The sequence below is a fragment of the Ectothiorhodospira lacustris genome (assembly GCF_022227845.1).
GTDB classification, from domain to species: domain Bacteria; phylum Pseudomonadota; class Gammaproteobacteria; order Ectothiorhodospirales; family Ectothiorhodospiraceae; genus Ectothiorhodospira; species Ectothiorhodospira lacustris.
Window position 1 is genome coordinate 1 of the sequence record NZ_JAJNQN010000012.1, and the last position, 55,216, is coordinate 55,216.

The following is a 55,216-nucleotide window of genomic DNA, read 5'->3' on the forward strand; positions in this document are numbered from 1 at the left end:
CGGGCCCCCCCGCCCCGGGCCCCCCCCCCCCGGCGGGGGGGGGTATTTCTTAAGCCCCCCCGCGGCCGCCAGGTGCGACCCCTCCTGCTCCAGTAGGGCGGCATGGGCCAGTGCATCGGTGGGTGGGTCTGCGGGGCGGGGCAGGCCGGCGCAGGCCGACAGGAACAGCGCAATCAGCAGTGGCAGGACGATATGTCGCATGGTGCACACGGGGTCATGGGTTCTCCCTCCCGCCTGGGCGGGTTAGACTGGCGAACCGTTTTTGTGGGGTTTCCAGTATCTTGGCCGGGGTGCAGTGTGTCAATTGAGGCGGGTGTTTTATATGTGGTGGCGACGCCGATCGGCAATCTCTCCGATATCTCCCGCCGCGGGCTGGAGATACTGGGAAGGGTCGACCTGATCGCAGCGGAAGACACCCGTCATACGGGCAGGCTGCTGGTCCATTTCGGTCTGGCCACGTCGCGCGTGAGTCTCCATGAGCATAATGAGGAGCAGCAGGTCCCGGCACTGGTGGCGCGTCTTGCCCAGGGTGACTCCATTGCCTTGGTCAGTGATGCCGGTACCCCCCTGATCAGTGACCCCGGCTTTCGTCTGGTGGCGGCGGCTCGCGAGGCCGGGATTCGCGTCTCTCCCGTCCCCGGCCCCTGCGCCCTGATCGCGGCACTCTCCGCCAGCGGACTGCCTTCCGACCGGTTTCTCTTCGAGGGTTTCCTGCCTGCCAGGGAGCAGGGCCGCCGCAGGCGTCTGCAGACTCTGCGGGAGATCCCCTGCACCCTGATCTTCTACGAGTCCAGCCATCGCATCGGTGATGCCCTCAGGGACATGGCCGAGGTGCTGGGGGGGGAGCGTCGGGCGGTGGTGGCACGGGAATTGACCAAGACCTTTGAGCAGGTCCAGGGGGATACCCTGGAAGGGTTGGTGCGATGGCAGTCCGAGGACCCCAATCATGGACGCGGCGAGTTCGTGGTGCTGGTGTCCGGGGCGCCACAGCAGGAGACGGGTGAATTGACGGCGGAGGCGGAGCGTGTGCTGCAGCTGCTGCTGGGGGAGTTGCCGCTGAAGTCGGCGGCGCGCCTGGCGGCGGAGATTACCGGTGTTTCCAGAAATATCCTCTATCAACGCGGGCTTGAGCTGCGTTGAGGAAACGCCGGCTTGAGTATTGCCGGCGAAACATCGAGCAGGCCCGCTTTCGTCACTCCCGCGAAGGCGGGAGTCCCTGATCTTCAGTCCGCGACTGGATTCCCGCTTGCGCGGGAATGACGTGTTCGGAACCTTCCTAAGCGGCGTTCCCTGTCTTGTGCTTGGTCGCTGAACTTACATACAATGCTTCCCGGAGCCGGCCAGACAGTCGCTGCGGTTTCACAGGCCGTGGAGGAAAGTCCGGGCTCCACAGGGCAGGGCGCCAGGTAACGCCTGGGCGGCGCGAGCCGACGGAAAGTGCCACAGAAATGATACCGCCGATGGCCTTCGGGCACAGGTAAGGGTGAAATGGTGCGGTAAGAGCGCACCGCGCGGGTGGCAACACGCCGTGGCAGGGTAAACCCCGCCCGGAGCAAGGCCAAATAGGGGTGCACTGGTGTGGCCCGCACTGCACCCGGGTAGGCTGCTCGAGGCGCATGGTGACATGCGTCCCAGACGAATGACTGTCCTCGACAGAACCCGGCTTATCGGCCGGCTCCACTTTTCTTCCTTGCCCCCGCCCGGGGGCGCCTTGCCGACTCGATCGCCCCCTGAAAATCCTACCAGCTCACTCAACTCTGTTTGCGTGACTTGTCGGGTTTCTTTTGCAACTCCCTGATTAGTCGAGAAACCCCAACATGACTGGGTTCGATCTCACGGGCGCCTTCCAGCATGTTTTGTAAGTATTTGTGACGCAAGCATAAATCTTGATCCTTGAAGGGGCATTTCCCTTGACACTCCGCTGAGCGCCTACCTATAGTGTCGACGAGTGGCTTTATGTGGGGGCAGGTGGAGTTTGCCCGAGTTTTCGAGGCCTTCCCAAGACGGAAAGGCGGGGCGATTCCGGCGGTACAGACGCTGTGATTGGTGCAGATGCCCGGGGCGGTCGTGTTCAGAGGGATTACCAACCTGAATCTGGACTCCAAGGGGCGTGTGGCAATGCCCACCCGGTATCGTGACCGCCTGGCGGAAAGCTGTCAGGGTAATCTGGTCATCACCGTTCACTTGGATCAGTGTCTGCTGATCTATCCCCTGCCGGACTGGGAAATCCTTGAACAGCAGGTGATGTCCCGGCCCAACATGAACCGGCGGGTGCGGGACCTTCAGCGTCTGCTGGTGGGGCATGCCTCGGACTGCGAGATGGATGGTAATGGTCGGATACTCCTGCCTGCTCCCCTGCGTGAATTTGCAAACCTGACAAAACGGGCGGTACTGGTGGGGCAGGGCAACAAGTTTGAGTTGTGGGACGAGGATGCGTGGAACAGCGGCCGTGATGACTGGTTCCGGCAAGAGGCGCGGGAAGGTGATCTGAGTTCGATCCTGGAGTCTCTGACGCTGTGAGTCATGACATGCTGGAGAAGATCGGCCATCGCCCGGTACTGCTGGAAGAGGCCCTGGAGGCCCTGTGTATCCGCTCGGATGGTCTTTACGTGGACGGTACCTTCGGCAGGGGGGGGCACAGTGGTGCCATCCTCGACCGTTTGGGTCCGGCAGGTCGCCTGATTGCCCTGGACCAGGATCCTGAAGCCGAAGCCGAGGCCCTGCACCGTTTTGCGGGAGATGATCGCTTCGAGTTCGTGCGAACGTCCTTTACCCGGCTGCTGCCTGAACTCCGGGTGCGTGGCCTGACAGGACGGGTGGATGGTGTGCTGCTGGATTTGGGGGTGTCTTCCCCCCAGTTGGATACCCCGGAGCGAGGCTTCAGCTTCATGCGGGATGGTCCTCTGGACATGCGCATGGATCCGATGCGGGGAGCGTCTGCCGCCCAGTGGCTGGCACGTGCCGATGAGGCCGAGATCGCCGGGGTTTTGAAGACCCTGGGCGAGGAGCGCTTCGCCCGCCGCATCGCCCGCCACCTGGTCGCACAGCGGGCCGTCATGCCCATCGAGCGGACCGGTCGCTTGGCGGCGCTGATCGCTGAGGCCATTCCCCGCCCTGAACGGCACAAGCACCCGGCCACGCGCAGTTTCCAGGCCATTCGCCTGCATGTGAATCGTGAACTGGACGCCCTGGACGAATGCCTGGCGCAGATACCGGCGGTACTGGCCCCCGCAGGGCGACTGGCGGTGATCAGTTTCCATTCCCTGGAGGATCGGATCGTGAAGCGCTTCATCCGTCGCCAGTCGGAAGGCGAGCCGTTGCCGCGGGGGTTGCCTGTCACCGATCTCCCCCCCGGAAGGACCCTGTTGAAGATCGGCAAGGCGCAGCGGGCTCGGGAAGATGAGGTTGATGAGAATCCGCGGGCACGCAGCGCCGTGCTCCGGGTGGCCGAGCGCCTGTCATGAGCCGGCGCCTGATATTACTGGCCCTGCTGTTTCCGGCGGTGGTCATCGGTGCCTTGGCGGTGGTGCACAGCAAGCATCAGAGCCGGGTGTTGTTCACTGAATTGCAGGCTGAACTGAGATTGCGTGACGAACTGAACATCGAATGGGGGCAGTTGCAGCTGGAGCAGAGTACCTGGGCGACCCATGGACGGATCGAAGAGGAGGCAGGCAGCCGTCTCAACATGCGGCTGCCTGATGCCCGTTCTACCGTTATCTTGCTGGAGTGATTGATGTCGGAGCCAAAGACAACGGTTTCTCGCTGGCGGCGCGGCGCGGTGCTGGGGGCTTTCGCCCTGGCCTTCGTTGCCGTGCTGGCGCGCGCCGTGGATCTGCAGGTTCTGCAGCAGGATTTTCTCCAGGGCCAGGGTGACGCACGTCATCTGCGAGTGGTGTCCCTGCCGGCCCACCGGGGCATGATCGTGGACCGCAATGGTGAACCCATTGCGGTCAGCACGCCGGTCGACAGCGTCTGGGCCAACCCCAGGGAAACATTACAGCACCCCACGCAGCAACTGGTGGGCCTGGCCCATCTGCTGGACATGAATCCACGGGATCTGCATCAGCGTCTGGCCGAGCGTGCCGAGCGTGAATTTGTCTATCTGCGCCGTCATGTCAGGCCGGATGTGGGGGCGCAGGTCATGGCCTTGCGAGTCCCCGGTGTCGCCCTGCAGCGCGAATACCGACGCTACTATCCCATGGGCGAGGTCTCCGCCCATGTGCTGGGCTTCACCAATATCGATGATCGCGGCCAGGAGGGTCTGGAACTGGCCTATAACCCCTGGCTGACCGGCGAGTCGGGCGCCAAACGGGTGGTCCGCGACCGTCTGGGGCGCGCCATCCGGGACGTGGAGAATATCCGGCCCGCCCGCCCCGGGCAGGATCTGACCCTGACCATTGATCAGCGCCTGCAGTACCTGGCCTATCGTGAACTCAAGGCCGCAGTCCAGGCCCATGGCGCGCGGGCGGGCTCTGCGGTGATTCTCGATGCCCGTAACGGCGATGTCCTGGCCATGGTCAACCAGCCCTCCTACAACCCGAACAACCGGGGCACCCTGCGTGGCGATAGCGCCCGTAACCGGGTTGTCACGGACCTGATCGAGCCTGGTTCCACCATCAAACCCTTCACCGTGGCCGCGGCCCTGGAGAGCGGGCAGTTCCAGAAGGAGTCCCTGCTGCAGACCAGCCCCGGCCGCATGCGGGTGGGCCGCCACACCGTCACGGATATCCGTAACTACGGCCTGATTGATCTGACCACCATGATCAGCAAGTCCTCCAATGTGGGGGCGAGCAAGCTGGCCCTGGCCATCGAGCCTCAGCAGCTCTGGGAGACTTTCTATCGGGCCGGCTTTGGTCGCAGCACCGGCAGTGGGTTTCCTGGAGAGGCCGGCGGCAATCTACGGGATTTTTTCCATTGGCGTGATGTGGAGCGCGCCACCATGGGCTTTGGTTATGGCCTGTCCGTCACGCCGTTGCAGCTGGCCCAGGCCTACGGCGCCATCGCCAACGAGGGGGTGATGTTCACGCCCCGTCTGGTGGTATCCGATGCCCCGCGCGAGGCCTATCGGGTCATGAGTCCCCATACGGCCCAGAGCCTCATGCACATGCTGGAGGTGGCCGTATCCCGTGAGGGTACCGGCATCCGGGCCTCCGTGGAGGGCTACCGGGTGGCCGGCAAGACCGGCACGGCACGCAAGCTGGTGGATGGCGGTTATGCCAAGGGGCTCTATCTGTCCCTGTTTGCCGGCATGGCGCCCGCCAGTGATCCGCGTCTGGTGATGGTGGTGATCATCGATGAGCCCGCCGGCGATCAATATTACGGCGGCCAGGTGGCGGCCCCCGTATTCGGGGCGGTCATGCGTGGTGCGCTCCGCCTCATGGATATTCCCCCCGACAATCTCCCGGATCTGAAGTCCGCCTCCCGTTCCTCCGCGGAGGCGCCGACATGACGTGCCCTGCGCAAACCGAACACCGATATCTGCTGTCGGAACTGCTGGTCGGGATGGTGCCGGTTCCGGCTGTCCTTGACCGCCCCGTGCAGGGCCTGTGTCTTGACAGTCGCCGGGCGTTGCCCGGCGAGGTGTTTCTGGCCGCGGCGGGACATCACCATCACGGTCTGAGCCACGCCCGGGAGGCGGTTCAGCGTGGGGTCGTGGCGGTACTCTGGGAGCCCACGGCAGCGACGGGGGCACCGCCTCCCGAGGCGTCGGTGCCTTATCTGGCCGTCCCCCGGCTGCGTGAGCGCATGGGTGAGCTGGCGGCGCGGTTTCATGGTCATCCCTCACGCGCCATGCAGGTGGTGGGGGTGACGGGCACCGATGGCAAGACCTCGGTATCCCAGTGCCTGGCCGGCGCCCTGGACAGTGACAGTCGCCCCTGCGGCGTGATCGGTACCCTGGGCAGCGGGCGTTACGGTGAACTGGGAGATCCGGGTCTGACCACGCCTGATCCCGTGTCCCTGCAGGCCTTTCTGGCTGCCATGGGGCGCTGCAAGTTGCATCAGGTGGTGATGGAGGTGTCATCCCATGCCCTGGATCAGGCCCGAGTGGCGGGGGTGGATTTCGATGTTGCCATCCTCACCAATCTGGGGCGGGATCACTTGGATTATCACGGTACGGTCACCGCCTATGGTGAGGCCAAGGCACGGCTGTTTTCCTGGCCCGGCCTGAAAACGGCAGTGCTGAACCTGGACGATCCCTTCGGTCGCCTGCTGGCCGAGCGGCTGAAGGTCCCCGTGCTGGGCTATGGCCTGCAGGCGTCGTCCGACGGCCCCGAACTGGTGCTGGCGACCCATCCGGAATTCCATGCCGAGGGTATCCGCGCCCATGTCATGACTCCATGGGGGGCGGGTGAGCTGGAAAGCCCCTGGCTGGGACGGTTCAACCTGGAAAATCTGCTGGCGGTACTGGCGGCGTTGCTGAGTCTGGACGTCAGCCTCACCGATGCCCTGGAACGGCTGCATCACAGTCCGGCAGTCCCTGGACGCATGGAGCGTTTCCACGGTACCCGGGGGCCGCTGGTGGTGGTGGATTATGCCCACACCCACGAGGCGCTGGCCCAGGTGCTGCAGGCCCTGCGTGCCCATTGCAGTGGTCGGCTCTGGTGCGTGTTTGGTTGCGGCGGCAACCGCGACTCGGGCAAGCGCCCGCTGATGGCGGCCGTAGCCCAGCGTGACGCGGATCAGGTGGTGGTGACCAGCGACAATCCGCGCCATGAGGATCCTCGGGCGATCATCGAGGCGGTCTGTACCGGCTTTACCGATCTTTCGCGGGTGCATGTGGAAGCCGACCGGGAGGCTGCCATCCGCCATGCCTTTGGTCAGGCGGGTCGGGAGGATGTGGTGCTGATCGCGGGCAAGGGTCATGAGACCTGGCAGATCTTCGGCGATGAATGCCGCCCCTTCAGTGACCGGGTCCTGGCCCGCCGGCTGGTGGAGGGTGAGGCATGATGCGGATTTCCATGAGCCAGGTGGCGGCACTGACCGGCGGACGCCTGCAAGGCGCCGACGCGGCTGTGCAGGGGGTGTCCACGGACAGTCGCAGCGTAACGGCGGAACAGCTCTTTGTCGCCCTGAAGGGACCGCGTTTCGACGCCCATGACTTCATCTGTCCGCAGTTCCCGGCCGCCGGCTTGCTGCTCAGCCGGGACCCCGGCCCGAACCAGGACCGGCCCTGGGTGCTGGTGGATGATACCCGTCGTGCCCTGGCCGACCTGGCCGCCGGCTGGCGCCGCCATTGTCCGGCCCGGATCGTGGCGCTGACCGGCAGCAACGGCAAGACCACGGTCAAGGAGATGCTGGCGGCGATTCTCGGTCACTGCGGCGAGACCTGGGCCACCCGCGGCAACCTGAACAACGACATCGGTGTCCCCCTGACGCTGCTGAGTCTGTCCGGGAAGCATCGCTTCGGTGTGATCGAGATGGGGGCCAACCATGCCGGCGAGATTGCCTTGCTGACGCGCATTGCCCGGCCCGATGTGGCCTTGATCACCAATGCCGGCCCTGCCCACCTGGAGGGGTTCGGCAGCATCGAAGGGGTTGCCCATGCCAAAGGCGAGATCTTCCAGGGGCTGGAAGATGAGGGGGTGGCGGTGATCAATGCCGATGATCCCTATGCCGACCTGTGGCTGTCCATGAATCCCGGGCGCCAGGTCATCCTGTTCGGCCTGTCGGCACGGGCCCGGGTCCGGGGAGAGATGGATGGCGAGGATCTGCTGATTCATCTGCCGGATGACCGAATCCGTGTGTCCCTGGCCCTGGCCGGTCGTCATAACCGTCTCAATGCATTGGCTGCGGCTGCGGCCGCCCATGCGCTGGGGGCGGACGCCGCGGCCATCGGCCGGGGTCTGGCATTGATGCAGCCGGTACCGGGGCGTCTGGTGTCCCGGCCGGGAGCGGCGGGCAGTCGTCTCATCGACGATAGCTACAATGCCAATCCCGCCTCCACTCGCGCGGCGATCCAGGTGCTGTCGGAGCAGCCCGGGCACCGCATCCTCGTCCTCGGGGATATGGGCGAACTGGGTGAGGACGCCGCCGGTATGCATCGCGAAATGGGTGCATTGGCCAGGGCCATGGGGGTGGAACGGCTGCTGGCAGTGGGTCCGCTGAGCCGACATGCGGTCCATGCCTTCGGCAACGGTGCGGAGCACTTCGAGGATCAAGCCCGCCTGTCGGCGGTGCTGACAGGATGTCTGGGACCTGATGTGGTGGTCCTGATCAAGGGGTCCCGCGGACAGCGCATGGAGCGGGTGGTATCGGCATTGATGCCGGAACAAGGGCAGCGACAAGAACAATCGGGAGATAATGGGCATGCTGCTCATTCTGTTTGAGTATCTGAGCCAGTACTACACGGCCTTCAACGTAGTCCAGTACCTGACCCTGCGTGCCATCCTGGGCGTGCTCACGGCGTTGCTGATCGCCTTTATGGTGGGACCGGCCATGATTCGGCATCTGACCCGCTACAAGATCGGCCAGCAGGTGCGCAGCGACGGTCCCCAGACCCATTTCAGCAAGGCGGGAACCCCCACCATGGGGGGTGCCCTGATCTTGGTGGCGGTGGCCGTCAGCACCCTGTTGTGGAGCGACCTGAGTAACCGCTTTGTCTGGGTGGTGCTCCTGGTCACCCTGTTATTCGGGCTTATCGGCGGGGTCGATGATTACTTGAAGCTGCGGTACGGCAACAGCCGGGGGCTGTCGGCGCGCAAGAAATTTTTCTGGCAGAGTCTGGTGGCCTTTCTGACCGCCGTGTTTCTGTTCTACACCGCCCAGACCCCCATCGAGACCACGCTGATCGTGCCCGTTTTCAAGGATGTGGCCATTGATCTGGGTCTGTGGTTCATCCCCCTGACCTGGCTGGTGATCGTGGGTTCGAGCAACGCGGTGAACCTCACCGATGGCCTGGATGGCTTGGCCATCATGCCCTGTGTGCTGGTGGCGGGGGCGCTGGGGGTGTTCGCCTATGTGTCGGGTCATGCCATCTTTGCCGACTACCTGGGCATTCCCTTTGTGCCCGGGGTGGGGGATCTGACCGTGTTTGCCGCGGCCCTGGTGGGGGCGGGCATGGGCTTTCTCTGGTTCAACGCCTACCCGGCCCAGGTCTTCATGGGCGACGTGGGCGCCCTGGCCCTGGGCGCGGCCTTGGGCCTGCTGGCGGTGACCACCCGGCAGGAGATCGTGCTGGTGATCATGGGCGGGGTGTTCGTGATCGAGACCCTGTCGGTGATCCTGCAAGTGGCCTCCTACAAGCTGACCGGGCGGCGCATCTTCCGCATGGCGCCGCTGCATCATCATTTTGAACTCAAGGGCTGGCCCGAACCGCGGGTGATCGTACGTTTCTGGATCATTACCGTGGTGCTGGTGTTGATCGGTCTGGCCACCCTGAAGATCCGTTGAGGACGGCGAGTGACGTGACAGAGCAGGCAACGACACTGATCGTGGGACTGGGCACCACCGGGCTCTCCGTGGCGCGGCATCTGGCCGCCCGCGGGGAGCCCTTCTGCGTGGCCGATACCCGCGAATCGCCGCCGGGTCTGGCTGCGCTGCGGGAACAGGTGCCGGACGTGTGTCTGTTCTCCGGGCCGTTTGACCCGGACGTGCTGTCCCGTTTCGAGCGGCTGATCGTGAGCCCCGGGGTGAGCATTCGGGAACCCGCGATCCGGGCGGCCGAGGCCGCCGGTGCCCGGGTGCTGGGTGATATCGAACTCTTTGCCGGGCAGGTCAACGCCCCGGTCCTGGCCATCACCGGTTCCAACGGCAAGAGCACGGTGACGACCCTGGTGGGGGAGATGGCCCGGGCCGCGGGTCTGCAGGTGGCGGTCGGCGGTAATCTGGGTACCCCGGCACTGGATCTTCCGGCATCCCGACCGGCGCCTGATCTTTATGTGTTGGAGCTCTCGAGCTTTCAGCTGGAAACCACGTCCGGGCTCCGGTGCGAGGCGGCCGCCGTGCTCAATCTCTCCGCGGATCATATGGATCGTTACCAGGGGCTGGACGAGTATGCCCAGGCTAAGGCACGCATCTTTCGTCACGCCCGGGTGGCAGTGACCAATCGGGAAGATCCCCGGGTCCAGGCCATGTCCGGTGGCCGGATGCGGGTGAGCTTCGGCCTGGATGCCCCGGCGGATGGTCAATATGGTCTGAAACAGCGGGACGGCGCGTCCTGGCTGTACCGGGGGGATGACCCCCTGATGGCGGAGGCGGAGCTACGCATGGCCGGGCGTCATAACACCGCCAATGCCCTGGCTGCCCTGGCCCTGGGCGAGGCCGCCGGCCTGCCCAGGGGCGACATGCTGGCGGTATTGCACCGCTTTGCCGGTCTGCCCCATCGTTGCCGGTGGGTGGCGAATCTGCAAGGTGTCGACTGGTACAACGATTCCAAGGGCACCAACCTGGGCTCCACCCTGGCGGCCCTGGCGGGCTTGCCGGACAAGGTGGTGCTCATCGCCGGCGGGCAGGGTAAGGGGCAGGACTTTGCGCCCCTCAAGGCCGTGGTGACCCAAAAAGCGCGGGCAGTGGTACTCCTGGGGCAGGACGCAGCCGTCATTGAGCGGGCTTTGGAGGGTGTAGTGCCGGTGGTGCGGGTCCATGACATGGATCAGGCCGTGGCCGAGGCCGCCCGGCTGGCTTGTCGTCGGGACAGCGTACTGCTGTCGCCTGCCTGTGCCAGCCTGGATATGTTTCGCAATTATGAACACCGGGGCGAGGTCTTCGAGTCCGCAGTACGGAGGTTGGCATCATGAAGGGACTTGATCTTCAGGCCACCCGGGACATGGACAACCGCTTGACGGTGGAACTGCACCAGAAGGTGGACCTGGGGCTGGCGGTCACGGTCATGGCCCTGTTGGGGCTGGGGCTGGTGATGGTGGGGTCCGCCTCCATCGGCATCGCCGAGCGCAGTCTGGGCGATCCCTTCTATTTTCTGCAGCGGCAGGTGGTCTTCGTCACCCTCGGCGTGGTTGCGGCTGTCATGCTTTACAACCTGCGCCTGGCCTGGTGGCAGGTCATGGGACCCTGGCTGCTTCTGTCCGTCTACGTGTTGTTGCTGTTGGTGCTGGTGCCCGGTATCGGCAAGACCGTGAACGGCTCAACCCGCTGGATCTCGGTGGGACTGTTCAATCTGCAGGTCTCCGAGGTGGTGAAATTGCTCATGACCGTCTACCTGGCCGGCTATCTGGTGCGGCATGCCCGCCAGGTGCGCGAAACCTTGATGGGTTTTGCCAAGCCGTTGATCCTGCTGATGCTGGCCACGGTGCCCCTGCTCATGCAGCCGGATTTCGGCGCCGCCGTGGTGCTGATGGCCATCGCCCTGGGGATGCTATTCCTGGGCGGCGCACGGCTGTGGCAATTTTTCATGCTCCTGGGCGTCGTGGGTGCGGCGATGGCCTGGCTGGCCGTCCAGACGCCCTATCGGGTGGCCCGCCTCACCGGTTTCATGGACCCCTGGACCGACCCCTTCAATACCGGCTTCCAGCTCACCCAGTCCCTGATTGCCATCGGCAGTGGTTCCTGGTTCGGCGTGGGGTTGGGCGGCAGTGTGCAGAAACTCTTTTATCTGCCGGAAGCCCACAACGATTTCTTGTTCGCCGTGCTGGCCGAGGAACTGGGCCTGGTGGGCATCGTGACGGTGGTGGCCCTCTACGGCTTTCTGCTCTGGCGCAGCTTTGCCATCGGCCAGGCCGCCGAACGGGTGGGGCACCTGTTCGGAGCGCACCTGGCCTACGGCATCGGCATCTGGATCGGCCTGCAGGCCTTCATCAACATGGGCGTGAATATGGGCATGCTGCCTACCAAGGGGCTGACCCTGCCCCTGATGAGCTATGGCGGCAGTTCCATGCTGGTGACCTGTGCGGCCATGGGGCTGCTGGCCCGGGTACACCGGGAAACGGTGGAGAGCGGGGGCTTCAGGCCCCGCCGCCGTGCGTCCGGAGGTGGATCATGAGCCGTCGCCCTATCCTGATCATGGCGGGTGGTACCGGGGGGCATGTCTTTCCAGGACTGGCCGTGGCCGATGATCTGCGTGCCCGAGGCGAGACCGTGTGCTGGCTGGGCACGGCCACGGGTCTGGAGGCCCGGCTGGTGCCGGCGGCCGGGATCGAGTTTCACACCCTGCCGGTGAGCGGCCTGCGGGGCAAGGGGCTGTCCGCCTGGCTGCTGGCCCCCTGGCGACTGGGGGTCGCCCTGTGGGCCGCCCTGGGCTTGATGCTGCGCCTGAAACCCCGTGCCGTACTGGGGCTGGGGGGGTTTGCCTCCGGCCCCGGCGGACTCATGGCCGCGGCCCTGGGCCATCCCCTGGTGATCCATGAACAGAACGCCATTGCCGGCATGACCAACCGCTGGCTGGCCGGACGGGCGGATCTGGTGCTGGAGGCCTTCCCGGGCACGTTTCCGGTTGCTCGGGAGCCGGTGGCCGTCGGCAATCCGGTGCGCGCAAGCATCCGTGAACTGCCGGACCCCGCGGTGCGTATGGCCGGACGGGAAGGTCCTCTACGCCTGCTGGTGGTCGGCGGCAGTCTGGGTGCCCTGGCCCTGAATACCCGCGTGCCCGAAGCGGTGGCCCGTCTGCCCGAAGCTCACCGTCCGCAGATCCGGCATCAGGCCGGGGAGCGCACGTTGGGGCAGGCTCGCCAGGCCTATGCCGAGGCCGGCGTGGAGGCCGAGGTGACGGCCTTCATTGATGACATGGCCCAGGCCTACGGCTGGGCGGATCTGGTGATCTGCCGTGCCGGGGCGTTGACGGTTTCCGAGTTGGCGGCTGCCGGCGTGGCCGCCCTGTTGGTGCCTTACCCCCATGCGGTGGATGACCACCAGCGCGCCAACGCCCGCTATCTGTCCGAGACCGGTGCGGCACACCTCATCCTTCAGGATGAACTGGATGCCGGGGACTTGGCGACCCTGCTGGAGTCCCTGGATCGTCCCCGGCTGCTGGAGATGGCCGCCCAGGCCCGGCGCCTGGCTCGTCCTGATGCCACCCGTCGCGTGGCCGAGGCCTGTCTGGCCCTGGCCGGTAAAGGAGATCGCTCATGAATGCCCCCACAGCCCTGATCGGCATGCGCCGTATCCGCCGCATCCACTTCGTGGGTATCGGCGGTTCGGGCATGGGCGGCATTGCCGAGGTGCTGGCCAACCTGGGGTATCAGGTGAGCGGTTCCGATATCGCCGAAAACGCCGTGACCCGGCGTTTGGAAGGTCTGGGGGTGGAGGTCCGTGTGGGTCATGATGCCACCCATGTGCAGCAGGCCGATGTGCTCGTGGTTTCCAGTGCCATCCGCCCCGGTAACCCGGAGTTGCAGGCGGCACGGGAGCGTCGCATTCCCGTCGTGCCCCGGGCCGAAATGCTGGCGGAGTTGATGCGCTTTCGCTACGGCATCGCTGTGGCCGGGACGCACGGCAAGACCACCACCACCAGCCTGGTAGCCAGCCTGCTGGCGGAAGGGGGGCTGGACCCCACGTTCGTGATCGGTGGTCGGCTCAACAGCACCGCCAGTCATTCCCGGCTGGGGCAGGGCAGCTATCTGGTGGCCGAGGCGGACGAGAGCGACGCCTCCTTTTTGTGTCTGCAGCCGATGATTTCAGTGGTGACCAACATCGATGCAGACCATCTGGCCACCTATGAAGGGGATTTTTCCCGGTTGCGGGATACGTTCCTCGAATTCCTGCATCATCTTCCGTTCTACGGCCTGGCGGTGTTGTGCGTGGATGATGCGGAGATCCGCGGCTTGATCACCCGCATCGGCCGTCCCATGCTCACCTACGGCATCGATCATCCGGCGGATGTCCATGCCCGCGAGCTACGCCCGGACGGCACCCGCACCCATTTCGATCTGCACCTGCCGGGGCGTGACCAGGCCCTGCCGGTGACCCTGAATCTGCCGGGACGCCACAATGTGCTCAACGCCCTGGCGGCGGTGGCCGTGGCCCATGAGCTGGGGGTGGATGACGGCGCCATCCAGCGCGGGTTGCAGGCATTTCAGGGTATCGGTCGTCGTTTCCAGGTCTACGGTAATCTACCCACCCCGATGGGGGCGGTGCTGCTGGTGGATGACTATGGCCATCATCCCACCGAGGTGGCCGCTACCATCGCCGCGGCCCGGTCCGCCTGGCCGGGGCAGCGTCTGGTACTGGCCTTCCAGCCCCATCGCTACACCCGCACCCGAGACCTGTTCGAGGATTTTGCCGAGGTGCTGTCCGAGCCTGATGTGTTGGTGCTGCTGGATGTCTATGCGGCGGGTGAGGACCCCATTCCCGGCGCCGACGGTCGTACCCTGGCCCGCACGATCCGTACCCGGGGACGGGTAGACCCCGTGTTTGTGGATGCCCCCGAGCGCCTGGTGGATGCCCTGCGGGGTGTATTGCGGGAGGGGGATGTGTTGCTGACCCAGGGGGCGGGTAATGTGGGGGCGCTGGCGGCCAGTCTGCCGGTGGCCTTGTGTGCCGTGGGAGATGCCCCATGATCGTCGCCCGTCGTCCCGGTCATCTGCGTGGGGAACTGCGCATCAATGAAGCCATGGCCCGGCATACCTCCTGGCGGGTGGGTGGCCCGGCGGACCGCTGGTATCGTCCGGCGGACCTGGATGATCTGGTGCTGTTTCTGTCCGGTCTGCGGGCGGATGAACCCCTGTTCTGGCTTGGTCTGGGCAGCAACATCCTGGTGCGGGACGGGGGCATCCGGGGGACGGTGATTGCCTATGCGGGGGTGCTGGATACCCTGCAGGTCCTGTCGGGATACCGGGTACGGGCCGGGGCCGGTGTCAGTTGCGCCAAACTGTCCCGTTTCTGTGCCGAACAGGATCTTGCCGACGGTGAATTTCTCGCCGGCATCCCCGGTGCCCTGGGTGGTGCCCTGGCCATGAATGCCGGGGCCTGGGGCGATGACACCTGGTCCCACGTGGAGCAGGTCACCACCGTCGACCGGCGTGGATGTCTGCACATTCATACCCGGGGGGATTACGAGGTGGGCTATCGCCATGTACAGGGTAGCCGGGAAGGCTGGTTCGTAGAAGCGGTGCTGGCCTTCACCCCCGGCGATGGGGAAGAATCCCGGCGGCGGGTGAAGGACCTGCTGTCCCGCCGCAACCGGAGTCAGCCCATTGGGCAGCCCTCCTGCGGCTCGGTGTTCCGTAATCCCCCCGGGGATCATGCGGCGCGGCTGATCGAGGCGGCGGGCCTTAAGGGGACGGGTATCGGCGGAGCCATGATCTCGGAAAAACATGCCAATTTCATCATCAATACCGGCACGGCCACGGCTGCGGACATGGAGGCTCTGATGGCCCGGGTGCAGAGCGAAATCCATGCCCGTTTCGGGACGGAACTGGTCCCTGAGGTCCGCATCGTAGGTGAGCCTTTGGGAGAGATGGCGTCATGACGCAGTCAAGGCAGGACAGCTTCGGCAAGGTGGCGGTGCTCATGGGCGGCTGGTCCGCGGAGCGCGAGGTTTCCTTACGCAGCGGACAGGCGGTGCTGCAGGCACTGCGGTCGGCCGGCGTGGATGCCCATGGCATTGACGTGGGGCGGGATGTGCTGGAGGTCCTGGCCCGCGCCGGCCATGACCGGGCATTCATCATCCTGCATGGCCGTGGCGGTGAGGATGGCGTCATCCAGGGCGCCCTGGAACTGCTGGGCATCCCCTATACGGGCACCGGCGTGGCCGGGTCGGCGGTGGGCATGAACAAGCTCATGAGCAAGCGCCTCTGGCGCGGGGCCGGTCTGCCGACGCCAGACTACCGGGTGCTGGAGCCCGGGTTTGACCCGGGGGCAGTGGTGGAGGCCCTGGGTCTGCCGTTGATCGTCAAGCCCGCACTGGAGGGGTCGAGCATCGGTATGAGCCGGGTCAACCAGGTGGAGGATCTTCCCGGTGCCTTTGAAGTCGCCGCCGCCTGTGGCGGACCGGTATTCGCGGAGCGCTGGATCACGGGCAGGGAGTTCACTGCGGCCATCCTGGATGGTGAGCCGTTGCCCCTGATTCGCCTGGAAACCCCCCGTTCCTTTTATGACTATGAGGCCAAGTACGCCGCAGGAGATACCCGCTATCACTGTCCCTGCGGACTGGCGCCCGAGGCCGAGACCGCCGTGCAGACCCTGGCCCTGGCCGCCTTCGAGGGCGTATCCGGGCAGGGCTGGGGACGGGTGGATCTGATGATGGATGCCCAAGGCAAGGCCTGGGTGATCGAGGTCAACACGGTCCCCGGCATGACCGATCACAGCCTGGTACCCATGGCGGCCCGGGCTGCCGGGCTGGATTTCCAGGCCCTGGTAATGAAGATTCTGGCCACGTCCCTGCAGTCGGGGGCGCGGTAATGGGGTACGTATGGGCAGATCGATGGCAAGGCGAAGGGTGCAGCGGCCGCCCTGGTGGCGGGAGGCACGCTTGCGCCGCGCCCTGCGAACCCTGCTGCTGGCGGCGGCAGTCATGATGCTCGCCGTCGCCGCTCAAGGGGCCGTGGCTTACCTGATGGAGCCCGATACCTTGCCCATCCGCAGCGTGGAAGTGGAGGGTGAGTTACGTTATCTGGGGCCGGAGATCCTGTCCGCCGCCATCACGCCCCATGTCCAGGGCGGGTTCTTCAACCTGGATCTGCGTCGGGTGGAGGCTTCGGTCAAGGCACTGCCCTGGGTGCGCGGGGTGTGGGTGCATCGGGAATGGCCGGACCGGATCGTGGTCCGGATCGAGGAGCAGGTCCCGGTGGCACGCTGGGGCGACGAGGCCCTGGTGAACCAATATGGGGAACTGTTCCGCCCTGAACTGTCCGAAGCCCCCGGAGGTTTGCCGTTCCTGGAAGGTCGCGAGGGGCGCCAGCGGCAGCTCATGGAGCGCTTCCTGGCAGTACAAGCCAGGCTGGCGGATGTGGGACTGGAGGTCTCCGGGCTGAAAGAGGATGCCCGCCGTTCCTGGGTCATTCAGCTTGAAGACGGCGGGCAGGTATTGATGGGGCGCGGCATGGACCCGGACCGGCTGGATCGACTGGTGCGCATGTACCCGCGCCTGGAGGAACACCGGGATGAGCCCATCAGGCGAATCGACATGCGTTACACCAACGGCATCGCCGTGGCCTGGAATCCCCGGGAAGGCGGTGCGCAATGAGACAGGGTAGGCAGGCAAGGCGAATGAGAGTCATGAATACGGCGTTATGCACCTGGTTGCCACGGGATGCGGTCATCGCGCTGGGCGGTCCGGTAGCGGAGATGAAGGGTTATGTCTAAGCGATCCGATAAAGGGATGATCGTCGGTCTGGATATTGGGACCTCCAAGGTGGAGGCCATCGTCGGCGAGGTGAATGACGAGGGGGGGATTGAGATCGTCGGTATCGGTTCCCACCCCTCACGAGGCCTGAAGAAGGGGGTGGTGGTCAATATCGAATCCACCGTGCAATCAATCCAGCGGGCCATCGAGGAGGCTGAATTGATGGCCGGCTGTCAGATTCACTCGGTCTTTACCGGGATTGCCGGCAGCCATGTGAAGAGCCTCAACTCCACCGGCGTGGTGGCCATCAAGGACAAAGAGGTGACGACGGCGGATGTGGAACGGGTGATCGATGCCGCCCGTGCCGTGGCCATTCCGGCGGACCAGCGCATTCTCCATGTGCTGCCCCAGGAGTTCATCATCGACGAACAGGAGGGGATCCGCGAGCCCATCGGCATGTCCGGTGTGCGTCTGGAGGCCAAGGTTCACCTGGTGACCGGCGCGGTGTCCGCGGCCCAGAACATCATCAAGTGTGTACGGCGCTGTGGCCTGGAGGTGGATGACATCATCCTGGAGCAGCTGGCCTCCAGTTATGCGGTACTGACCGAGGATGAGAAGGAGCTGGGGGTGTGTCTGGTGGATATCGGTGGCGGCACCACCGATATCGCCGTCTTTACCGACGGTGCGATCCGCCATACGGCGGTGATCCCCATTGCCGGTGACCAGGTGACCAACGATATTGCCGTGGCCCTGCGGACTCCGACCCAGTATGCCGAAGACATCAAGATCAAGTATGCCTGTGCCCTGCGTCAGCTGGCCAATCCCGAGGAAAGCATCGAGGTGCCCGGTGTCGGCGACCGGCCGTCCCGGCGCCTGTCCCGACAGACCCTGGCCGGGGTGGTGGAACCTCGCTATGAGGAACTCATGTCCCTGGTGCAGGCGGAGCTGCGCCGGTCCGGCTGCGAGGAAATGGTGGCGGCGGGGGTGGTCCTTACCGGGGGTTCTTCAAAGATGGAAGGTGTGGCGGAACTGGCCGAGGAGGTCTTTCACATGCCGGTGCGTCTGGGCCTGCCCCAGTATGTCACCGGCCTGGTGGATGCGGTGAGAAATCCCATTCATTCCACCGGGGTGGGGCTGTTGCTGTTTGGCCATCAAAGTCGCCATCAGGCCCTTGGGGAAGGGGTTCGGGGCGGCGGCATGAAATCCGTCTGGGGGCGGATGAAGAGCTGGTTTCAGGGGAATCTCTAGTACCGGTTGCACGGCCGGTCTTCGGAGCAGGGGCTGAAAAAAAACAAGCAGGGGCGGTTGGGTCTGCGGGTCGGAATTCGAAGCTTTACGGTCTTTCAACGAACATTGTGGTTTATTAGGAGGTAGTGGATATGTTTGAACTCATGGATACCTATCCCCAGAACGCGGTCATCAAGGTCATCGGCGTCGGTGGCGGTGGCGGCAATGCGGTCCAGCACATGGTCAATGCATCCATCGAGGGCGTGGACTTTGTGGTGGCCAATACGGATGCCCAGGCGCTCAAGCGGGTGGATGCCAAGACCTTGCTGCAGCTGGGTTCCCATATCACCAAGGGACTGGGGGCCGGGGCTGATCCCGCCGTGGGTCGCGAGGCCGCTCTGGAAGATCGAGAGCGGATCCAGGAAGTGATCGATGGCGCCGACATGGTCTTCATCACCGCCGGCATGGGTGGTGGCACGGGCACCGGGGCCGCCCCCGTGGTGGCGCAGATCGCCAAGGAAATGGGCATCCTCACCGTGGCCGTGGTGACCAAGCCCTTCCCCTTCGAGGGCAAGAAGCGCATGCAGGTCGCCCAGACGGGGATGGAAAATCTGGCCAAGTACGTGGATTCCCTCATCACCATTCCCAATGACAAGCTGTTGTCGGTGCTGGGCAAGAACGTGACCCTGTTGGATGCCTTCAAGGCCGCCAACGACGTGCTGTTGGGGGCGGTGCAGGGGATCGCCGAACTCATCACCCGTCCGGGCCTGATCAACGTCGACTTTGCCGACGTGCGTACGGTCATGTCCGAGATGGGCATGGCCATGATGGGGACCGGCTCCGCCTCCGGCGGTGATCGTGCCCGCGTCGCGGCCGAGGCCGCCATCTCCAGCCCGCTGCTGGAAGATGTGAACATCGCCGGTGCCCGGGGCATCCTGGTGAACGTGACCGCCGGCATGGACATGTCCATTGGTGAATTCGAGGAAGTGGGTGCGGCGGTCAAGGAGTTTGCCTCCGAGGATGCTACCGTGGTGGTGGGTACCGTCATCGATCCGGAGATGAACGACGAGCTTCGCGTGACCCTGGTGGCCACCGGCTTGGGGACCCCGGGCCAGGCCGCCCGTCCAACCCGCGAAAAGCCGGCCGTGAAACTGGTGGAGCCCCGTCAGGCGGCCATGGGCGGCCACGGCAACGAGCTGGATATGGTGGATTACGACAAGCTGGACCGGCCCGCCGTGATGCGCAAGCAGCAGGGCAATGCCGCCTACGATATCTCCGGTAATCCCAATATGGACTACCTGGATATCCCGGCTTTCCTGCGCAAACAGGCTGACTGAGCATGGGGAGGTGCGGGGCGGAGCGCACCGTTGGTGTGCTCCGCCTCCCTGTCCAGGCACTCTTTCAGGGCGTATCTTGCATGAAAACATGCAAGTGACCCCATCCAGTGGCATAATGTCCGGCTATTTTCCCCCGTCGGCGCGTTTCGGGAAGGCCTGGCACGCTCACTGCACCCACCCCGGTGCGTCACGGGTTCAGAGGACTATCACGTTGATCAAACAGCGCACACTCAAGAACACCATCCGCGCCACCGGCGTCGGTCTTCACACTGGTGAAAAGATCTATCTGATGCTGCGCCCCGCACCGGTGAACGCAGGTGTGGTGTTTCGCCGGGTCGATCTGGACCCTGTGGTGGAGATCAAGGCCCATCCCGCGAACGTCGGTGATACCTGTCTGTCCACCACCATGGTGAGCGGTGATGTGCGCGTGTCCACGGTGGAACACCTGCTGTCGGCCGTGGCGGGGCTGGGCATCGACAACCTCTACGTGGATGTCAGTGCGCCGGAAGTACCGATCATGGATGGCAGCGCCGGCCCCTTTGTCTTTTTGATTCAGTCCGCCGGGATCGTGGAACAGAACGCCCCCAAACGTTTTATCCGTATCAAAAAACTGGTGGAAGTGCGGGAGGACGACAAGTGGGCGCGACTGGAACCCTTCAACGGTTTCAAGGTGGGTTTCTCCATCGATTTCAAGCACCCCATCTTCAGCGGCGGTATCCAGACGGCGGAACTGGATTTTTCCACCACTTCGTTCGTCAAGGAGGTCAGCCGGGCCCGGACCTTCGGTTTCATGCGTGAGATCGAGGCCCTGCGTAGTCGCCGGCTGGCCCTGGGCGGCAGTCTGGACAATGCCGTGGTGCTGGATGATTACCGGGTGCTCAACGAGGATGGTTTGCGCTACGAGGATGAGTTCGTCAAGCACAAGATCCTGGATGCCATCGGTGACGTCTATCAGCTGGGCCACAGCCTGATCGGGGCTTTTACCGGCTACAAGTCCGGCCATGCCCTGAACAACACGCTGATCCGCAAGCTGATCACCCTGGAAGATGCCTACGAGATCGTGACCTTTGAAGAGGGCGGTGAGCCGTTGCCCATCTCCTACGCCCACGCAGCGGCTACGGTCTGACCGGGTCTCCGCTTCGCGCCGCCAGGCGGCGCAGGGCCTGACTCAGCTCAGGGTCGTCCACGGTGTTGGCCACGCTCAGCAGGGCGATGCGTGCCTGGGGGGGGAGAGGGCTGAGTTGCCGGTGCCGGGTTTCGGTTCGGGCCGTTCCCATGGCAGGACGCACCCGGATATGGACGGACCGAGCCTGCAGCCCATGGTGAGCCTTGATCTGCTTGAGGATCTCCCGCTGCAGATAGCGCAGTTGGGAAGCCCAGGCCCCGGAGTCCGTCACCAGAATCAGACACCCTTCTTCCATGCCGCCCGCCCAGCAGTGCTCCCGGGGGCCCGGGGGCAGCAGATCCCTGACGCTCCGGGTCAGGGCCTCCAGCGCACGCGCCCGGTGCAGCAGATCGGGGTCCAGCAGGGCTCTGGGGCGGTGCATGGGCGGGCAGGGCTCCTCCGGGGTGATATGTTTGCAAGACTACCTGCATCCGTGACGGCGGGATACCCGGATTTCCCACAAAGTGTATGGTTGGACTATGATCTGCTCTTCATGAAAGACGCTCACCAGCTGTCGGTTTTTCCCGGCGCTGGTCCTGATCAGAAAAACGCGGGCTGAATCAGCATGAATATTATCTTTCTGACGAGCAACGGGGCGGGTTCCCGGCGCTTTCACATGTCACGCTGGTACCACCTTGCCATTCCTCTGACGGCACTCACTGTTTGTGGCGGCCTGATCATGGGGGCCGGTTATCACGCCGGCCGGCATCTTCAGGGTGCTGCGGATCCCCGGCTTGTTTACTGGGGCGAGGAACTGCGGGAGCAGCGCTATGAACTGGAGTATGCCAGGGATACCGCCGAGGCGGGCATTCAGGCCCTGACCCAGCGCGTGGCCCAACTCCAGGCACAGATGATGCGCCTGGACGCTCTGGGCAATAAGCTGGTGAAGATGGCCGACCTGGAAGACGGCGAGTTCGATTTCGGGATTCTGCCTGGCCTGGGTGGGCCTGAAGAGCTGTTTTACGACGCACCGCCTTCCGATCTGTTGCAGCAACTCGATGAACTGGCCCGGCAGATGGATGACCGGGAATCCCAGCTGCGTCTGCTGAGCCGTCTCATCCTTTCGGGGCAGTTGGCCGACGAGGTGACCCCGGCCGGTCGTCCCGTGGTGTCCGGGTGGATGTCCTCCGGTTACGGCAGTCGCACCGATCCCTTTACCGGTCGTCAGGTCTTCCACCGGGGGGTGGATTTTGCCGGTCGTCCCGGCTCCGACATCATTGCCGTTGCGGGCGGTATCGTGATGTTTGCCGATCGCCGGGATGCCTTCGGTAAATTGGTGGAGATCGACCACGGTAATGGCTATGTCACCCGCTATGCCCACAATCAGGAGATGCTGGTTGCCGTGGGCGATATGGTGCGCAAGGGGCAGGTGATCGCCAGGATGGGATCCACCGGGCGCGCCACCGGCCCTCATGTGCATTTCGAAGTGCTCAAGGATGACCGTCACGTGAATCCTCACCGTTTCATCGCCGCCTCGGATTAGGTCCCCCGGCGCCCCCTGCGTCACCATCGCGGATGGGGTATGATGACGGCCCTCAAGTTCAGCAACTCAGCGCAGAACCCTTCATGGTCACAAGCCTAGTCAGAAAGATCTTCGGTAGCCGTAACGACCGCCTGGTTAAGCGATACGGCAAGCAGGTGGGACGGATCAACGAGCAGGAAGCCGATCTCAAGGTGCTCACGGACGAACAACTCAGGGCCAGGACCGGAGGGTTCCGGGACCGCCTCGGCAAAGGGGAGTCCTTGGATGACCTGTTGCCGGAAGCCTTTGCGCTGGTCCGCGAGGCCGGCCGCCGCATCATGGGCATGCGTCATTTCGACGTCCAGCTCATCGGCGGCATGGTGCTCAACGACGGCCGCATTGCCGAGATGCGTACCGGTGAGGGCAAAACCCTGGTGGCCACCCTGTCGGCCTATCTGAATGCGTTGCCCGGCAAGGGCGTGCATGTGATCACGGTCAACGACTATCTGGCCCGCCGCGATGCTGCCTGGATGGGTCGTCTCTACCACGGCCTGGGTCTGAGCGTGGGGGTGGTCAATTCCTCCGGTGCCAAGGGTGCCAAGCACTCCTATCTTTATGATCCCGACTTTGCCGGCGACGAGGAGGGTTATGTCCATCTGCGGCCGGTGAGCCGGCGTGAGGCCTATGCCGCCGACATCACCTACGGTACCAACAACGAATTCGGCTTCGATTATCTGCGCGACAACATGGCTTTTCGTGCCGAGGACCGGGTGCAGCGCGACCTGGCCTATGCCATCGTGGACGAAGTGGACTCCATCCTCATCGACGAGGCCCGTACCCCTCTGATCATCTCCGGCCCCACCGGTGAGAACTCCGAGCTTTACCAGCGGATGAAGGACATCGTGCCCACGCTGCAGCGCCAGGAAGAGGAGGAGTCCGAAGGCGACTACTACGTCGATGAGAAGGTCAAGCAGGTGTTCATGTCCGAGGACGGCCAGGAACGGGCCGAGCAACTCCTCAAGGAGGCCGGACTGCTCAAGGAAGACCAGTCCCTCTATGATGCCGCCAGCATTCCCCTGCTGCACCATCTCAACGCCGCCCTGCGTGCCCATGCCATCTTCCAGCGGGACGTGCATTATCTGGTCAGGGACAAGCAGGTCCTCATCATCGATGAATTCACCGGTCGCGTGATGCCCGGCCGGCGCTGGTCGGAAGGTCTGCACCAGGCCGTGGAGGCCAAGGAAGGGGTGCCGATCCAGAACGAGAACCAGACCCTGGCCTCGATCACCTTCCAGAACTATTTCCGTCTTTACAAGAAGCTCTCGGGCATGACCGGGACCGCCGATACCGAGGCTTATGAGTTCCAGCATATCTACGGCCTGGAGGTGGTGGTGATCCCCACCAACAAGCCCATGGTCCGCAACGATATGCAGGATCTGGTCTATATGACCCAGAAGGACAAGTACAAGGCCATCATAGAGGACATCAAGCACTGTCGGGAGCAGGGCCAGCCGGTGCTGGTGGGTACCGCCTCGGTGGAGGCCTCGGAGATCCTCTCCGATCTGCTCAAGAAGGCCAAGATCAACCACGAGGTCCTCAACGCCAAGCAGCACGAGCGGGAGGCCCATATCGTCGCCCAGGCCGGCCGGCCCGGTGCGGTGACCATCGCGACCAACATGGCCGGTCGCGGTACCGACATCGTGCTGGGCGGCAGCCTGGATGCGGAGTTGGAGGCCCTGGGTCCCCACCAGGACCCGGCCCACGTGGAGAAGATCCGGGGCGAGTGGCAACAGCGTCATGATCAGGTGCTGGGGGCGGGCGGCCTGCATATCATCGGCTCGGAGCGCCATGAGTCTCGCCGTATCGATAACCAGCTGCGAGGGCGCGCCGGTCGTCAGGGGGACCCGGGTTCCAGCCGCTTCTTCCTGTCCCTGGAAGACACCCTCATGCGCATCTTCGCCTCCGACCGGGTGAAGATGATCATGCAGAAGCTGGGCATGGAGGAGGGTGAGGCGATCGAGAATGCCTGGGTGACCAAGGCCATCGAAAATGCTCAGCGCAAGGTGGAGGGCCACAACTTCGATATCCGCAAGAATCTGCTGGAATACGATGATGTGGCCAACGACCAGCGCCGGGTGGTCTACGAGCAGCGCCGGGAACTGCTGGATTCCCAGGAGATCTCCGATACCATCCGCGCCGTGCGCGAGGACGTGGTGGACCGGACCATCAGCCGCTACATTCCCCCGGGTTCCATCGATGAGCAGTGGGATATCCCGGGTCTGACCCAGGCCATGGAGAGCGAGTTCGGCTTGAAGCTGGATGTCGCCGGCTGGCTGGAAAAGGATGACGATCTGCATGAGGAGTCCTTGCGCGAGCGTCTGCAGGGGGAAGTGAGCGGGGCGCTGGATGCCAAGCGGGCCGTAGTCGGTGCGGAGCTGATGCAGCGCATCGAGAAGGATGTGATGCTCCAGGTACTGGACAGCCACTGGAAAGAGCATCTGGCATCCATGGACTATCTGCGCCAGGGTATCGGCTTGCGTGGTTATGCCCAGCGCAATCCCAAGCAGGAGTACAAGCGCGAAGCCTTCGCCATGTTTGAGAGCCTGCTCGAGCGTATCAAGCATGATGTCATCTCCATGCTCATGCGACTGCAGGTACAGTCTCCGGATGACGTGGCCACGCTGGAGGCTCAGGCCCTTGGCGGCGCCAAGCCGGCCGCCATGGAATTCAAGCATGATCAGCCGGACAGCCCCCTGTCCGCCGAAGACGATGCCCAGGGCAAGCCGGAAGAGTCGGATCAGGAGCCCTATCGCCGGGAAGGACCCAAGCTGGGTCGCAATGATCCTTGCTGGTGCGGTTCCGGCAAGAAGTACAAGCACTGCCACGGCAGACTGGAGTGATCGAAGATGGCCGTGAACCTGTCCGAGCCCGTTGAGCTGGCACCTGTTTCCGGGGTCCGCCTCAGTGCGGTGGCTGCGGGCATCCGCTACCAGGGGCGTAACGACCTGGTGCTGATGGAACTGGCTACCGGCAGTACCTGTGCCGCCGTATTCACCCGCAATGCCTTCTGTGCCGCCCCGGTGCAGGTGGCCCGACAGCACCTGCTCCAAGGCGCCCCCCGCTATCTGCTGATCAACGCTGGTAATGCCAATGCCGGTACCGGGACCCAGGGCCTGGAGGCTGCCTATCTGAGTTGTGGCGCCGTGGCCGGTTGCACCAATGTCAGGGCGGCCCAGGTACTGCCGTTCTCCACCGGCGTGATCGGCGAACCCCTGCCGGTGGACCGCATCTCGGCGGCCCTGCCCGAGGCCGTGGCCGCCCTGGATGAGCAGGGCTGGATGCCGGCCATGCGGGCCATCATGACCACTGACACGGTGGGTAAGGGGGCTTCGGAAACGCTGCGTCTTTCCGGTGGCGAGGTGACCCTGACAGGGATTGCCAAGGGCTCCGGCATGATCCATCCCGACATGGCCACCATGCTGGCCTTCCTGGCCACCGACGCCCTGCTGGACAAGGCGGTGTTGCAGGCCATGCTGCTGCGTTGCACCGATGCCAGTTTCAATGCCATTACCGTGGATGGGGATACCTCCACCAATGATGCCTGCGTGCTGGCCGCCACCGGGGCCTCCGGGGTGTCGGTGGACTCCGCGGAAGACCAGGCCCTGTTCGAGCAGGCGTTGCTGCGGATCTGCCGTCATCTGGCCCATGCCATCGTGCGTGACGGTGAAGGCGCGACCAAGTTCATCACGGTGCGGGTCAGTGGGGCGAGGGATGCGGAAGAGGCCCGCCGTGTGGGCTTTGCCGTGGCCCTGTCGCCGCTGGTGAAGACCGCCCTGTTTGCATCGGACCCCAACTGGGGACGGATCCTGGCAGCGGTGGGCCGCGCCGGCGTGAAGGATCTGGACGTGGACCGGGTGACCATTCATCTGGACGATGTGCGCATCGTCGCCAATGGCGGTCGGGCACTCGAGTATGAGGAGGCCATGGGGCGCCGAGTGATGGCCGGGGCGGAGATCCTTATCCACATTGATCTGGGAGGGCCGGGAGAGACCGAGGCCGAGGTCTACACCTGTGATTTTTCCTACGATTATGTGCGCATCAATGCCGAATACCGTTCCTGAGGGCCATGACTGAGCCGCTTCGGGTGGCGGTGGCTGCCATCGCCAATGATCGCGATGAGTATCTGATCGCCCGCCGCCCCGAGCATGTGCACCAGGGTGGTCTCTGGGAGTTCCCCGGCGGCAAGATCGAACCGGGGGAAACCCTGGAGGCCGCCTTGCGGCGGGAGCTGAGGGAAGAACTGGACATTACGCCTCTGCGGCACCATCCCTTGATCACCTTGAATCACGATTACCCGGACCGGCGGGTTTGCCTGGAAGTGGTGAAGGTCGACCGTTTCGAGGGCGAGCCCCGCGGCATGGAAGGGCAGCCGCTGCGGTGGGTGGCGGCCGCCCAGCTGCATGCCCTGGATTTCCCGGCCGCCAACCGTGCCATCATCAAGGCCCTGATCTTGCCGGATTGCCTGGTCATCACCCCGGATCTGCGCTGCCCCGAAACCCTGCTGGACGGACTGAACCGGACCTTGGACGCGGGCCGGGTGCGCCTGTTGCAGCTGCGTGCGCCGGGCCTGAGCCGGGAGGACTTTGTCTCCCTGGCCGCCGCGGTGATCCCGCTGTGCCATGCCCAGGGTGCGGGGGTCGTGCTGAATGCGGAACCTGAGTTGGCCATCTCCCTGGGGGCGGACGGTGTTCATCTCAATAGTCGCAGACTGGCTTCCCTGGCTGAGCGTCCCGAAGTCAGCCTGGTGGGGTGCTCGGTTCATCAGCGGGGTGAGCTTGAGAAAGCGATCCGGCTCGGTGTCGATTTTGTCCTCGTCTCCCCCGTCGCGCCCACGCATACCCATCCGGGCGCGCCGGTGCTGGGTTGGCGCCGTTTTGAGGAACTGGCGCGGCAGGCGGGCAGGCCGGCCTACGCCCTGGGCGGCATGACGGTGGATGACATCTCTGCGGCGCAGCGTCATGGCGGACAGGGCATTGCCGGCATTCGGGGGCTCTGGCAAGGGGTAACGGCAACGGAGGGGGATTGACTCCCGATCCGGGCCACGTGACAGGACGGCAATCCTTTGGCGAAGAGGGCGGATACATGGCACGTTGGCTGAGCTGGTTGCTGATTCCCGTGATGCTGGGACTGGGTTACCTGGCCGGAGAACACTGGTTGAGACCTTTGGTGGCGCCGGTGGATCCGGCGACGACGGTCATTCAGGCCCCGGCCGGCTGCGAGTTGGATGCCCGAGGGTGTTTGATGCCGGTGAATGGGGTGGAGATTCGTGTCCGGGGTCCCGAGCGGATTCCGCCGCTGGAGCGGTTTGCCCTGCGGCTGGAGGGCAGCACCTCCCTGGAACCTCTGGAAGTGTCCTACATCATGACCGGCATGGACATGGGATTGCACCGGTTTGAGTTTGAACCGGAGGGCTCGGGGCACTGGCTGGCCGAGTCGGTACTACCGGTCTGCATGTCCGGACGCATGGACTGGCTGGCACGGGTGCGCGTTCGCGTGGACGGGCGGCTTTATGAACTGCATGTCCCTGTGTTGCTGCGCCGAGAGTAGTACGCTTGCCTACCTATAGTGCGCAGCAGCACAGCGTGAACGGGATTTCCTCGTCACACTGGATTGATCGCGTCTTCAGGTCGCCGGCACGCAGGAACCGCACCGAGAAGCGCTGCCGTCCGGCACTGATCTCGGGGTAACAGGGGGCGTTGAGGGGCAGGGCGATGCGGATCATCTGCCAGGGCAGGCCGGTATCCATGCCCTGTTCGTAAAAGCCACGACTCGCCGTCATGGGACGGGGGGCGCCGGCATCACGGATCAGCTGCAGGATCACGCTGACGGACTCCTGGATGTCTGCAAAGGGCTGGGCCCATTCCAGTAGCAGCTGCCGCCGTTCCCCGGTGGAGCGGGCCAGCCAGTAGTGGTAGGCCGGCAGGTCAAAATCACAGGTTCCACCGGGGATGGCGGCCCGTTGGCGGATGCTGTTGAAGAAATCATTGCCCTTGACCTGCTGGTCCAGCTGGCCATTGAGGGCATGGATGCCGTCGATGAGACGACGATGCTTGTCGATCACCGTGTTGAGGCGACGCTGATCCACGCCGGGCTCGGTACTCAGCCGGTTCAGATTGGTGATCTGCCGTTCCAGCTCCTTCATCAGCTCGCGCTTCACATCCACCCGATTAGTGAGATTCACCATCTCGATCAGGGTGAGCAGACTGCCGTGGGTGTCCGGGCCTGAATCGTGCTGCAAGCTATGGTCAAATCGGTGCATCAGCACTTCAAGACGCATGAACAGACGCATGCGCTCATGCAAGGGCTGTTCGTAGATGATGGAACCCTTCACAGAAGCGGCTGCCGGAGGCGTGTGAACCACGTATTCATTGTTTTCCGATCTGCGGCCGAAATGAACGAACATTTTACCACCTTGGTAGGATGAGACCGGTGTCTTCGGTATCCGGTATCAGCATGCCGTTGCCATCCGGAGGTATCGCTGGTGCAGGGCTTCCACCTGGGCCGGCAGGGTATCTACTGATTTCTCGTTGTCGATGATATCGTCTGCGGCTGCCAGACGCTGTTCCCGGGTGGCCTGGGCATCCAGGATGGCCTGAATCTGTTGCGGAGACACCCCGTCACGGCGCCCGGCACGCTCCCTCTGGCTGGGCACGGAACAATCTACCAGCAGAATGCGATCCACTCGCCCCTGTGCCCCGGACTCCACCAGCAAAGGCACGACCAGCACACAGTAGGGCGTCGCGATCTTTGATTTTTCTTGTTCTATTGCGTCCCAGATCATAGGGTGGAGCAGGCTTTCCAGTCTGTGACGGGTTTGGCTGTTCCGGAACACCATGTCTCGCATGGCCGCCCGGTCCAGGGTCCCGTCGTCCTTGAGGATCTGTGTGCCGAAGGTCTCCACCAGTGCCGTGAGTCCGGGCGAGCCCGGTTCCACCACGCGCCTTGCAATGATATCCGAATCGATGACTGCAGCGCCTCTGTCTTCGAACAGGCGCGATACGGTGCTCTTGCCGCTGCCGATGCCCCCCGTCAGTCCAATGGTGAGCATGGGGTCAGCCGAGGATGCCGAGGTAGGTCTGCACGATGGTGTCGCCCCAGAGCAGGGCAATCCACCCTGCGGCGGCCAGATAGGGGCCAAACGGAATGGGCAGGTTGCGGTCACGTCCGAGTACGGCGATGAGAACGAGGCCCACCACGGCGCCCACCAGGGAGGACAGCAGGATGATCAGCGGGAGCATCTGCCAACCCATCCATGCCCCCAGGGCGGCAAACAGCTTGAAGTCACCATAGCCCATGCCTTCCTTGCCGGTGAGCAGCCGGAAGGCATGGTAGACGAGCCACAGGCTCAGGTAACCGAAGACGGCACCCAACAGACTGCTGGCGGCATCGGTGAACAGTCCCCCCAGGTTCAGTACCAGTCCCAGCCACAGCAGGGGCAGGGTGATGACATCCGGCAACAGGGTGGTGCGCAGGTCGATCACGGTCAGGGCAATCAAGGCCCAGGTCAGCAGCAGTGCCGCTGCGGCTACCCAGGTGAAACCGAAATACCAGACCACGGCCATGGACAGCAGGGCCGTGGCCACTTCCACCAGGGGGTACTGGGGAGAGATGCGGGCACCGCACGAGGCACACTTGCCCCTTAGGAACAGGTAGCTGATGAGCGGGATGTTCTCCAGGGCCGTGATGCGGTGGCCGCAGGCGGGGCAGGCGGACCGGGGGACCACCAGGTTATAGGGTCCCTGGACCTCTTCGGCATGGTCCAGGTTGCCCCCTCGTGACTGCAGCCAGGCACGGGCCTCGCTCTGCCACTGGCGCTCCATCATCATCGGTAGGCGGTGGATGACCACATTGAGAAAGCTTCCCACCATGAGGCTGAACAGCCCGGTCAGGGTGAGCAGCAGGGTTGGGCTTGAGGCGAGAAGGTCTGTCACACCACGGCTCCAAGCTGGAAGATAGGAAGATACATGGCAATGACCAGACCACCGACGACGATGCCCAGGAAGGCCATGATCATGGGCTCCATGAGACTGGAGAGGCCGTCGACCATGTTATCCACTTCTTCTTCGTAGAAATCGGCCACCTTGCTGAGCATCTCATCCAGGGAACCGGATTCTTCACCGATGGCCACCATCTGCACCACCATGTTGGGAAACACTGCGGAATTTCGCATGGCCTGCTGGAGCTGGGTGCCGGCAGCGGTCTCGTCACGCATGCGCAGCGTTGCCTCCGAGAATAGGGCGTTGCCGGTCGCACCGGCCACTGAGTCCATCGCCTCCACCAGCGGGACACCGGCGGAGAACATGGTGGACAGCGTCCGAGCAAAGCGGGCGATGGCGGCCTTGCGCAGGAGTTCTCCCACCACCGGGATGCGCAGGGAGAGTAGGTCCAGCCGACGGCGGAAGGCGGCGGAACGCTGCTTGGCCTGGGTAAAGCCGAACACGGCAATGGCGATGCCGCCGAAGATGGCCCACCAGTAGCTCTGGAAGAAGTCGGAGATGCCGATGACGAACTGGGTGAAGACGGGCAGATCCGCGCCGAAGCCCTGGAACAGGTCCTGAAACTGGGGGACCACGAAGATCAGCAGGATGGCGGTGACGATGAAGGCCACCACGATCACGGCCGCCGGATAGAACATGGCCTTCTTGATCTTGGCCTTGAGGGACTCGGTCTTTTCCTTGTAGGTGGCAATGCGGTCCAGCAGGGTTTCCAGGGCGCCTGACTGTTCTCCGGCTCCCACCAGGTTGATGACCAGGTCGTCAAAGTAGGTCGGATGCCTGGCCAGGGCGTTGGCGAAGGTAGTGCCGCCCTCCACGTCCGCCTTGATCCTGAGGATCAGTTCCTGCATGGAGGGGTTTTCGTGCCCTCGGCCGATAATCTCGAAGGACTGTACCAGTGGAACACCGGCGCTCATCATGGTGGACATCTGACGCAGGAAGATGGCGATGTCCTTGGGCTTGATCTTTTTCTTGCCCCCGAACAGGGGCTTGGGCTTCTTGCGCACCTTGAGTGGGTTGATGCCCTGGCGCCGCAGTTCCGCCTTGGCCAGGTTTTCGTTGGCTGCGGTGGTTTCGCCCTTGATCCGGACACCTTTCTTGTCCACCCCTTCCCAGACGAATACCGTCATTGTCTCGGCCATGGTTTAGTCCTTGGTCACGCGGTTGACTTCTTCAAGGCTGGTGACACCGGCCTTGACCTTGAGCAGACCGGCTCGCCGGAGGTCATCGACGCCTTCCTTGCTGGCCTGCTCCGCCAGTTGCATGGCGTTGCCGCCCTCGAGAATGATCCGCTGCATGGTTTCGGAAATGGGCAGCACCTGGTAGATGCCCACCCGGCCCCTGTAGCCGTTGGTGCATTGATCACAGCCCACAGGCTTGAAGATCTTGAAGCCCTGGTTCACCTCGTTTTCATTGAATCCCTCCTGCAGCAGGGCCTCCTTGGGGACATTGACGGGGGCCTTGCAGTGATTGCACAGGCGTCGGGCCAGACGCTGGGCGATGATGAGCAGGATGGACGAGGCGATGTTGTAGGGCGGCACACCCATGTTGGCCAGGCGGGTGAGGGTCTGGGGGGCGTCATTGGTATGCAGGGTGGACAGCACCAGGTGGCCGGTCTGGGCGGCCTTGATGGCGATCTCGGCGGTTTCCAGGTCGCGGATCTCGCCCACCATGATGATGTCCGGGTCCTGCCGCAGGAAGGCCCTCAGGGCGGCGGCAAAGGTCAACCCCACCTTGGGATTCACGTTGACCTGGTTGATGCCGGGCATGTTGATCTCGGCCGGGTCTTCGGCGGTGGAGATGTTCCGGTCCGGGGTGTTGAGGATGCCCAGGCCGGTATAGAGAGAGACGGTCTTGCCGGAGCCGGTGGGGCCGGTGACCAGGATCATGCCGTAGGGCTTGCTCAGGGCCTTGAGATAGAGCGCCTTCTGGTGTTCTTCATAACCCAGGGCGTCGATGCCCAGGAAGGCGCTGGTGGGGTCCAGTATTCGCAGTACCACCTTTTCCCCGTACAAGGTAGGGCAGGTATTGACGCGAAAGTCGATGGCCCGGTTCTTGGACAGCTGCATCTTGATGCGCCCATCCTGGGGGATGCGCCGCTCGGAGATGTCCATGCGGGACATCACCTTGATGCGGGCGATGATCCGGGGGGCCAGATTCACCGGCGGGTGAGCCACCTCGTCCAGTACGCCATCCAGACGGAACCGGACCCGGAAGTCCTTTTCATAGGGTTCGAAGTGGATATCCGAGGCCTTACGGTTGATGGCGTCCAGCAGCACCTTGTTGACAAAGCGGACCACCGGCGTGTCGTCCACTTCGCTCTCGGAGGCTTCCTGGCCGCGGTCTTCGGTGTCCGACAACTCCAGATTGTCCAGATCCTCGTCCATGAGGCCTTCCATCATGGACGAGGTATCATTGAGACTGTCCTCAATCAGTTTGGACAGCTTGTCATGCTCCACCAGCACCGGTTCGGTGGGGATGCCCGTGTTGAACTTGATCTCGTCCAGGGCGCTGATGTTCATGGGATCGGACAGGCCCACGAACAGCCGGTTGCCACGTCGGAAGATGGGCAGAGCCTGATGCTGGCGGATCAGTTTCTCGTCCACCAGTTTGGTGGGCAGATATTCCTTGTCGAGGGCGTCCAGATCAAATAACGGGGTCCCGAATTCCTCGGCCGCCGCCTGCGCCAGGCTCCGGGCCTCCACGATCTTTTCCGTTACCAGGTAGGCCACCAGGGGCACACGTTTCCTGCGAGAGTGATCCAGCGCCTTGTTGGCATCGCTTTCGCTGAGTAATCCGTCTTGAACCAGACGTCGGGCAAGCCCGCTCAATGGTATGGAGGCGGCAGGTGTTGACATGGGGACTCTGGGTTGGGGAGTGGGTCCTTCTTATCGCATGTTAGTAGCTGTCGTTATCAAGTCAACAAAGACTTTCAGTGATTGAGAACCGGGACGGGCTGCACGGTCTGCGTCAATAGCGGCGCGGGGGTGGGCGTGGAAGGGTATTTTCACGGGGTCAGGCCGAGTTTCCTGAGCCGATAACCCATTTGCCTGGGAGTCAGTCCCAGCAGTTGGGCGGCAGCCGTGTCGTGACCGCCGGCCTGTTCCAGAGCGGCCAGGAGTGCCTGCTTTTCCTGCTGTGCGAGCCGCTGTTCCAGGGGCTTGAGGTGTTCCGCGGCGAGAGGGGCCGTGGGGGGGGCGGAGCCGGAGCCGGGGAGTTGCAGGTCCTCCGCCTGGATGGTGTCGCTGTCGCAGAGTGTCGCGGCCCGTTCCAGGATGTTTTCCAACTCCCTCACATTGCCCGGGTAGTTATAGGTCATCAGGCTTTGCGTGGCTTCCGGGCTGAGTCGCCTGGGGGGCTCCTGCCAGCGGGCGGCCAGCTTGGAAAGGATATGTTCCGCCAGATGGGGGAGGTCCTCGCGGCGTTCGCGCAGGGGGGGGACGCGCAGTTCGATCACGTTCAGGCGGTAGAACAGGTCCTGGCGGAAACGTCCCGCCTGCACCTCCCGGCTCAGGTCCTTGTGGGAGGCGGAGAGGATGCGTACGTCCAGAGCAGCCTCATGGGCGGCACCGATGGGCTTGATGGCCCGTTCCTGGATGGCGCGTAGCAGCTTGACCTGCATGTGCAGGGGCAACTCCGCCACCTCGTCGAGAAACAGGGTTCCTCCCTGGGCCGCATGAAACAGCCCCTGCTTGTCGGCAACCGCTCCGGTAAAGCTGCCCTTGAGATGACCGAAGAATTCACTTTCCATGAGTTCGGCGGGGATGGCGCCGCAGTTCACCGGCACGAAAGGCCGATCGACCCGGGGACCCTGGCGGTGAATCTCCCGGGCGACCCTTTCCTTGCCGCTGCCGGATTCACCCAGGATGTACACCGGGGCCTGGCTTCTGGCCAGTTTGAGGATGGTGCTCTTGAGTTGACGCATGGCCGGTGCATTGCCCAGGAGATGGTCTTCCCGGGCGGGCGGGCTCCGTCCTGAAGCGGTGTTGTTTTCGGGCTTGCCCAGTTTCAGGGCGCTGTCCACCAGGTCTCTGAGGATGTTCAGGTCCACGGGCTTGGAGACAAAGTCGAAGGCCCCTGATTTGAGTGCCTGAACGGCGGAATCCATGCTGCCGTAGGCCGTGATAACGGCCACCGGCAGTTCCGGATAGTGGGCCTGAATGTGTTCCACCAGCTCGATGCCGTCACCATCCGGCAGGCGCATGTCTGTCAGGCACAGATCGAAATGCGCGTTGCCCAGCAGTCGTTTCGCCTCCCTGACGGTCCCGGCAGCCTGGGTGTTAAGCCGCATGCGGCCGAGGGTGATTTCCAGGAGTTCCCGGATATCCGGCTCATCGTCAATGATCAGTACGTTCTGGATGGTCATGCCTGCTGGGAAAGGCGGCCTTGCAGGCCGGATCCGGTTGTTTCAGAGGGGGGGAACTGAATACGGAAGCAGCTGCCGCCGGTGGGAAGCGGGATGTAGTCAAGACTGCCGCCATTGTTTTCGCACAGCTCACGGGAGATGTACAGGCCAAGTCCGGTGCCTTCATTGCCGGTGCCGACGAAGGGCTCGAAGAGTCGTCGGGCAATCGCCGGGTTCACGCCGCAGCCTTGATCAATGATGTCCAGGGTGGCGTGGCGGCTCACATCCCGGGTGCCGCCCTGGATCAGGATGCGGGCGGGTTGTCCGGCGCGGGTGCCGTAGCGCAAGGCATTGGTACACAGGTTCCAGGTCACCTGGTGCAGCTGTTCGGCATCAAACCAGGCCCGGGCATCGGCTGGGTGGATGGACAGCTCCACTTGAGAGCGCGCCAGGTTATGGTGTCGGCAGAATTCATCGGCAAAGCGTTCCAGCCATGGTTCCAGGGCCAGTGCCTCGATGCGGGGAGCCTGGCGCCGGGACAGATCCAGTACGTTCTGAATGACCTGATTCATACGCCGGCTCTGATCCTGGATGATGCCCACCAGTCGGCGATCCGCACGATTGAGCTCTATGGATTCGTCCAGTAGCTGGGCGGCATGACTGATGGCGCCCAGGGGGTTGCGGATCTCGTGGGCGATGCTGGCAGTGAGACGGCCCAGGGACGCGAGCTTGATGGATTGCATCTGTCTGCGCAGTTCCGCCGTGTCTTCCAGCAGGATGACCGTGCCGATGGGTTTGTCTACCCCCAGGCGGGTGAATCGTATCCGCAATTCCGGACTGTGGTCGCCGGCGGGGAGGGTCCGATGACCGGCCCTGGCGGGATGTCGAAGCCATTCCTGCAAGGCGTGGAAAAGATCCGGCGCAAGGCGGCTCAGGTCGCTGGTATCCGCAGTCACCGGATTGCCCAGCAGCAGCCAGGCGGACTCATTGATCAGGTGGACATGGCGGTCATCATTGACCACGATGACGCCCGACTGCATGCGGTCGATGATATGGGCATTGAGTTCGGCCATGTTGGCCAGGTCCACACTGCGGCGCTGGGCGAGATCTTCGCTTTCCCGGGCCCTGTGGGCCAGCACCAGTGCCAGCAGGGCGGTGGCAAACAGGCCGGCTCCCAGCAGGCCGGTCTGGGTGAGTGCCGACTCGCGGCCGGGTTCAAACCAGTAGCCGTGGATCTGTGCCAGCAGCAATGCGATGGAGGCCAGGGCGGCGAAGAGCAGGGCGGGGCGCCCCGGCGCCAGCAGTCCCAGGCCGGCAATGGCCGGGATCGCCAACATGCCCAGGCCGCTGGAGACGCCCCCGCTGGTGTAGGTGAGCAGGGTGATGAGACTGATGTCCGTGGCCGCCTGAAGGTAGATCTGCAGAGAGGGCGGGGATCGGCGCAGACGCGCCGCAATGCCGAATCCCAGGCTCAGCAGCAGATAGGTGACGGCAAACAGCAGGAACAGCCGCGGATGGGAGCTGCCGAGGGCGTGGGGTCCGGTGCCGAACACCTCCAGGGCCGTGAGCATGCCCGCCACGAAAAAGCGATACAGGCTGAAGAGCCTCAGCGCTCGCCAGACGTCTCCTGAGGGGTCCCCTGCGCTGCCGCTCTCCCGCATCAGCCGGCCCGACAAGGGTGAAGACATGATGCCTGAATTCTGCGCGGGCGCCTGGCCTTACACCGCAAGGCGGCTTATTCTCGTGTAGACTCTTGCGACAGGGCCAGATCCCGATGCGACTCGGAACAGAAGGGTTTCCCCCCTTCCCACAGGCTCTCTTCTTCCGGGATATGCAGGCCGCAGTAGTGACAGCGCAGCATCTTGCCGGTGGTCTTTTGGCTGAGCTTGCCGGGATGTTCCGGACGCGGTACGTCCGGTGTCTTGAGCATGAGCCGGACCACCATGAAGACCAGAACGATGGATGCTATCAGGAACAGGATTTGCATGGCGCAGTGATTCGATTTGAGTGGTGTATAAGAAGGTACTACAGAACGCGTGTCGGCGGTGAGTCCCTCAGCCCCAGGGGGCTGTTGTCTGCCGGATTGTCTGCCGTCTCCATCCATACCTTTGATACTGTGAAACTATGAACCTTCATGAATTCCAGGCCAAGGGCCTCTTTCGCGATTACCGGATTCCGGTGCCGGCCGGTGTCTCCATCGAGGGTCTCGACGCCCTGGATGATGCCATGGGCACCCTGGGGGGGACTGCCTGGGTCGTCAAGGCGCAGGTCCATGCCGGTGGTCGCGGCAAGGCGGGTGGCGTCAGGCTGGTCAAGGGGCGGGATGAGCTCAGAGCTGCGGCTCAGGCCCTGCTGGGGTCCACCCTGGTCACCCATCAGACCGGGCCGGCCGGGCTGCCCGTGAAGACCCTGCTGATCGAATCCCTTACCGACATCCGGCGTGAACTCTACCTGGGCTTGCTGGTGGACCGGGCCACTCGCCGCGTCGCCATCATGGCGTCGGCGGCAGGCGGTATGGACATCGAGGCGGTGGCTGCCGATACCCCCGAAAAACTGCTGACCCTGTTCGTGGATCCGGCTGCGGGCATCATGCCTTACCAGGGCCGCCGCGCCGCCTTTGCCCTGGGTCTGGAAGGCAGTCAGGTGAACGAATTCGTCACTCTGCTCACCCGACTCTATACCCTGTTCATCGAGTCCGATGCCGGCCTGATCGAGATCAACCCTCTGGTGGTCACCGGAGAGGGTGACCTGGTGGCCCTGGACGGCAAGATCAATCTGGACGACAACGCCCTGTTTCGACGTCCCGCCCTGGCAGCCCTGCGGGACATCAGCCAGGAAGAGGCCCGGGAGGCCCGGGCCAGAGAGCATGAGCTCAATTATGTCCGCCTGGACGGCAACATCGGCTGCATGGTCAATGGTGCCGGTCTGGCCATGGCCACCATGGATCTGATCAAGCTTCATGGCGGTGAGCCGGCCAACTTCCTGGATGTGGGTGGCGGCACCACGGCGGCCCGGGTCACCGAGGCCTTCAAGCTCATCCTCTCCGACGACGCGGTCAAGGCCGTGTTCGTGAATATCTTCGGCGGCATCGTTCGCTGCGATCTGATTGCCGAGGGCATCATCGCGGCGGTCAAGGAAGTCCATGTGGACGTTCCCGTGGTGGTACGCCTGGAAGGCACCAACGTGGAAAAGGGCAGGGCCCTGCTGGCACAGAGTGATCTCAATATCATTGCCGCCGAGAGCCTGACGGATGGCGCCCTCAAGGTGGTCGAGGCTGCGGCGGCCGCCTGAAGGTCACGGAATCGACCCACGGGACCGGCATGCCGGATTCAGACAGACGAAGCTGACACGGATTCTTCATGAGCATTCTCATCGACAAGCATACTCGCGTCATCTGCCAGGGTTTCACCGGCAAGCAGGGCACTTTCCACACCGAACAGGCCATCGCCTACGGTACGCAGATGGTGGGCGGCGTGACTCCCGGCAAGGGGGGGCAGCGACATCTGGGGTTGCCGGTGTTCGATACCGTGCATGATGCGGTCCGTGATACCGGGGCCAATGCCACCATGATCTACGTCCCGGCCGCCTTTGCCGCCGACGCCATCCTGGAGGCCGCGGATGCCGGAATCGAGGTCATTGTCTGCATCACCGAGGGGATTCCCGTGTTGGACATGCTCAAGGTGAAGGCCGCCCTGACCCACGGTTCAGCCTATCTCATCGGCCCCAATTGTCCGGGAATCATCACCCCGGGGGACTGCAAGATCGGCATCATGCCGGGCCATATTCATCAAGCGGGCAAGGTGGGAATCGTCTCCCGTTCCGGCACCCTCACCTACGAGGCGGTCAAGCAGACCACCGATACGGACCTGGGTCAGAGCACTTGCGTGGGTATCGGCGGTGATCCCATCCATGGGATGAACTTCGTGGACTGTCTGCGCCTGTTCCAGGAAGACGAACAGACCGAGGGCATCATCATGGTGGGCGAGATCGGCGGCAGCGCCGAGGAAGAAGCCGCGGCCTTCATCCGCGACCACGTGACCAAGCCGGTGGTGGCCTATATCGCCGGTGTCACCGCACCACCGGGGCGCCGGATGGGACATGCCGGGGCGATCATCTCGGGCGGCAAGGGCACTGCGGACCAAAAATTCGATGCCCTGGCGGCCGCCGGTGTTGCTGTGGTGCGTTCCCCTGCGGATATGGGGGCGCGGCTCAAGGCCTTGATGGGCTGAACGGCCACTGTCGACACGTTTACGGACCACCGCCCTGTGAGGGTGGTGGTCTCCTGTTGCTACCTGTTTCATTACGTCCGGATCATGACAGACACCCTCAAGATCGCCCTGGCGCAAATCAACCTCCTGGTGGGCGATGTGGAAGGCAATGCCGACCGGGTGATAACCGCCGCTCACGAGGCGCGGGATCATCACGGTGCCGACCTGATACTGTTTCCCGAACTGACCCTTACCGGTTACCCGCCGGAAGACCTGCTGATGCGTGGTACCTTGCTGCAGCGTGCCGAAGAGGCCCTCAAGCGCATCGCCCGGGAGGTCTCGGGGATCGACCTGGCGGTCGGTCTGCCCCTGCGGGAGGCGGGATACCTCCACAACAGTGCGGTGTATCTGCGTGACGGCAAGGTGCTGGCCCGCTACCACAAGCAGGTCCTGCCCAATTACAGCGTGTTTGACGAAAAGCGCTATTTCAAGCCTGGCGAGGGTCCCTGCGTGGTGGAGATCAAAGGCCTGCCGGTGGCCCTGGCCCTGTGCGAGGACATCTGGGTCTCCGAACCGGCCCGTCGGGCCCAGTCCGCCGGTGCCCGGTTGCTGCTGAGTCTCAACGCCTCTCCCTTCCATCTCTCCAAGCACAATGAGCGACTGGCGGTGCTGCGCGAGCGGGCCCATGAGACCGGCTTGCCGGTGGTCTATCTCAACTTGGTGGGTGGCCAGGATGAACTGGTCTTCGATGGTCATTCTCTGGTGGTGGATCGCGACGGAGCACTGCGGCTGGTCGCGCCCGCCTGGCAGGAGGGTATCCATACCCTGGACGTGCATTTTGATCGCCGTGACATCAGCATCAGCGGTGGTATCCTGGCGCCCCTGCAGTCGCCGGAGGAAAGTCTGTATCAGGCCCTGGTCCTGGGGGTGCGGGACTATGTGAACAAGAATGGCTTCAAGGGCGCCCTGCTGGGGCTCTCGGGAGGGATCGACTCCGCCCTGACGTTGTGCATCGCCGTGGATGCCCTGGGTGCTGAGCGGGTGGAGGCGGTGATGATGCCTTATCACTATACCGCCGGCATGAGCCGGGAGGACGCCGCCGCCCAGGCCCTGATCCTCGGGGTCCGGTATCAGGAGATTCCCATTGCGCCCATGGTCGAAGCCTTCATGGCCGGGCTGGCGGGGGTCTTTGCCGGCCTGCCGGCGGATACCACCGAGGAGAATATCCAGGCCCGTTGTCGGGGCACCATCCTCATGGCCCTCTCCAACAAGAGCGGACGCATGTTGCTGACCACCGGCAACAAGAGCGAGATGGCGGTGGGCTATGCCACCCTCTACGGGGACATGGCCGGCGGCTTTGCCCCGCTCAAGGATGTCTCCAAGCTCTGGGTCTATCGGCTGGCCCGGTATCGCAATACCCTGGGGCCGGCCATCCCCGAGCGGGTGATCGAACGTCCGCCCTCGGCGGAGCTTGCCCCCGATCAGCGGGATGAGGATAGCCTGCCTCCCTACGAGATCCTGGACGGGATTCTGGAGCGCTTCGTGGAGCAGGACCAGTCCTTCACCGACATCGTCTCCGCCGGCTTCGAGCCGGCCACCGTGCGCCGTGTAATCGGCCTGGTGCTGCGCAATGAATACAAGCGCCGACAGGCGCCACCCGGGGTCCGGGTTACCCGCCGTGCCTTCGGCAAGGACCGGCGTTATCCCATTACGTCGGGTTATGGCAGGCTGTTAAGCTAGCGTGATGTCTTTGCAGTACCTTCATCCTGTTTCCATGAGTCATTAGGAACTAAACCGTATGAAAAAGATTGAAGCCATCATCAAGCCGTTCAAGCTCGAGGACGTCCGCGAGGCGCTCATGGAGATCGGTGTGACGGGGCTGACCGCCACCGAGGTCAAGGGTTTCGGCCGGCAGAAGGGACATACGGAACTGTACCGGGGTGCCGAGTATGTGGTCGACTTCATTCCCAAGGTGAAGCTGGAGATCGGTGTCGATGACGGTCTGGTGGATGCCTGTGTGGATGCGATCATCAAGGCTGCCCGCACCGGCAAGATCGGGGACGGCAAGATCTTCGTGACCGATATGGAGCGGGCCATCCGCATCCGTACCGGTGAGGAAAACAGCGATGCCCTGTAAGTAAACAGGTCTTGGCACCGCCTTGCATGGGCAGTGAGGCCATGTCCGCCCGTGGCCTCACTGCCGTCCCGGATCCGGGCTATCGGTAAGTTACCACCTCATCCAGGCGCCGTCGCTGGGACGATTCCGGCAGTTCCGCCGGGTAGCCTACGCAGAGCAGGGCCAGTGGCCGCAGACCCGGTTCCAGGGAGAGGGTGTCGGCCACGGCCTGCTCGTCGAACATCCCCACCCAGGTGGAGCCCATCCCTGCGGCCACCACCGCCAGCTGGGCGTAGGCGGCCACGATGGTGGCATCCTGGATGGAGAACAGTTCCCGGCCCCGTTCACCGTATTGCTCGGCCGAGCGCTGTGCATCACTGCAAAAGACCAGGCAGACGGGGGCCTCGGCGATGAACTGCTGTCCGTTGGACGCCTCCGCCAGCCTTGTGCGCAGAGCCGCGTCCTTCACGCAGATGATGCGGTAGGACTGCAGGTCCCCCGCAGAAGGGGCGGTCACCGCGGTCTCCAGGATGGCGTGCAATTTTTCCGGCTCTACCGGCATGTCGGCCTGGTAGCGGCGGATGGAGTGCCGATGCCTGACGGTCTGAAAGAAATCCCACATCCTCAACGTCCCCCCTGGGTAGTGTTTGAATCGGTTGCGTGGAATCAGGTGCCTTGTCTGAGCCTGTCGGCCCGGTCAGGGAAGTTCAACTCCAGCACCCGCAGGGCATCCCCGGCCAGATCGTCGAGTTTCAACCGGCGGTAGGCCTTCACCATGACCTCCAGGGCGTCGGGTACCGACTCGGCGCCTTCGTAATGTTCCAGTACATGGGTGCCCCGCTGCGCGGCCGCCAGCCAGGCGCCCCGGCGCATGTAGAAGTCCGCCACATACATCTCATGGGCTGCCAGCCGGTTTCTCAGGTGAACCATGCGCTGACGGGCATCCTCGGCGTAGCGGCTGTCGGGAAACGTGCGTACCAGGGTGCCGAAATCATCGAAGGCATTGCGCAGGGGGACCGGGTCGCGGCGGGCCTGATCCTGGGGGATCCAGCGGTTGAGGAAGCTTTGGTCTCGCTCATAGTTGATCAGCCCGCGCAGATAATAGGCATAATCTACATGGGGATGCCTGGGATTCATCTGGATGAAACGATCCACGGCCGCCAGCGCCATTTCCGCTTCCTGAGCCTTGTAATAGGCATAGGCGATCTCCAGCTGGCCCTGTTGGGCGTGGCGGCCGAAGGGGAAGCGGGCTTCCAGGATCTCGTAATATTCCACCGCCTGGTCATAATTGCTCCGCTCCAGGGCCGCCTTGGCCTCTTCGTAGAGCTGGCTGGCGGACCAGTCCCGGGTGGGGTCCTGGCGCATGGAAGCGCAGCCGGAGGCCAGACTGGCGATAAGCAGGAGGGTCAGGACTGAGCGAAGAGCTGTCATTGGGCGCGAAGACTGAGATAATTGAGACAACGAGTATAACCGACGGCCCCCGGCACATGACCAGAACCATCGAACTTGCGGGGGAAATCCCGCCCGAACTGGCCGGCAAGCGTCTGGACGCCGTGCTGGCGCAGATGTTCCCGGAATATTCCCGCAGCCGTATCCAGCAGTGGATCGAGGATGGCGCGGTGTTGGTGGCGGGAGAGCACCCCCGCACCCGCCAGAAGACCTGCGGGGGGGAGCCGGTACGGATCCGTGCCGCCCTGGATGCGCCGGGCCGGGATGAAGCCGAGGACCTGCCCCTGGAGTTGATCCACGAGGATGACCACCTGTTGGTGATCAACAAGCCGGTCGGGCTGGTGGTGCATCCAGCCGCCGGGCATCCCCAGGGGACGCTGGTCAATGCCCTGCTGCATCACGCCCCGGAGCTGGCCCATTTGCCCCGTGCCGGCATCGTCCATCGTCTGGACAAGGATACCTCGGGTCTGCTGGTGGTGGCCCGCACCCTGGCGTCGCACACCGACCTGGTGCGCCAGCTCCAGGCTCGCACCGTGGGGCGTGAATACCTGGCCCTGGTACAGGGCGCCCTGGTGGCCGGCGGCACGGTCGATGCCCCCATCGGTCGTCATCCGGTGGACCGCAAGCGCATGGCGGTGGTGACGGGGGGACGGGAGGCCGTCACCCATTACCGGGTGGAAGAACGGTTTCCCGGCCATACCCTGCTCAGGGTCAACCTGGAAACCGGGCGTACCCACCAGATCCGGGTACACATGGCCCACCTGCATCATCCCATCGTGGGCGATCCGGCCTATGGTGGACGCCTGCGCATCCCCGCCGGTCTGTCCGAGACGGCCATGGCAGCCGTGCACGGGTTTCGTCGCCAGGCCCTGCATGCGGCACGTCTTACCCTGGAGCACCCTGATGGTTCCGGCACTCGGAGTTGGGAAGCCGGTATCCCGGCCGACATGCAGGGCCTGCTGGAAGCCCTGCGCGTCGGCTGAATCGGCCGTGTATCCCGACAGGCGGGGTTTTCCTTATCTTGGGCAGGCGTTATCATTGAGCCGTTTTCGCAAACCACGAAAACACTTGTCAGGCAACAGAGGTTTAATTGTCGATGGACAGTTGTTGTAGATGCATGCGTGGTGAGGCCGTGAGCGGCTGTAGACCGGCATGTGACTGCGTCCGTCGGGGTCGCCCCCTCCAGCGGTAATCCGCCGCGCTCCGGGCTCCCTGATGGACCGCATCGCGTCGGTCGGATCAGGGAAACCGGTATTCGCATCATCCCGAATGTACCTTGCCATGGGCGTCTCAGCGTCCCGGCGCGGGATGGGTGCCTGCCGAATCCGGGTACCGTTTTCTCGGAATTGTGCCGCTTCCCTGTGCTCCTGGTCTCTCCCCATGCCGCACCGGCCTTCAAGGCCGCGTCCTCGTGCGTCCCGATCGGTCTGCCTTCGGCAGCCAAGGAGAGAATCATGACCCGGATAATCAAGAACATGAACCGGCTGATGACCCTGGCCTTCAAGGCCCTGGAGTCCCAGGCTCGCCGTACCCCCGAGGCCGGTAACCCCGTGGTCGAGGCCGTGACCCGCGCCTGTCGCCAAGGGGATTTCGGCAGCGCCCGGCTGAACTTTCTCAAGCTGGCCCAGCAATCCCAGATCGGGGTGCTCCAGACCATGGACGAGCAGGCCATCCGGCGTCTGGCCCTAGGGCTGCCCGACGCCACCCTGGCGCGACTCTGCGCCCAGGGGCCCGCCCCGTTGAGTGAAACCATCGCGCGTTCCCTGCCGGAAGGGCGTCGTCGCGGTGTATCCCTGATGAGCGAGCGGCATCGGCGCCATCAGGCCTGAGGGCGCCGGCATGAACCGCCGGTGTTTCTTCCGACCGCATGTTCCAACCGGGCCAAGGCATGGAATCGACTCGCATTCACGATCTGGACGAACTGAACGAATTGCTCTCCCAGGGGGATCTGCCTGCGGTGCGCGGATGGCTGGACGAGATGCGTATCCAGGACATCGCCCAAGCCCTCATGACCCTGGACGGAGAGGTTCGCCGCGATGTGTTCCGTCTGCTCCCGGCGGGACGGCGGGCGGATGTCTTTGCCTACCTGGATCCCCTGCATCAGCTCCAGCTCATCCGTCAGGCATCTCTGGACGAAGGGCGCCATCTGCTGTCGGAGATGCTGCCGGATGATCTCACCGCCCTGCTGGAAGACCTGCCCAGGGGAGAGGTCCGGCAGTTGCTGCGCCTGTTGCCGTTCCGTTCCATTCGTCGCGCCTTGACCCTGCTGGGATATCCGGAGGACAGCTGTGGCCGGCTCATGACCACGGCGGTGGTGAGTGTGCGTCCCGACTGGAGCATGGCCCGTGCCCTGGATCATCTCCGGGTGCAGGCGGGCCGTGGCGAGACGGTCAATCTGGTCTACGTCACCGATGACCAGGGCGGGCTGCTGGGGGTGCTGGCCCTCAAGCATTTTCTCAAGTCGCAGATGGATGTCCCGGTGTCCACACTCATGACCGGCCGGGTGGTGTCCATCGATGCCCATGCCCCTCAGGAGGACGCCCTGCGGATGATGCGTCACTATGACCTGCCGGCCCTGCCGGTGGTGGATCAGGACCGTGAACTGCTGGGCATCATCACCGTGGACGATGTGCTGGATGTGGAGCAGGAAGAAAGTACCGAGGACTTCCAGAAGATGGGGGCGGTGGGCAGTCTGCACCTGGGCCTGCGCCAGGCCCATCCCTGGTTGCTGTACCGCAAGCGGGTGGGCTGGTTGCTGATTCTGGTGGCGGTGAACATCATCGGCGGTTTCGTGATCGCCGGGTATGAAGAGGCCATCGAGGCCTTGGTGGCGCTGGTGTTCTTCCTGCCCCTGATCATCGACAGTGGCGGCAATGCCGGGGCACAGTCCGCCACCCTGATGGTTCGCGCCCTGGCCACGGGCGAGGTCCATCCCCGCGATTGGCTGCGGCTCTGGGGCAAGGAACTGGGGGTGGCCACGGCCCTGGGGGCGACCATGGCCCTGGCGGTCTCCGGGCTGGGGCTATGGCGGGGGGGCATGGAGATCGCCGTGCTGGTATCCATGGCCATGATGCTGGTGGTGCTGGTGGGCAGTCTGGTGGGCATGATCCTGCCCTTCATCCTGGCGCGCCTGCGCCTGGATCCGGCCACGGCCAGTACCCCGTTGGTGACGTCCATCGCCGACGTGGCCGGGATCACGATCTACTTCGGCCTGGCGGCCGCCTTGCTGGGACTTCAAGGACAATGAGCGATTATCTCAAGCACGCGCAATTTTTCGCGCAGGTGAGTCGACGCGACTGGGAGGGCCTCAAAACGATGCTGGCCTCCCTGCAGAACCAGGATGTGGCGGCACTGAGCCAGGCGCTGCCCCCCGAGGACTGGGTCCCGGTGATCCGGCTACTGCCCAGGGAGCGGATGGCCGATGTGTTTTCCTATCTGAGCCTGGAGCAGCAGACCCGCGTCCTGGCCGAACTGAGCGATGACGAAAATGCCCGCCTGCTGACGGCGTCATCCTACGATGACGTGGCGGAACTGTTGGAGCATCTGCCGAAGCTGGAGTCCGCCCGGCTCATGGCGCTGCTGCCCAAGCCCCGGCGTCGGGTGGTCAAGGGGCTCCTGAATTATCCAGCCGACAGCGCGGGACGCCTGATGACGCCCGGCTTCGTGGCCGTGCGCCCGGACTGGACCCTGGAGGCGGCGCTGGCCTACCTGCGCGATCATTTCTCGCAGGGCGAGACCGTGAACGTGGTCTTCGTTACCGAGACCGATGGGCACCTGCTGGGGGCGATCAAGCTCAAGGATCTGCTGTTTGGTTCCCCTCGCCGCCGGGTGGACAATCTGCTCAAGGAAGCGGTGGTCCGGATTCAGGCACGGGCCGACCAGGAAGAGGCCGCACGGCTGATTCGTCACTATGATCTGGAAGTGCTGCCGGTGGTGGATGAACGGGAGGTCCTGGTGGGGATCATCACCGTGGATGATGCCCTGGACGTGGTGGAGGAAGAGACCACGGAAGACTTCCTGCGCATGGGCAGCGTGGGTACCATCGCGCCCGGCCTCAAGGACGCCGCCATGAGTCTGCTCTATCGCAAGCGGGTCGGGTGGTTGGTGATACTGGTCTTCGTGAACCTGTTCAGCGGGGCGGCCATCGCGGTATTCGAGACCACCATCGAGGCGGTGGTGGCGCTGGTCTTCTTTCTGCCTCTGGTGATCGCCACCGGCGGCAACGCGGGGTCCCAGTCTTCGACCCTGATGGTCCGCGCCCTGGCTACGGGGGATGTTCAGCCGCGAGACTGGCTCGGGCTGTGGGGCAAGGAACTGCTCGTATCCATCGCCCTGGGTGTCACCCTGGGGCTGGCGGTCTGGGGCGCGGGGATCTGGCTGGGCGGGCCTGATGTGGGACTGGCGGTCGCCATCGCCATGGTGCTGGTGGTCATTTTCGGCAGCATGATCGGGATGTTGCTGCCGGTGATCCTGACCCGTCTGAAACTGGATCCGGCCACGGCCAGTGCCCCCCTGATCACGTCCGTTGCGGACGTGGGGGGCATTCTGGTCTATTTCTCCGTGGCGACGGCCATTCTGCAGCTGGGTTGAGGGCGGCGCCCGCCCCGCGGCATCACATCTCCCGCCCGAAGGCCTCCTTGAATCGCGCCTTGATGTCTTCAAAGCTTGGTCGATGGTTCTGCGGCCCGGTCTGCTCGATCTTGATGGCCCCCATCACCGCAGCCACCCGGCCCGTGGTCTCCCAGTCCAGGCCACTCATCAGGCCCCACAGCAGGCCGGCCCGGTAGGCATCACCGCATCCGGTGGGGTCCTTGATCCGGGCAATGGGCGCGGCGGGGATGCGCAGGGTCTTGCCGCCGGTGTAGATCACCGAGCCTTCACCGCCCTTGGTGATGATCAGGGCCTCCACCTGGGCCGCCAGTTCCTCGGGGTTCCAGCCGGTACGCTCACTCATCAGTTGGGCCTCGTAGTCATTCAGGGTCACGTAGGTGGCCTGTTTGACGAACCGGCGCAGGTCCACGCCGTCGAACATGGGCATGCCCTGGCCCGGGTCGAAGATGAAGGGAATGCCGGCCTCGGCAAACTGCTCCGCATGCTGGATCATGCCGTCCCGCCCGTCGGGGGAGACGATGCCCAAAGTGACGCCCTCGGCATCGCTCACCTTGTTGAGATGAGCGTCATTCATGGCGCCGGGGTGAAAGGCGGTGATCTGATTGTCGTCCTGATCGGTGGTGATGAAGGCCTGACCGGTATAGTGCTCGGGGATCATGCGAATGTGGCGGCGCGAGATGTCGCACTCATCCATCCATTGGGCATAGGGCTCGAAATCCGCACCTACGGTAGCCATGGGCAGGGGAGCGCCGCCCAGCAACTTGAGGTTGTAGGCGATGTTGCCCGCGCAGCCACCGAACTCCCGGCGCATGTCCGGCACCAGGAAGGAGACGTTGATCATGTGTACCTTGTCCGGGAGGATGTGGTTCTTGAACCGATCGGGGAAGACCATGATGGTGTCAAATGCATAGGAACCGCAGATCAAGGCAGACATTGGAACTCCTCTGGATGAAGGGGGTGAACAGGGGCGGATCCCCGTCCGGATGGGCTGACATGATAGTGATCCGAGCCGGCGATTGCGAATATCCACCCGGGCGAGCTCTGAAAATGAGATGCGTTTTATCGAAAGCGTCGTGATTTCCTGCTAAAACATAGTCTCTGAACCCATCAAGACACGGGGTATCGTCATGAGTGGAGCTTGTGCAGTGGCGGGGCGAGATCGCCACCAGTCCTTGGGCGAGGAAATCGCCAACAGCATCAGCCACGGGGTAGCCCTGGCAGCGGTGCTGATGGGCATGCCCTTTCTGCTGCTGGCGGCCGTGCGGACCGGTAATGCGGGATTCATCGTCGGCGTCAGCATCTTTTCCGTCACCATGGCCTTGCTGTATCTGGCCTCCACCCTTTATCACGCCTTGCCTCAGGGGCAGGGCAAGCGGGTGTTCAAGATCCTTGATCATTCGGCCATCTATCTGCTGATTGCCGGGACCTATACGCCCTTTACTCTGGGCGTGCTCAGCGGCCCCTGGGGTTGGACCCTGTTCGGTCTGGTGTGGGGTCTGGCAGCTCTGGGCGTCTTCCTAAAGTCCCTCAATGGCCTGTCCCATCCCATCCTGTCCACCGGGCTGTACCTGCTCATGGGCTGGTTGATACTGATTGCCATCGTGCCGCTATATCAGCTGATGGAACCGGCGGGGCTGGTCTGGCTGGTGGCCGGCGGTCTGGCCTATACCGGTGGGGTGGCGTTCTATGCCCTGGACCACCGTCTGCCCTACGGGCATTTCATCTGGCATCTGTTTGTGATGGCCGGGACGGTGTGCCACTACTTTGCCGTGCTCTGGTACGGGGCCGGGGTCTAGCGCAACCGGTCAGTGCGGGCAGCGCAGATCCCGGGCCGGTTGTTGCTCCTGCGTCGGGCCGCAGTCCCCGGCCGGAGCGGCCGGGGACTGCGCCACCGTGCGCCGCGTCTGTCGGTACAGCGGCTCGTCGGGCGCCAGACGCGATGCGCATGCCGCGGCTTCCCGGGCCATCTTCCCGCAGCCGCGGGCGTGCAGCACATGGGCCAGGTTGTTCCAGCCCGCATGGGAGGCCGGGTCGTGGGTGACAAGCGCCCGCAGGGCCTGTTCCGCTCCGTCCAGATCCCCCTGGGCATACAGGGCATTGCCCAGGCCGATCCACCCCACCGGATGCGCCGGCCAGGCTCGGGTGGCGGTGCGATAAGCCTCGGCGGCGGTCTCCAGTCGACCGGTGCGCTCCAGGTCGTTCGCGGCCCGCAGCCAGCTCAGGGGCGTCGCGGTGGCGGGAAGTCGCTCCGGGGGCTGCGCCAGGAAGGCCCAATATCCGGCACGGCGCCAAGTGCGTTCGAAACGGCGCATCGTGTTCACGTGACGCTCAAGGGTGCCCGAGCGCAGGATCACCGTTGCCTCGTCCAGGTCGTAGCCGATGACTACGGCGTAGTGCCAGTAGGGCGCCCAGTTCAGCCCCAGGTTCTGGAACACCACTACCGGATGCCCGGCCGCCACTTCCTCCAGCAAGGCATCCATGCGGGGTGGCAGAGACCAGGCCACCAGCTCCCGACTTCGTGTGGCCGCCAGCATCTCGGTCTGCAGGCTGCCTTGGCGTGCGGGTACATAGACCTCGCTCACCAGTGTCTGTGGCGTGACCTCGATACCCTGCACATTGAGTACCGTGGCCAGGGCGGCGGGACCGCACTGGTAGAGGTCCTGGGGGTGGAAAGGGGTGTCCGTCAGCTCCACCTGACGGGGCAGGTCCCCGGGCGACTCGCGGAGCAGGGCAGGGGCCTGCAGCGGTGCGGCGCAGCCTGCAAGCAGCAAGCTGATCAGGGCCGCCGGGAGCAGCCATGCCCCCGCGCGGCCCTGACGCAGATGGCCGGTACCAGGGATCAATTTACCGGTCGGACGAAGGGGAAGATGTCGGTGGCGCCGATGGCATCGGTGATGATGAAGATGATGAAGATGAGTACCACTACGCCCAGGACGCTGGCAGCCCCGGCGGGCATCTCTTCCAGTCGCTCATTGAGCAGGCGCACCTCCTCGTCGGTCATGCGGGCGATGCGTTCCGCTGCCTCTTCGCCGCTGACTCCCAGGCGGGCCAACTGTTGCTGCACGTCCGCTCGTTCCAGACTGGAGAGCAGCTGTGCCCGGTCCACCAGGCCTTGTTCCGTCTGGATCAGGCGCTCGGTACCTACCATGCCGGCGTGAATCGGACTGGTGACGGTGGCCAGCAGTGAGAAGATGCAGAGCAGTGTCAGCAAGCGTCTGATCAGCGGATGTCGGGTCATGGGGAAGCCTCGTGGTGATACTGAAGTGGGGGACCAGTGTGCCACGGTCGTTGCTTGAACATCCGGGCATGATGCACATGTTTTCAGGCTCATTGTCCCGCCCTTGCAATCGCCGGGTCAACGGGGTGGAAGGCGTCCAGGGCAGGACGGTGGAGGGTCCTGCGCATCATTTCCCGCGGCGGCCCAAGGGCATATGCGCTAACATCGTGGGCTTACCGGGCCGTGTGTCCGCCAGATCTGCCTCATCGCATGAAACGGGCCCCATTCAAGGAAATCTTCGGTTGGGCGATGTTCGACTTCGCCAATCAGGCCTATACCCTGCTGATCATCACGGTGATCTTCGGTGATCTGTTCACTCGGGTAATCGTTGGGGATACCCACGGGGATTACCGGCTGGGCAACCTGCTGTGGAGCATCGCCCTGGCGGTCAGCTATCTGCTGGTGGTGCTGTCCGGGCCGGTGGCGGGGGCCATCATGGATTTTTCCGCTGCCCGCAAGCGCTTCCTGTTCGCCGGCTACGTACTCACCGTGGTCTCCACCTCTCTGCTGTATTTCGTTGCGCCCGGTTACATCTGGCTGGGCATGGCCCTGATCGTGGTGTCCAACTTTGCCTACGCCATCGGCGAGTCCTTCATCGCCAGTTTTCTGCCGGAGCTGGGGCCGCGGGAGGAACTGGGCTGGATTTCGGGGTTCGGCTGGGCGTTGGGGTATGTGGGCGGGCTGGTGGCCACCGCCTTTGCCCTGGTGGTCCTGGGCGAGGTGAGCGAGGAAAACTTCGAGCGTATCCGCTGGGTGGGGCCGTTTGCCGCCGTGTTCTTCCTGGTGGCGGCCATTCCCACCTTCCTGTGGATCCGGGAACGGGGACGGGCCCGGCGTCTGCCGGGGTTGCGTCAGTACGTGGGGATCGGCTTGCGGCGGGTGAGGGCGACGCTCAGGGACCTGAGCCATTACCGCGATCTCACCATCCTGATGATCTCGGTATTCTTCGCCATGGCCGGGATCTACATCATCATCTCCTTCACCTTCATCTACGGGGCCCAGGTGATCCAGTGGGATGAAACGGTCCGGGTGTGGATGTTCATCACTGTCCAGCTCACGGCAGCGGTTGGGGCGCTGGCCTTCGGCTTTCTGCAGGACCGGGTCGGGGCTCGGCGCACCTATGTGGCCACCCTGGCCCTGTGGGTCGTCGCCGTTACCCTGATCTTCGCCACGCCCTGGCTGGGGCGTTTCCTGGACTTTGAAGCCCAGCATGTCTTCCTGGTGGTGGGCAGCGTGGCAGGTTTGTGTCTGGGATCCACCCAGTCGGCGGGGCGCGCCCTGGTGGGCGTGCTGTCCCCCCGGCTCCGGGCAGCGGAGTTTTTCGGTTTCTGGGGGCTGTCCAGCAAGCTGGCGGCCATTGTCGGCCTGCTGGGGTTGGGGTTCCTGCAGGTCCTGTTCGGGCTTCACCTGTCCATTCTGTTCTGCGCCCTGCTGTTCGGGCTTGCGCTGGTAGTGGCCCTGAGATTGGATGAAAAACGGGGTCGGCAGGTGGCCGAGGCCCGGGAGTTTCGCCGCAGATAGCATCAGGAACTTCTCTCCCCGCGACATCCTGTTATCATTTCCCTCCCCGAAAATGGCCGCTTCTCATATTCCGGAATCCCAGCCCATGCCTGTCACCGTCGTCTATCCCGGGACATTCGATCCCATTACCAACGGCCACGCGGATATCGTGCGCCGTGCCTGCCGGATGTTCGACAGGGTGTTGGTGGCGGTGGCGGCCAATCCCAGCAAGCGCCCCGTGTTTACCCTGGATGAGCGGGTGGCGCTGGCGCGTACCGTGCTGGCGGACATGGGCGACAAGGTGGAGGTGAAGGGCTTCAGCGGCCTGCTGGCGGAGTTTGCCGCCACCAACGATTCCCGAGTGCTGCTGCGGGGGCTGCGTGCCGTTTCTGACTTCGAGCACGAATTCCAGCTGGCCAGCATGAATCGTCACCTGTCCCCGGATCTGGAAACCGTATTTCTGACGCCGGCGGAGGAATATGCCTTCATATCCTCAAGTCTGGTGCGGGAAGTTGCCATGCTGGGTGGTGATGTCTCACACTTCGTTGCCGATAGCGTCAAGGCTGCGCTGATTGATCGCTTGCGCTAAACTGTGCGGTCAAGCGCTGAACGCCATATATAACTACATGTGATTGAGTTTGAAGAGGAAAGTGCACTATGGCCCTGATGATTACCGATGAATGCATCAACTGCGACGTGTGCGAGCCGGAGTGCCCCAACGGCGCGATTTCCCCGGGGGATGAGATCTATGTGATCGACCCGGCGCTGTGCACCGAGTGCGTGGGCCACTTTGATGCACCTCAGTGCGTGGAAGTCTGCCCGGTGGACTGCATTCCCAAGGATCCGGAAAACGAAGAGACTCAGGACGAACTTATGGCCAAGTTCGAGCGCATCACCGGCGCGGCCTGATCCGGGTCCGGATCAAGGGATGTTCGGCAAGGGGGCCTGCAGGGTCCCCTTGCCGTTTTCAGGGCCTGCGAATCTCCCCGGGTCGAGGGCAGGCCCGCTCAGCGCCTCTGACACGCCGGGCAATAAAATGTCGACCGCTGTCCCACCAGCACCTGCCGCACGGTCGCGCCGCAGCACAGGCAGGGCAGGCCCGCCCGGCCATACACCCGCAGCTGCCGGCTGAAATACCCATGGCTACCGTCCTCATGCACGAAATCCCTTAATGTGGTGCCGCCCTGTTCGATGGCGGCCGTCAGCACCGTGCGGATGGCTTCCACCAGCCTGAAGGCCTCGGTCCGGGTGAGGCGCCCTGACGCCCGCCGGGGGCGGATGCCTGCCAGGAACAGGGATTCGGAGGCATAGATGTTCCCTACGCCCACGACTACGTGACTGTCCATGATCAGGCCCTTGACGGCGGTTCGGCGCCGCCGAGTCTGCCGGTAGAGGTAGTCACCGTCAAATTGCTCGCCCAGGGGTTCCGGACCCAACCGGGATAGCAGGGGGTGGAGGCCCTTCCGGGGATCAAAGCAGAGCACGGCGCCGAAACGGCGAGGGTCATGGAGACGCAGGGCCTTGCCCGAGTCCAGCACCAGATCCACGTGGTCGTGGGGACGGGGTGTCCGGTCGGCTTCGACAATACGCAGGCTGCCGGACATGCCCAGATGCATGAGGATGGTGATATCGCCGCAGTCCAGCAAAAGGTACTTGCCACGTCGGGCAACGCCGATGATCCGTCGGTCACGGACCTGTTGCGACAGCGTCTCGGGTACCGGCCAGCGCAGGCGGGGCTGGCGGACCACGACCGCGGAAATCCGGCGGCCCGTGAGATGGGGCGCGATCCCCAGCCGGGTGGTTTCCACCTCCGGCAGTTCAGGCATACAGGCCTTCGATCTCCACCAGCAGGTCGTCCCTGCAAATGTCTCCGCGCAGATAAACGGCCGGCGCCTGGACGCCCAGGGAGGCCTCCAGGCGGGCCTTGACGGCGGCAACGTCGTCCCCATGACGGACGTAGACCTTGAGCATGGACAGGCCACCCGGGTCCTTGACCCGGCTGCTGATGTCCTCTCCGGCGGAGCGGATCAGGGCGCGCAGGTTTTCGATGATCTCGTCCAGCTGGGTGAGGACATCCGTATGCAGGGTCTCATGGCCCACGATGCTGGCAGTGCCGGAGATGTACAGGTGAGACTGCCCCGGCCAGGGCTTGAGGGTGGCTCGGGAAAAGGAGGGACTCTTGGGTCCGTAGCGGCGTGGGTAGTGGAAGGCGCTCACCTGACGGGGGTTTTCGATCTGCGCACCGGGCTCGCGACCGGCGAGGAAGTAGACCAGTAGGCCCGGCGCCGTGGTGCCGATGGCCGTGGCTGCGGGCAGTTCCCCTTCCGTCAGCGGCACCCGTTCCAGGGCACGGTGACGCCCCAGGCAGAAGGCCTGATAGCGGTCCAGCCCATCCGCTTCCTGATGCAGGTTCGGGAAGTAGTTCCAGATCCGCAGCAGATGGGGAAAACCCCGGCTGCGATGAAAGGCCAGCAGCCGGTCATAGGCATGCTCGGCGGCCTGGTTCATGTCATGGTCGAAATCCGCCTCGTTCAGCAGTATCCATCCGAACAGGACCTTGCCGGTCCGGCTGTAGCCCACGCCGTCCTCGAAACCGGCGGCGACCGGTTCGTCCGCCAGCCATAGTTCCGGCGGCGTGGGGTCGGCCATTGGGGGCAGGGCTACAGTCAGCTCCATGGGGCGCGCGGGATCAACGCGGTTCTCCCGGCCGAAGCGTATCAATGCAAGACGGCAGGGGTCTTGCGCGGGAATCTCCGCTTCCTGCTGGAAGCGAATCGTCAGAGGTGTGGAATGGGGGTTTTGCGCCATGGAGCTATGTTACCGGATCATCCGGCTTCGTCGTATCATGAAATCCATGAAAAGGTCCGGCAGATACCGGAGGCACCTGGGTCGAATTCGTGTTGTGAGATGCCGACGGGTGCGCGTGCATGAGACCGCGGGCAGTTTGCCCTGCAGGGCCTGCGGGCACTTTACCATTTTCGGCCCCGGGATGTGTTCCTGAGTGTACCGTTGCAGTTGCAACGGCCGCGATTCTGCTAAAAGACAGATGGCCCTGCTCCCGTCAGAGGAGGAGGCGAATCAACCGAGGAGGAGAACAACGTCATGTCCAGTCTGCGTCAGTTACGTCAGGGTATGAGTGAGGCCTGGGACAGCCTGCTGGATGGCTGGCAGCGGCTGTACGGCCGTGCCGCCGGAGCCATTACCCACTTCAGTGCCGGGGAGCGGGGTGGCCGGGGAGAGGTTGCGGATGATCGGGACGAGCATGAACTCCTGGCCCGCAGTGTGGGTTGGG

Annotated in this window: 53 protein-coding genes and 1 other RNA gene (1 of these 54 cut by a window edge); 37 read left to right on the forward strand and 17 right to left on the reverse strand. The window is 63.9% G+C overall.

Annotated elements, in window-relative coordinates; translation table 11 throughout:
- The coding region (locus LQ956_RS09715) for a hypothetical protein (protein ID WP_238630374.1) at positions 1 to 201 on the reverse strand (201 nt) is incomplete at its 3' end.
- A 123-nt stretch (positions 202 to 324) separates the two neighbouring features.
- On the opposite strand from LQ956_RS09715, the gene rsmI reads away from it, so the two are divergent.
- The 19 genes from rsmI (at position 325) to lpxC (ending at position 20,863) form a co-directional block, all read left to right on the forward strand.
- On the forward strand, positions 325 to 1,140 hold the full coding sequence (rsmI, locus tag LQ956_RS09720; RefSeq protein ID WP_238622771.1) for a 16S rRNA (cytidine(1402)-2'-O)-methyltransferase: 816 nt from the start codon (positions 325 to 327) through the stop codon (positions 1,138 to 1,140).
- 192 nt (positions 1,141 to 1,332) lie between these two features.
- Positions 1,333 to 1,683, forward strand: an RNA gene (gene rnpB / locus LQ956_RS09725) — RNase P RNA component class A.
- A 384-nt stretch (positions 1,684 to 2,067) separates the two neighbouring features.
- A complete protein-coding gene (mraZ, locus tag LQ956_RS09730) occupies positions 2,068 to 2,520 on the forward strand; it encodes a division/cell wall cluster transcriptional repressor MraZ (protein ID WP_238622760.1) in 453 nt (150 codons plus the stop codon).
- Positions 2,521 to 2,528: 8 nt separating this feature from the next.
- Entirely contained in the window at positions 2,529 to 3,464 is a 936-nt protein-coding gene (gene rsmH, locus LQ956_RS09735) for a 16S rRNA (cytosine(1402)-N(4))-methyltransferase RsmH (protein WP_238629446.1), read from the forward strand.
- Complete coding sequence (gene ftsL / locus LQ956_RS09740; protein ID WP_238622762.1) at positions 3,461 to 3,730, forward strand: cell division protein FtsL; 270 nt, start codon at positions 3,461 to 3,463, stop codon at positions 3,728 to 3,730. Before rsmH ends, ftsL begins: the two co-directional genes overlap by 4 nt.
- 3 nt (positions 3,731 to 3,733) lie before the next feature.
- On the forward strand, positions 3,734 to 5,449 hold the full coding sequence (locus tag LQ956_RS09745; RefSeq protein ID WP_238622763.1) for a peptidoglycan D,D-transpeptidase FtsI family protein: 1,716 nt from the start codon (positions 3,734 to 3,736) through the stop codon (positions 5,447 to 5,449).
- The gene (locus tag LQ956_RS09750) at positions 5,446 to 6,948 is read left to right on the forward strand and encodes a UDP-N-acetylmuramoyl-L-alanyl-D-glutamate--2,6-diaminopimelate ligase (protein WP_238622764.1); all 1,503 of its coding nucleotides are present in this window, start codon (positions 5,446 to 5,448) and stop codon (positions 6,946 to 6,948) included. The genes LQ956_RS09745 and LQ956_RS09750 overlap by 4 nt, the downstream gene beginning before the upstream one ends.
- Positions 6,945 to 8,327, forward strand: coding sequence for a UDP-N-acetylmuramoyl-tripeptide--D-alanyl-D-alanine ligase (locus LQ956_RS09755; RefSeq protein ID WP_238622765.1), 1,383 nt, complete (start codon positions 6,945 to 6,947; stop codon positions 8,325 to 8,327). Before LQ956_RS09750 ends, LQ956_RS09755 begins: the two co-directional genes overlap by 4 nt.
- Positions 8,308 to 9,390: a phospho-N-acetylmuramoyl-pentapeptide-transferase gene (gene mraY / locus LQ956_RS09760; protein WP_238622766.1), complete on the forward strand. Its 1,083-nt coding sequence runs from the start codon at positions 8,308 to 8,310 to the stop codon at positions 9,388 to 9,390. The genes LQ956_RS09755 and mraY overlap by 20 nt, the downstream gene beginning before the upstream one ends.
- A 14-nt stretch (positions 9,391 to 9,404) precedes the next feature.
- Positions 9,405 to 10,736 carry a UDP-N-acetylmuramoyl-L-alanine--D-glutamate ligase gene (gene murD, locus LQ956_RS09765; RefSeq protein ID WP_238622767.1) on the forward strand — a complete coding sequence of 444 codons (1,332 nt, stop codon included), beginning with the start codon at positions 9,405 to 9,407 and terminating at the stop codon, positions 10,734 to 10,736.
- Positions 10,733 to 11,935, forward strand: coding sequence for a putative lipid II flippase FtsW (gene ftsW / locus LQ956_RS09770; protein ID WP_238622768.1), 1,203 nt, complete (start codon positions 10,733 to 10,735; stop codon positions 11,933 to 11,935). Before murD ends, ftsW begins: the two co-directional genes overlap by 4 nt.
- Entirely contained in the window at positions 11,932 to 13,020 is a 1,089-nt protein-coding gene (gene murG / locus LQ956_RS09775) for an undecaprenyldiphospho-muramoylpentapeptide beta-N-acetylglucosaminyltransferase (RefSeq protein ID WP_238629447.1), read from the forward strand. Before ftsW ends, murG begins: the two co-directional genes overlap by 4 nt.
- Entirely contained in the window at positions 13,017 to 14,447 is a 1,431-nt protein-coding gene (gene murC, locus LQ956_RS09780) for a UDP-N-acetylmuramate--L-alanine ligase (RefSeq protein ID WP_238622770.1), read from the forward strand. The genes murG and murC overlap by 4 nt, the downstream gene beginning before the upstream one ends.
- Positions 14,444 to 15,358 carry a UDP-N-acetylmuramate dehydrogenase gene (gene murB, locus LQ956_RS09785; protein ID WP_238629448.1) on the forward strand — a complete coding sequence of 305 codons (915 nt, stop codon included), beginning with the start codon at positions 14,444 to 14,446 and terminating at the stop codon, positions 15,356 to 15,358. Before murC ends, murB begins: the two co-directional genes overlap by 4 nt.
- Positions 15,355 to 16,290, forward strand: coding sequence for a D-alanine--D-alanine ligase (locus LQ956_RS09790; protein ID WP_238622367.1), 936 nt, complete (start codon positions 15,355 to 15,357; stop codon positions 16,288 to 16,290). Before murB ends, LQ956_RS09790 begins: the two co-directional genes overlap by 4 nt.
- A gap of 22 nt (positions 16,291 to 16,312) precedes the next feature.
- Positions 16,313 to 17,074: a cell division protein FtsQ/DivIB gene (locus tag LQ956_RS09795; protein ID WP_238622368.1), complete on the forward strand. Its 762-nt coding sequence runs from the start codon at positions 16,313 to 16,315 to the stop codon at positions 17,072 to 17,074.
- Positions 17,075 to 17,185: 111 nt separating this feature from the next.
- On the forward strand, positions 17,186 to 18,421 hold the full coding sequence (gene ftsA / locus LQ956_RS09800; protein WP_238622369.1) for a cell division protein FtsA: 1,236 nt from the start codon (positions 17,186 to 17,188) through the stop codon (positions 18,419 to 18,421).
- A 131-nt stretch (positions 18,422 to 18,552) separates the two neighbouring features.
- Positions 18,553 to 19,737, forward strand: coding sequence for a cell division protein FtsZ (ftsZ, locus tag LQ956_RS09805; protein ID WP_238622370.1), 1,185 nt, complete (start codon positions 18,553 to 18,555; stop codon positions 19,735 to 19,737).
- Between the two features lie 211 nt (positions 19,738 to 19,948).
- A complete protein-coding gene (gene lpxC, locus LQ956_RS09810) occupies positions 19,949 to 20,863 on the forward strand; it encodes a UDP-3-O-acyl-N-acetylglucosamine deacetylase (protein ID WP_238622371.1) in 915 nt (304 codons plus the stop codon).
- On the opposite strand, the gene LQ956_RS09815 is transcribed toward lpxC, so the two are convergent.
- On the reverse strand, positions 20,853 to 21,284 hold the full coding sequence (locus tag LQ956_RS09815; RefSeq protein ID WP_238622372.1) for a DUF721 domain-containing protein: 432 nt from the start codon (positions 21,282 to 21,284) through the stop codon (positions 20,853 to 20,855). The two genes, lpxC and LQ956_RS09815, sit on opposite strands and share 11 nt — an antisense overlap.
- A 183-nt stretch (positions 21,285 to 21,467) precedes the next feature.
- Between LQ956_RS09815 and LQ956_RS09820 the strand changes: the two genes are divergently transcribed.
- The 5 genes from LQ956_RS09820 to LQ956_RS09840 all read left to right on the forward strand — a co-directional run bounded on the left by LQ956_RS09820 (position 21,468) and on the right by LQ956_RS09840 (position 27,971).
- On the forward strand, positions 21,468 to 22,385 hold the full coding sequence (locus LQ956_RS09820; protein WP_238622373.1) for a M23 family metallopeptidase: 918 nt from the start codon (positions 21,468 to 21,470) through the stop codon (positions 22,383 to 22,385).
- A gap of 83 nt (positions 22,386 to 22,468) precedes the next feature.
- The gene (gene secA / locus LQ956_RS09825) at positions 22,469 to 25,264 is read left to right on the forward strand and encodes a preprotein translocase subunit SecA (RefSeq protein ID WP_238622374.1); all 2,796 of its coding nucleotides are present in this window, start codon (positions 22,469 to 22,471) and stop codon (positions 25,262 to 25,264) included.
- 6 nt (positions 25,265 to 25,270) lie between these two features.
- Positions 25,271 to 26,485 (forward strand): bifunctional glutamate N-acetyltransferase/amino-acid acetyltransferase ArgJ, encoded by a 1,215-nt coding sequence (gene argJ / locus LQ956_RS09830; RefSeq protein ID WP_238622375.1) that lies wholly within the window; start codon positions 25,271 to 25,273, stop codon positions 26,483 to 26,485.
- 5 nt (positions 26,486 to 26,490) lie between these two features.
- Positions 26,491 to 27,450, forward strand: coding sequence for a Nudix family hydrolase (locus tag LQ956_RS09835; RefSeq protein ID WP_238622376.1), 960 nt, complete (start codon positions 26,491 to 26,493; stop codon positions 27,448 to 27,450).
- A 56-nt stretch (positions 27,451 to 27,506) separates the two neighbouring features.
- Positions 27,507 to 27,971: a hypothetical protein gene (locus LQ956_RS09840; RefSeq protein WP_238622377.1), complete on the forward strand. Its 465-nt coding sequence runs from the start codon at positions 27,507 to 27,509 to the stop codon at positions 27,969 to 27,971.
- Between the two features lie 13 nt (positions 27,972 to 27,984).
- Here LQ956_RS09840 and zapD read toward each other — a convergent pair whose 3' ends face one another.
- The 8 genes from zapD to LQ956_RS09880 form a co-directional block, all read right to left on the reverse strand.
- The gene (gene zapD, locus LQ956_RS09845) at positions 27,985 to 28,827 is read right to left on the reverse strand and encodes a cell division protein ZapD (protein ID WP_238629449.1); all 843 of its coding nucleotides are present in this window, start codon (positions 28,825 to 28,827) and stop codon (positions 27,985 to 27,987) included.
- Positions 28,828 to 28,872: 45 nt separating this feature from the next.
- Complete coding sequence (gene coaE, locus LQ956_RS09850; RefSeq protein WP_238622379.1) at positions 28,873 to 29,472, reverse strand: dephospho-CoA kinase; 600 nt, start codon at positions 29,470 to 29,472, stop codon at positions 28,873 to 28,875.
- Positions 29,473 to 29,476: 4 nt separating this feature from the next.
- The gene (locus tag LQ956_RS09855; RefSeq protein ID WP_238622380.1) at positions 29,477 to 30,355 is read right to left on the reverse strand and encodes a prepilin peptidase; all 879 of its coding nucleotides are present in this window, start codon (positions 30,353 to 30,355) and stop codon (positions 29,477 to 29,479) included.
- A complete protein-coding gene (locus tag LQ956_RS09860) occupies positions 30,352 to 31,560 on the reverse strand; it encodes a type II secretion system F family protein (RefSeq protein WP_238622381.1) in 1,209 nt (402 codons plus the stop codon). Before LQ956_RS09860 ends, LQ956_RS09855 begins: the two co-directional genes overlap by 4 nt.
- A 3-nt stretch (positions 31,561 to 31,563) precedes the next feature.
- Positions 31,564 to 33,276, reverse strand: a complete 1,713-nt coding sequence (gene pilB / locus LQ956_RS09865; protein WP_238629450.1) for a type IV-A pilus assembly ATPase PilB — start codon at positions 33,274 to 33,276, stop codon at positions 31,564 to 31,566.
- A 149-nt stretch (positions 33,277 to 33,425) separates the two neighbouring features.
- Positions 33,426 to 34,784, reverse strand: coding sequence for a sigma-54-dependent transcriptional regulator (locus LQ956_RS09870; RefSeq protein ID WP_238629451.1), 1,359 nt, complete (start codon positions 34,782 to 34,784; stop codon positions 33,426 to 33,428).
- Positions 34,781 to 36,451, reverse strand: coding sequence for a sensor histidine kinase (locus LQ956_RS09875; protein ID WP_238622384.1), 1,671 nt, complete (start codon positions 36,449 to 36,451; stop codon positions 34,781 to 34,783). The genes LQ956_RS09870 and LQ956_RS09875 overlap by 4 nt, the downstream gene beginning before the upstream one ends.
- Before the next feature lie 47 nt (positions 36,452 to 36,498).
- Entirely contained in the window at positions 36,499 to 36,750 is a 252-nt protein-coding gene (locus LQ956_RS09880) for a PP0621 family protein (protein ID WP_238622385.1), read from the reverse strand.
- Between the two features lie 137 nt (positions 36,751 to 36,887).
- Between LQ956_RS09880 and sucC the strand changes: the two genes are divergently transcribed.
- The 4 genes from sucC to LQ956_RS09900 all read left to right on the forward strand — a co-directional run bounded on the left by sucC (position 36,888) and on the right by LQ956_RS09900 (position 41,108).
- Positions 36,888 to 38,054: an ADP-forming succinate--CoA ligase subunit beta gene (gene sucC, locus LQ956_RS09885; protein ID WP_238622386.1), complete on the forward strand. Its 1,167-nt coding sequence runs from the start codon at positions 36,888 to 36,890 to the stop codon at positions 38,052 to 38,054.
- Between the two features lie 68 nt (positions 38,055 to 38,122).
- Entirely contained in the window at positions 38,123 to 38,992 is an 870-nt protein-coding gene (gene sucD / locus LQ956_RS09890; RefSeq protein ID WP_238622387.1) for a succinate--CoA ligase subunit alpha, read from the forward strand.
- An 84-nt stretch (positions 38,993 to 39,076) separates the two neighbouring features.
- Positions 39,077 to 40,711, forward strand: coding sequence for an NAD+ synthase (locus LQ956_RS09895; protein WP_238629452.1), 1,635 nt, complete (start codon positions 39,077 to 39,079; stop codon positions 40,709 to 40,711).
- A gap of 58 nt (positions 40,712 to 40,769) precedes the next feature.
- The gene (locus LQ956_RS09900) at positions 40,770 to 41,108 is read left to right on the forward strand and encodes a P-II family nitrogen regulator (RefSeq protein ID WP_025280632.1); all 339 of its coding nucleotides are present in this window, start codon (positions 40,770 to 40,772) and stop codon (positions 41,106 to 41,108) included.
- Positions 41,109 to 41,187: 79 nt separating this feature from the next.
- Here LQ956_RS09900 and LQ956_RS09905 read toward each other — a convergent pair whose 3' ends face one another.
- Both LQ956_RS09905 and LQ956_RS09910 read right to left on the reverse strand, forming a co-directional pair.
- Positions 41,188 to 41,709, reverse strand: a complete 522-nt coding sequence (locus LQ956_RS09905) for a nitroreductase family protein (protein WP_238622389.1) — start codon at positions 41,707 to 41,709, stop codon at positions 41,188 to 41,190.
- 44 nt (positions 41,710 to 41,753) lie between these two features.
- Positions 41,754 to 42,518, reverse strand: a complete 765-nt coding sequence (locus tag LQ956_RS09910; protein ID WP_238622390.1) for an outer membrane protein assembly factor BamD — start codon at positions 42,516 to 42,518, stop codon at positions 41,754 to 41,756.
- 56 nt (positions 42,519 to 42,574) lie between these two features.
- Between LQ956_RS09910 and rluD the strand changes: the two genes are divergently transcribed.
- The 4 genes from rluD (at position 42,575) to mgtE (LQ956_RS09930) (ending at position 47,126) form a co-directional block, all read left to right on the forward strand.
- The gene (rluD, locus tag LQ956_RS09915; RefSeq protein WP_238629453.1) at positions 42,575 to 43,519 is read left to right on the forward strand and encodes a 23S rRNA pseudouridine(1911/1915/1917) synthase RluD; all 945 of its coding nucleotides are present in this window, start codon (positions 42,575 to 42,577) and stop codon (positions 43,517 to 43,519) included.
- Positions 43,520 to 43,990: 471 nt separating this feature from the next.
- Positions 43,991 to 44,365, forward strand: coding sequence for a hypothetical protein (locus tag LQ956_RS09920; protein WP_238622392.1), 375 nt, complete (start codon positions 43,991 to 43,993; stop codon positions 44,363 to 44,365).
- Between the two features lie 59 nt (positions 44,366 to 44,424).
- A complete protein-coding gene (mgtE, locus tag LQ956_RS09925) occupies positions 44,425 to 45,783 on the forward strand; it encodes a magnesium transporter (RefSeq protein WP_238629454.1) in 1,359 nt (452 codons plus the stop codon).
- Positions 45,780 to 47,126: a magnesium transporter gene (gene mgtE / locus LQ956_RS09930; protein ID WP_238629455.1), complete on the forward strand. Its 1,347-nt coding sequence runs from the start codon at positions 45,780 to 45,782 to the stop codon at positions 47,124 to 47,126. Before mgtE (LQ956_RS09925) ends, mgtE (LQ956_RS09930) begins: the two co-directional genes overlap by 4 nt.
- Before the next feature lie 22 nt (positions 47,127 to 47,148).
- Here the strand turns inward: mgtE (LQ956_RS09930) and LQ956_RS09935 are convergent, their stop codons facing one another.
- Positions 47,149 to 48,081 carry a carbohydrate kinase family protein gene (locus LQ956_RS09935; protein ID WP_238622271.1) on the reverse strand — a complete coding sequence of 311 codons (933 nt, stop codon included), beginning with the start codon at positions 48,079 to 48,081 and terminating at the stop codon, positions 47,149 to 47,151.
- Between the two features lie 193 nt (positions 48,082 to 48,274).
- On the opposite strand from LQ956_RS09935, the gene trhA reads away from it, so the two are divergent.
- Positions 48,275 to 48,943, forward strand: a complete 669-nt coding sequence (gene trhA / locus LQ956_RS09940; protein WP_238622272.1) for a PAQR family membrane homeostasis protein TrhA — start codon at positions 48,275 to 48,277, stop codon at positions 48,941 to 48,943.
- A gap of 9 nt (positions 48,944 to 48,952) precedes the next feature.
- On the opposite strand, the gene LQ956_RS09945 is transcribed toward trhA, so the two are convergent.
- Entirely contained in the window at positions 48,953 to 49,990 is a 1,038-nt protein-coding gene (locus tag LQ956_RS09945) for a PA2778 family cysteine peptidase (RefSeq protein ID WP_255722325.1), read from the reverse strand.
- Positions 49,987 to 50,385: a DUF6627 family protein gene (locus LQ956_RS09950; RefSeq protein ID WP_238622273.1), complete on the reverse strand. Its 399-nt coding sequence runs from the start codon at positions 50,383 to 50,385 to the stop codon at positions 49,987 to 49,989. The genes LQ956_RS09945 and LQ956_RS09950 overlap by 4 nt, the downstream gene beginning before the upstream one ends.
- 249 nt (positions 50,386 to 50,634) lie before the next feature.
- Here LQ956_RS09950 and LQ956_RS09955 point away from each other — a divergent pair, with 249 nt between their 5' ends.
- From LQ956_RS09955 to LQ956_RS09965, 3 genes are all read left to right on the forward strand, one after another.
- Positions 50,635 to 51,945 (forward strand): MFS transporter, encoded by a 1,311-nt coding sequence (locus LQ956_RS09955; protein WP_238622274.1) that lies wholly within the window; start codon positions 50,635 to 50,637, stop codon positions 51,943 to 51,945.
- Positions 51,946 to 52,030: 85 nt separating this feature from the next.
- Positions 52,031 to 52,513 (forward strand): pantetheine-phosphate adenylyltransferase, encoded by a 483-nt coding sequence (coaD, locus tag LQ956_RS09960; RefSeq protein WP_238622275.1) that lies wholly within the window; start codon positions 52,031 to 52,033, stop codon positions 52,511 to 52,513.
- A 68-nt stretch (positions 52,514 to 52,581) separates the two neighbouring features.
- The gene (locus tag LQ956_RS09965; protein ID WP_238622276.1) at positions 52,582 to 52,833 is read left to right on the forward strand and encodes a YfhL family 4Fe-4S dicluster ferredoxin; all 252 of its coding nucleotides are present in this window, start codon (positions 52,582 to 52,584) and stop codon (positions 52,831 to 52,833) included.
- A 98-nt stretch (positions 52,834 to 52,931) separates the two neighbouring features.
- Here the strand turns inward: LQ956_RS09965 and mutM are convergent, their stop codons facing one another.
- Both mutM and LQ956_RS09975 read right to left on the reverse strand, forming a co-directional pair.
- Positions 52,932 to 53,750, reverse strand: coding sequence for a bifunctional DNA-formamidopyrimidine glycosylase/DNA-(apurinic or apyrimidinic site) lyase (mutM, locus tag LQ956_RS09970; RefSeq protein WP_238629456.1), 819 nt, complete (start codon positions 53,748 to 53,750; stop codon positions 52,932 to 52,934).
- The gene (locus tag LQ956_RS09975) at positions 53,743 to 54,732 is read right to left on the reverse strand and encodes a chorismate transformation FkbO/Hyg5 family protein (RefSeq protein WP_238622278.1); all 990 of its coding nucleotides are present in this window, start codon (positions 54,730 to 54,732) and stop codon (positions 53,743 to 53,745) included. The genes mutM and LQ956_RS09975 overlap by 8 nt, the downstream gene beginning before the upstream one ends.
- Positions 54,733 to 55,026: 294 nt before the next feature.
- On the opposite strand from LQ956_RS09975, the gene LQ956_RS09980 reads away from it, so the two are divergent.
- Positions 55,027 to 55,216, forward strand: the beginning of a protein-coding gene (locus LQ956_RS09980) for an Hsp20/alpha crystallin family protein (protein WP_238622279.1). Its footprint extends 326 nt past the window's final position; only the first 190 of its 516 coding nucleotides appear in the window; the start codon lies at positions 55,027 to 55,029; the stop codon falls past the right edge of the window.

What these genes read in the sequence shown, in the direction of transcription:
- LQ956_RS09875 (WP_238622384.1), bottom strand. Translation starts at nt 36,451, where the DNA reads ATGTCTTCACCCTTGTCGGGCCGGCTGATGCGGGAGAGCGGCAGCGCA.
- LQ956_RS09965 (WP_238622276.1), top strand. Translation starts at nt 52,582, where the DNA reads ATGGCCCTGATGATTACCGATGAATGCATCAACTGCGACGTGTGCGAG.
- zapD (WP_238629449.1), bottom strand. Translation starts at nt 28,827, where the DNA reads ATGTTCGTTCATTTCGGCCGCAGATCGGAAAACAATGAATACGTGGTT.
- LQ956_RS09950 (WP_238622273.1), bottom strand. Translation starts at nt 50,385, where the DNA reads ATGACCCGACATCCGCTGATCAGACGCTTGCTGACACTGCTCTGCATC.
- LQ956_RS09905 (WP_238622389.1), bottom strand. Translation starts at nt 41,709, where the DNA reads ATGTGGGATTTCTTTCAGACCGTCAGGCATCGGCACTCCATCCGCCGC.
- LQ956_RS09820 (WP_238622373.1), top strand. Translation starts at nt 21,468, where the DNA reads ATGAATATTATCTTTCTGACGAGCAACGGGGCGGGTTCCCGGCGCTTT.
- ftsA (WP_238622369.1), top strand. Translation starts at nt 17,186, where the DNA reads ATGTCTAAGCGATCCGATAAAGGGATGATCGTCGGTCTGGATATTGGG.
- pilB (WP_238629450.1), bottom strand. Translation starts at nt 33,276, where the DNA reads ATGTCAACACCTGCCGCCTCCATACCATTGAGCGGGCTTGCCCGACGT.
- LQ956_RS09860 (WP_238622381.1), bottom strand. Translation starts at nt 31,560, where the DNA reads ATGGCCGAGACAATGACGGTATTCGTCTGGGAAGGGGTGGACAAGAAA.
- LQ956_RS09795 (WP_238622368.1), top strand. Translation starts at nt 16,313, where the DNA reads ATGGCAAGGCGAAGGGTGCAGCGGCCGCCCTGGTGGCGGGAGGCACGC.
- sucD (WP_238622387.1), top strand. Translation starts at nt 38,123, where the DNA reads ATGAGCATTCTCATCGACAAGCATACTCGCGTCATCTGCCAGGGTTTC.
- LQ956_RS09955 (WP_238622274.1), top strand. Translation starts at nt 50,635, where the DNA reads ATGAAACGGGCCCCATTCAAGGAAATCTTCGGTTGGGCGATGTTCGAC.
- ftsL (WP_238622762.1), top strand. Translation starts at nt 3,461, where the DNA reads ATGAGCCGGCGCCTGATATTACTGGCCCTGCTGTTTCCGGCGGTGGTC.
- LQ956_RS09920 (WP_238622392.1), top strand. Translation starts at nt 43,991, where the DNA reads ATGACCCGGATAATCAAGAACATGAACCGGCTGATGACCCTGGCCTTC.
- LQ956_RS09900 (WP_025280632.1), top strand. Translation starts at nt 40,770, where the DNA reads ATGAAAAAGATTGAAGCCATCATCAAGCCGTTCAAGCTCGAGGACGTC.
- ftsW (WP_238622768.1), top strand. Translation starts at nt 10,733, where the DNA reads ATGAAGGGACTTGATCTTCAGGCCACCCGGGACATGGACAACCGCTTG.
- murB (WP_238629448.1), top strand. Translation starts at nt 14,444, where the DNA reads ATGATCGTCGCCCGTCGTCCCGGTCATCTGCGTGGGGAACTGCGCATC.
- LQ956_RS09935 (WP_238622271.1), bottom strand. Translation starts at nt 48,081, where the DNA reads ATGTCTGCCTTGATCTGCGGTTCCTATGCATTTGACACCATCATGGTC.
- sucC (WP_238622386.1), top strand. Translation starts at nt 36,888, where the DNA reads ATGAACCTTCATGAATTCCAGGCCAAGGGCCTCTTTCGCGATTACCGG.
- mraY (WP_238622766.1), top strand. Translation starts at nt 8,308, where the DNA reads ATGCTGCTCATTCTGTTTGAGTATCTGAGCCAGTACTACACGGCCTTC.
- mgtE (WP_238629454.1), top strand. Translation starts at nt 44,425, where the DNA reads ATGGAATCGACTCGCATTCACGATCTGGACGAACTGAACGAATTGCTC.
- LQ956_RS09790 (WP_238622367.1), top strand. Translation starts at nt 15,355, where the DNA reads ATGACGCAGTCAAGGCAGGACAGCTTCGGCAAGGTGGCGGTGCTCATG.
- coaE (WP_238622379.1), bottom strand. Translation starts at nt 29,472, where the DNA reads ATGCTCACCATTGGACTGACGGGGGGCATCGGCAGCGGCAAGAGCACC.
- trhA (WP_238622272.1), top strand. Translation starts at nt 48,275, where the DNA reads ATGAGTGGAGCTTGTGCAGTGGCGGGGCGAGATCGCCACCAGTCCTTG.
- ftsZ (WP_238622370.1), top strand. Translation starts at nt 18,553, where the DNA reads ATGTTTGAACTCATGGATACCTATCCCCAGAACGCGGTCATCAAGGTC.
- LQ956_RS09975 (WP_238622278.1), bottom strand. Translation starts at nt 54,732, where the DNA reads ATGGCGCAAAACCCCCATTCCACACCTCTGACGATTCGCTTCCAGCAG.
- LQ956_RS09750 (WP_238622764.1), top strand. Translation starts at nt 5,446, where the DNA reads ATGACGTGCCCTGCGCAAACCGAACACCGATATCTGCTGTCGGAACTG.
- LQ956_RS09880 (WP_238622385.1), bottom strand. Translation starts at nt 36,750, where the DNA reads ATGCAAATCCTGTTCCTGATAGCATCCATCGTTCTGGTCTTCATGGTG.
- LQ956_RS09815 (WP_238622372.1), bottom strand. Translation starts at nt 21,284, where the DNA reads ATGCACCGCCCCAGAGCCCTGCTGGACCCCGATCTGCTGCACCGGGCG.
- LQ956_RS09870 (WP_238629451.1), bottom strand. Translation starts at nt 34,784, where the DNA reads ATGACCATCCAGAACGTACTGATCATTGACGATGAGCCGGATATCCGG.
- mutM (WP_238629456.1), bottom strand. Translation starts at nt 53,750, where the DNA reads ATGCCTGAACTGCCGGAGGTGGAAACCACCCGGCTGGGGATCGCGCCC.
- LQ956_RS09840 (WP_238622377.1), top strand. Translation starts at nt 27,507, where the DNA reads ATGGCACGTTGGCTGAGCTGGTTGCTGATTCCCGTGATGCTGGGACTG.
- LQ956_RS09910 (WP_238622390.1), bottom strand. Translation starts at nt 42,518, where the DNA reads ATGACAGCTCTTCGCTCAGTCCTGACCCTCCTGCTTATCGCCAGTCTG.
- coaD (WP_238622275.1), top strand. Translation starts at nt 52,031, where the DNA reads ATGCCTGTCACCGTCGTCTATCCCGGGACATTCGATCCCATTACCAAC.
- LQ956_RS09835 (WP_238622376.1), top strand. Translation starts at nt 26,491, where the DNA reads ATGACTGAGCCGCTTCGGGTGGCGGTGGCTGCCATCGCCAATGATCGC.
- murG (WP_238629447.1), top strand. Translation starts at nt 11,932, where the DNA reads ATGAGCCGTCGCCCTATCCTGATCATGGCGGGTGGTACCGGGGGGCAT.
- mgtE (WP_238629455.1), top strand. Translation starts at nt 45,780, where the DNA reads ATGAGCGATTATCTCAAGCACGCGCAATTTTTCGCGCAGGTGAGTCGA.
- LQ956_RS09755 (WP_238622765.1), top strand. Translation starts at nt 6,945, where the DNA reads ATGATGCGGATTTCCATGAGCCAGGTGGCGGCACTGACCGGCGGACGC.
- LQ956_RS09895 (WP_238629452.1), top strand. Translation starts at nt 39,077, where the DNA reads ATGACAGACACCCTCAAGATCGCCCTGGCGCAAATCAACCTCCTGGTG.
- murC (WP_238622770.1), top strand. Translation starts at nt 13,017, where the DNA reads ATGAATGCCCCCACAGCCCTGATCGGCATGCGCCGTATCCGCCGCATC.
- secA (WP_238622374.1), top strand. Translation starts at nt 22,469, where the DNA reads ATGGTCACAAGCCTAGTCAGAAAGATCTTCGGTAGCCGTAACGACCGC.
- LQ956_RS09745 (WP_238622763.1), top strand. Translation starts at nt 3,734, where the DNA reads ATGTCGGAGCCAAAGACAACGGTTTCTCGCTGGCGGCGCGGCGCGGTG.
- rluD (WP_238629453.1), top strand. Translation starts at nt 42,575, where the DNA reads ATGACCAGAACCATCGAACTTGCGGGGGAAATCCCGCCCGAACTGGCC.
- rsmH (WP_238629446.1), top strand. Translation starts at nt 2,529, where the DNA reads ATGCTGGAGAAGATCGGCCATCGCCCGGTACTGCTGGAAGAGGCCCTG.
- argJ (WP_238622375.1), top strand. Translation starts at nt 25,271, where the DNA reads ATGGCCGTGAACCTGTCCGAGCCCGTTGAGCTGGCACCTGTTTCCGGG.